The organism is Crateriforma spongiae, assembly GCF_012290005.1.
Lineage (GTDB): Bacteria > Planctomycetota > Planctomycetia > Pirellulales > Pirellulaceae > Crateriforma > Crateriforma spongiae.
On record NZ_JAAXMS010000001.1, the window covers coordinates 865,072 to 922,742 of the forward strand.

The window sequence follows — 57,671 nt, forward strand, 5'->3', positions numbered from 1 at the left end:
CGGCACCTTCAAGCAACCCGCGATAGTTTCGCATCACCAAGTGGCTGTCGATCTTCTGCACCAAGTCGAATGCGACGCTGACGGCGATAAGAAGGCCCGTTCCGCCGTAAAAACCAGCGATCGAATAAGGCACACCCAACGACCCGTAAACAATCGTCGGGACGATCGCGATCAATCCCAAGAACGCGGCCCCGACATAGGTGATTCGTACCATCACCTTTTCCAGGTAATCGGTCGTTCGCTTGCCGGGACGATACCCCGGAATGAACGTTCCGCTTTCCTTCAGGTTGTCCGACATTTCTTTCGGGTTGAACGTGATGGCCGTCCAGAAGTAGCAGAAGAAGAAAATCAACGCGACGTACAGCAGATTGAAGAAGTAGGAGCTTTGGTCCTGCATCGACAATCCGACCATGTTCAGCCAACGGAACAACGACGAATCAGTCTCAAACAGACCCGCCATGAATCCGAAGAACACCCCGGGAATCATCAGCAAACTGCTGGCGAAAATGATCGGCATCACGCCGGCTTGGTTAATCCGCAGCGGCAAGAATTGACGGGTGCCACCGTAAACACGGCGTCCGCGGGTGAACTTGGCCGATTGCGTCGGGATCTTGCGTTGCCCCAGCGTGATGAAGACCACGCCGAAAACAACACAGACAAACAACAAGACCAACAATATCAGTGTTTCAATGCCGACCTGTCCGCGGCTAAGCCCCGTCAGTTGCGGCTTCATGTTTCGGATCAGTTCATACAACGCTTTGGGCATCTGGGCCAAAATGCCCGCCATGATCAACAGGCTGATGCCGTTGCCGATACCGTATTCGTCGATCTGTTCGCCCAACCACATCAGGAACACCGTCCCGCAGGTCATCACCAGGACGGCGACGATCTGCCAGCCCCAAAACAGGCCCGTGCCTTCGGCGTTCAAAAAGTTCGGGTTGATGTTTCCGAAGCCACCCGGGCCACCGGCCATCAACATGAACTTCAGGTACATGTAGCTTTGGACCAAACAAATCGCCACGGTCAGATAACGCGTGTATTCGTTCAGCTTTTTGCGGCCCGCCTCGCCTTCCTTCTTCAGCTCTTCCAGCGGTTTGTAAACGCTGCCCAGCAACTGGAAAATGATCGACGCCGAAATGTAGGGCATGATCCCCAGACCAAAGATCGTCGCCTGGCGCAGATCGCTGGCGGCGAACATGCTGACCCGCTCGAAGAAGTCGGCCGCCCCACCGGAGGATTCGCCCAAGTTCGTGGCGACCATCGGCAACGGGATGTGAAAACCGATCCGATAAACGGCCAGCAACCCGATGGTCAGAAGCACCTTCTTCCGCAATTCGGGAATGGTGAAGACGATTCGAAGCTTTTCAAACATGTGCCAGAACGGACAACGGGGATGGCGTGCAGAAAAGACGAAGATTAGCGATTTTCCGGTTCGTCCGCGAGGCTGAACGGTCGGAAATTTGCCTTCCGCAACCGCAGAAAACACCACAAAATCGGCTGTCAGGCAGATTTCACCGAATCTTTCTGCCAATTCTTTCCCGTCACAGGGGATCGAAGAAGCGGTCATGCCGGCTTCGCTGCAGGGGCCGGCTGATCGGACCGGAACGCCGGCGACGGTAACGATTCGGCCCATGGAACTAAGCCGGCCGATGCCGATTTGAATCAGAAACCGGCTCCCGCGTTGGCCGATCCATCCGGCCGAACTCTTTCACGATATGCCCATCAATTTGAGGCATGGTCCACCTCACGCCGGCGCTGCCGGGAAAATGCGGGTGGTGTTCGATCCCCACTTTGTTGGCTGGGCCGCTTGATTGCTGATATCATCGACGGACGCACGTAACCGTTGACTAGTTTTTGGCGGCAGTCTTTAGGGGGCTCGCAGTAGAGGACTGCCGTTGGAAAGCACGCCGTCTCGGATTGGTCGATCATGAGTGGTACAGGGAAATCAACCGATAGCCTGCTCCAGTCGTTGCAGGCTGAGCTGCGAGGGATGGCCGCAAAAAAATTGCGTGCCGAACGGCCCGACCATCTATTGCAGACGACCGCCTTGGTCAACGAAGTCTATTTGAAACTTCAGGGCGAACATTTGACGTCCGGTTGGACCAGCCGCTCTCATTTTCTGCGGGCATCGGCCGAGGCGATGCGACGGATCTTGGTGGATTCGGCTCGGGCCAGACTTTGCCAGAAACGGGGCGGCGGGATGGCGCGCGCCGATCTCGGTGACATCGCGCTGGAATTGCCAATGGCCCCCGATGACTTGCTCGGGATTCACGATTGTCTCGACCGATTCGCGGAGGAAGACGAGGTGAAGGCCGAACTGGTCAAGCTGCGTGTCTTTGGTGGTTTGACGCAGCGGGAGGTCGCCCAGGTTCTCGACATTTCTCGGGCCACGGCGGATCGATACTGGGCCTACGCGAAAGCACGACTGATGAAAATGATGGATCCGGAGTCGAATTAAGGATCCGGCTTCGGACCGACGTGGATCAATATTTTCTCTTTGGGGTGAGGCACGCTGGTACGAAAATGCGCCGAGAACTTGTCGGAAAGACATCTTTTTTCGATCCGTCCTACTGGCGAGTTCTGCGATGCCCTCCACCGATGACCAGGTCGAATCGCTCTACGCGGAATTGCTACGAATCGAATCCGATTCGGACCGCGAAGCGTTTCTGCAGGCACAGCAGGTAGAATCGCCCGAGCGAGCGGAGCAGCTTCGGGAGTTGTATCGGTGCGGGAAGTTTGCCCAGCGGGTTTTCCGTGCGCTCGATGACGACGATCGGCAACTGAACGAGACCTGCGACTCAAACCCGACCGACAGAAAAAATTTGGAGTGGACGGTCGGGCACGGTCGGCTTTCCGAATTGCGGGCCGGAGCTGGAATCGGCCCCTACAAACTGCTGGAGCCGATCGGCGAAGGCGGCATGGGCGTCGTCTACCTGGCACAGCAGTCTGCCCCCGTCCGCCGCAAGGTCGCCCTAAAAATCATCAAACCGGGGATGGACAGCAAGCAGGTGATTGCCCGCTTCGAGGCCGAGCGTCAGGCGTTGGCAATGATGGAGCACCCAAACATTGCCCGGGCACTCGACGCGGGGACGACCGAATCGGGACTACCCTATTTTGTGATGGAGCTCGTTCGCGGCATACCGATGACCGAGTACTGCGACCGGGCGAAGATGCCCAACCGTCAGCGATTAGAGTTGTTTTGTGACGCCTGCAACGCGATCCAGCACGCTCATAACAAAGGCATCATCCACCGAGACATCAAGCCGTCCAACGTCCTGGTCACCGAACAGGATGGCAAACCGCTGGTCAAAGTCATCGACTTCGGTGTTGCCAAGGCGCTGACCGACAATTTGACGGACAAGACATTGTTCACAGGGATGTTCCAGTTGATGGGGACCCCGCTGTACATGAGCCCCGAACAGGCCTCCCTGTCCAACGTCGATGTCGATGTCCGCAGCGACGTGTATTCGTTGGGTGTGATGTTGTATGAGTTGCTCTCGGGCACTTTGCCGATCGATCGCCACACCGCGAAGGAACTCACCTTCGAACAGCTTCGCCTACGAATTTGTGATACCGAGCCACCGCGGCCGAGTAAAAGGCTCAGCACCCTCAAGGAAGACCAGGAAACCATTGCGGAGCGTCGTGGTTTACCTCCCAAACAGATTGGGCGATTGATCACCAGCGAGCTCGACTGGATCGTGATGAAGGCGATCGAAAAGGACCGCAAACGGCGGTATCAGTCGGCACGGGAGTTCGGAGAGGACATTCGTCGCCTTCTTGATGGCAAGATGGTCGAGGCTTGTCCGCCGTCGACGATCTATCAGCTAAGACGCTACGCCCATCGCAATCGTTGGCTGATGATGTTTGCGGCGAGCATTATCTTGACCATGACAATCGGAACGCTCACAAGCCTAAAATTCGCTTTCGACTCTCGACGAAATGCTGAGATCGCATCACGAGCCCAGGGAAAGGCGGAGAGTCTAGCAGCCGACTACAAGTCGTTGCTTGAGCTTTCCGAGGCAAATGCCAAGTCGGCCGAAATCGCTTCACAGAAAGCCCAAGCCGCATCCATGGAAGCTCGAAAGACGGCATATGTTTCAGACATCCGCTTGGCCGCCGCTCAGGTCAAGCAGGGATTGCAGTCCGAAGCGATGGAAACACTGTCGGAATATGCGGTGGTCAAAGATCAAATCGACTTGAGAGGTTTCGAGTGGTACTACCTTCTAGGGCAAGCGAATCAAAGCGATCGCGCATGGCGAATCGGAGCTGAGGTCGTCGGCATCGACTGGAGCAGCGACGGAAAGCTGATTGCCACCGTGGATCACACGTCCGCCTGTACGGTTTGGGATGCCGAAACGGGAGAACAATTGCACCGCTGGAATCCTGGTCGGACCATCGGGAAGTGCGTCCGTTTCAGCGATGACGGACAATGGCTGGCTTGGGGGACTGCATCCGATGACGCCAAAGTCCGGATCTGGGACCGAAAGACCGATACGGTGTCGGAATTAGCAACGTTTCCCGGCTCGGTATGGTCGATTCGCTGGAACGCCGATAACGATGAGATTCTGGTTGGCTGCATCACCCACTCGAATGCAGAGTCACGTAAGAACCCGACGGTGTTCCTCCTTCGACGCGTCAACGAGAAGTGGCAGATGGTTGAAAAAGACAGGTACCAGGGGAATCTCAAACTGGTGGACTGGAATTTTGACGAGTCACGAATCTGGGCTGTCAACGAGAAGAATTCTAACCACCTACGTAAATATCAGTTCAGCACCCTCAAGCACGAACACGTGGAAGGTGTTGCGCCGCCCAACACAAAAGATGGAGCGTTGGCCAATTGCTCACCGTGGATGGCAATCACCGATGCTAGTGGCTGGTGCGTCGTCATCAACGAAGCGAATCAAGAAGAGATCAAGAGATTTCGATGCCACTGGAGCGAATGTCGACCGACTTGGAGTCGTGATGATCGATTCCTAGCGACCTCAGGCATCGATGGCTACGTCAAGATTTGGAATTCCGAGACGTGGGAGCTTGTCCGGCAATTCGGCGGGCATCTCGGTAAAGTACATGACACGGCGTGGTCACCCGACGGCAACCGACTTGCAGCGTCTGGAGCCGACGGGCAAATAATCGTTTGGTCGATGGACGAAGAACCACGCAACATGCACCTGATTGGTCGGCGACAAGGTCAACGACGTTTCCGCTGGGCGACCCCGGAAACCATACAATACTGCGATGACAGCTCTCTCTACGAACTTAACGTTGACACAGGTAACAAGCGACTAATCGAACGCTACCCGTCTGCCTCAGAAAAATGGATTCTTGGCGCAACTGACTTCGCATTGGGACTGAAAAATAGTGCAATTGCCGATTGTACAGACCCTCGATTGGCTTCCGTTCTTGAAGGCAAAAGAGTTGCGCAATTTGCGGTGCATCGGTCGAACGAGAGGGCGCGTCTCGTATTGAGTCTTGGTTCACGCACGATACCAATCATCTTCGATTCCCAAAGCCACGACGATGAAATCGCTGTGGGAGATAAACACTTTGTGAATGTGGCCCAGTTCGACTGGTCACCCGATGGTAAGAAGATAGCCGCGGTTGGGAACGGGCTTCAATCGGATGATGGCACTCCGGCCTACCATGGATGGCTCTACATGATTGATGCGAGCACCGGATCAATCGATCAACGAGTTCAAGTCGGTTTGTCGCGTGATGGGGCTCGAACGGTCGACTGGTCAAACGACGGGACAATGTTGGCCGTGGGGAACGATGTCGGTATATGCGAAACGTACACGTCAGGTGACCTAATGAAAGTTGCCGGCGATAACCTTCATCGAGCAAAAGTGAATTCGGTCGACATTCATCCCGATGGTCGAACGGTCGCGTCCGGTGGAGAGGATCACGTTGTCTTGGTGTGGGACGCGAATTCCGGGGAAATCCTCCTTCGCTGGCAACTCGATCATGAAGCACGTCAAGTCGCATGGTCACAAGATGGGAGACGGCTTGGTGCTTACGACGCTGGAGGGAAACTTCACATCTGGGACATCGTCCGGGGAGAACAATTTGCCGGTTCAGACGCGTTTCTGGGCCGAATGGATTACCAAGTGAAAGAGGACATGTTTCGGTCGATCGATGCGGAACAATGGGACGCCGCCGCGACGTATGCCAGTTGTTGGATCGATCTTGCGGGAACTGAAATTGATTCTCCCTACTATTGCGCGGCTCTGCTGAAACTTGCCGTCGGAGACAAAGAGTCAGCTCGGTCGGTCGTCGATCAAATGCTCGCTAGACTTCCAGGAACAGATCCGCCCTCCAAGGAATCTTGGATACCGTGGACCGCTTCGTTGGCGTCAAATCTTTTTAAAGATTCGGATAGGGTCATCGAAGTCGCGCGTCGCACAGCCCACGAAAATCCCGAGGATGAGTCGGCCGCTTTTAAGCTTGGCACGGTTCTCGTGAGAGCTGGCCGACATGAAGAAGCGGACAAGGTTTTCCGGGAATTGCGGTTGAAACGCGGCGAACGCAAGGCTCCGGTCAATTTTGGATTCTTCTATGCAATCAACACATGGCACCTAGGCGACGTGCGGCGAGCAAAGGAATTGTTGTCAGCGGCCGACGAGGTCGCGGAATCGGAACTGAAATCCGATTCAGCGTGGAATCGCCTGCTGACAATCAAGTTGCTGCGACAAGAAGCGCACGACCTGATTGATCCGCGGAGAGAATGAAGATCGACAGCTGCGTGCTCTCGACCGCAATTCAAAATAAGCCACAAGCGCTGATGCAATCGGGTCCGCAAATCCGCCGAGAGAGGGTGAGCACGTATCCTTCACCACTCATCATGCACGGCGGAGATCACCCACCATGTTGCCTTCACTGAAACGTCTGACCCGAAAACGCAAACATGTCTATGATCGCCGACGACGACGAATCGCGAGAACTTTGGAGCGACTCGAAAACCGGCAACTGCTGGCCGCCGATGTTCAACTGTCGACGTACTTTGGCTCGGCGGAGTTTGACGACGGAGTTGGGGAAATCGCACAGGATGCGGCGGGAAATGCGTACGTGACGAGTTATGAAGCCACGGACCCAGTCACATATGAGTTTGAATCATTTCTTCGCAAGGTCTCTCCAGACGGCGACGTGGTTTGGAGTCAGGTTCTGGATGAATATGCCTATAATGTGGCGGTCGATTCCCAGGGATTCGTCTATTTGGCATCGTTGACCCAGCAAGACGGTCTGAGCGTGACTGCCGACGCCCATCAAGCGGGACGCGCGGGCGATTTTGATCTCTATCTCACCGTGCTGGACGGCAATGCGATCGACTCGGACCCTTCGACGCTATCGACCGATGAACTTGTGTATGCATCCTACTTAGGAGGCTCAGGAAGTGAGGAGGCTTTTCCGATCGACCTGACGGTTGATGATCAGCGGGGAATTTACCTGACGACGCGTACCGATTCAGCCGACTTTCCCACCACCAACCAAGCTTCCGTCGACGATTCTTACGGAGGCTCGTTTGATGCGACCTTGTCGTACTTCAGCTTTGACAATGGCTATTCGCTCGACTATTCAACCTACGTGGGCGGGTCGGGAATCGAAAGAGGCGTCAGCATCGATACGGATGACTCTGGCTTGATCCACTTTGCCGTCGTCACCGACTCGGCGGATCTGACGACGACCCCGGATGCGGCAAGCGCGACCCTGATCGGATCACGATCCGTCTACCTGGCTCGGATGACGACCAGTGGCGATCTCGAATACGGCTCCTACGTTGGAACGAGAACCGATGACGGGGTCGATATCGCTGCCACACCGGATGGTTCCACGTATTTGTTTGGGAAAGCAGGCGACGGCTATCCTGTGACGGACGGAGCCTACCGAACCGATATCAAGACATTTCCATACCAAGGTTCCGTCGCTAGTTCATACGGCAACTATGTCAGCCTGATTGATTCTGACGGAGACCTCGCCGCTTCGACGCGGTTTCACATCAACGACGATGTCATCTTTTTGTCGCCGGCAGACATCGAATTGGATGGTGACGAACTCGTCATCGCTGGATCGGAGAAGTATCTCAATCCGGCAGGCAATGTTCACCTTTTGCGATTTGACGCGGATCTTTCGACCCTTTTGGATTCCATTTCGATTGGTGGATCAAACGCGGACGACTGGTATGGCATGTCCAATGTCGTGAACGGTGAATTCTACTTCGGCGGATTCACGCGGTCCGAAGATTTTCCGACAACCCCAGGAGCTCCCGACGCCAGTTTTGGCGGAGTGACCGATGGCTTTCTTGTTCGATACGCCTTGAGTGACAGCGCGGAAACGAGCGTCAGCGACGTCAGCCTTTCAGAAGGGAATACGAGTCGAACTGCCACGGTCGTTTTGTCGCTGGCCGAAGCATGGTCGACCGACTTATCAGTCGACTATCAAACGATCGATGGAACAGCGGTAGCCGGGGAAGACTATGTCGCGACCAGCGGCACGTTGGTCATTCCCGCCGGATCAACCTCCGCCGCAATTGACGTCACGATTGTTGGAGATTCCCTGGCCGAATCGGATGAGTCCTTTACGGTTGAGCTGACCAACCTGGATGGGATTGGGGTGAACTCAACGACTCCCAAGGTCACGATCATCAATGATGATTTTTCCACGTTTGATGATTTCGACAATGGAACGCCCGATGGTGGGACTGGAGCTTGGCTGGATGAATGGGAACTTACGAACAATTCGGCGTTTGTCACCAATAGCGGCCCCAACGACGGAACGCTGCACGCCATCATTCAGCGACGCGGCTCACTGACCCGAACCGTCGATACCGCAGGCGTTACGGATCTTAACCTCTCCTTCGCCAGCAAATTACGTTCGTTCGAAAACAAAGATAAAGCTTACGTCCGCGTCAGCCCCGATGGATCGAACTGGACCACACTGAAAACCTTTGGCAACGGCGAAGACGACAACACCTACCGCGACTACAGCTTTGACATCCCGTTCGACGCCGACACGCTATGGATCCGCTTCGAAGGCGGAATGTCTAGCCGTTCGGCCGACTATTGGTACGTCGACACCGTTTCGGTCACTGGTGAAGTCATCGTGACGGATCCGTCTCCAACAGCGAGTGACGATTCGTATGCCGTGATGGAGGATGGCACGCTAAGCATCGGTGCCGCCGGCGTCCTCAATAATGACAGCGACCCCGAAGGGCAAAGTCTGACCGCGAACCTAATCAGCGGACCGGGCAACGGAACACTGACACTGAACCCAGATGGTTCGTTCAATTACACACCCGACGCGGACTTCGATGGCACCGATCAATTCACCTACGCTGCCAATGACGGGATTAGCGATTCCGCCGCTGCAACGGTGACGATCGAGGTCGCTCCCGTCAATGACGCGCCCGTTGCTTTTGACGACAGCTTCGCTGTGGATCAAGACACGGTACTGGTGGTTCCGGCAAACGGCTTGCTTGCCAACGATGGTGACGTCGATGGAGATGCGTTGTCGATCCAGCCTTGGAGTGGACCATCCGATCAGGGCGGCCAGGTCACTGTGAACGCGAATGGTTCATTCACCTACACGCCGCCGTCAGGATTCACCGGGATAGATTCGTTCGAGTACGCGGCCAGTGATGGCACCCTGCAAAGCGCCTTGGCGACGGTCATGATCGAGGTCGCCGAGGCGAATGACAATGCGATCTATGTCTATGATATCCAGTTCGATTCTCGCTATTGGGGTTGGCAGCGCCGTGCGGTCTTTCATGTCCGCAGTGACTCCAATTTTGATGGGCAGGGAAACAGTGCGGATCAAAAGGCCGCCGGCGTCGAAATCACCGTTCGATTCGCCGGACGCACCTATTCTGGCGTGACCGATTCCAATGGATTGTTCCGAACCGGGTGGATTTGGAACCCAGGAAGCGGGACCTATGCGGACGTTGTTGACCTGGCTTTGACCGATTACACCTGGGATCCACTTGCCCTGGACCTGGAAGATGATTCCAACGGTGATGGTCTGCCCGACGCAAGGCTATAAAATGGTGTTGCTCCTGTCCGGAATCGATAGGGCTTTGTGGCTGATCAACGAACGGTGAAGTGCGTCGCTGAGCAGATTGGGCAGGATTTCCGGGGTCTGTTGTGACGTTCAACACGAGGTAACTGTGCCATCCGACGACGCGCTGTCCGACGAGGAAGCTTTCAATAGGCTTTGCCGAGTTGCTGATCCCGTTGAACAACGGGATCTATTAGACGACTTGTGTGGTGACGACCATCAGCGTCGCAATCATTTGGTGTCGTTGTTGGAAATACGGGAGGACGCGGATCGGTTCTTCGCCGTCTTGGATTCATCGAAACCAAAGCGATCCCGATCGACGGTGAATGAAACGCCGACGGTCCCTGAAAACGCTGCGGACACTCCGGTCGACAGTCAATTCTCTCGATCGCCGCTGAAGCAGATCGGAAATTATGAGCTGACCCGCTTGGTCGGCCGTGGCGGCATGGGAAATGTCTTTCATGCCCGTGATCCGGTGCTCGATAGGGAGGTCGCACTGAAGGTGCCCCGGGTGGAACTCATGCTTTCGCGGGGCGTGGAGCGTCGCTTCATTCGCGAAGCGCGGGCGGCGGCGCGGCTGGATCATCCGCATCTGGTGTCAATCTTACAGGTCGGATCCGATGGCCTTTACCCCTACATCGCATCCCAGTGGTGCGACGGAGGGGACTTGGCGACTTGGATGCGAGAGCATCCGCAACCACGTGATCCCCGTGACGTTGCGATGTTCATGGCCGCTGTTGCCGATGCGATTCAGCATTGTCATGACCGCCGCATCGTGCATTTGGATTTGAAGCCGTCCAATATTCTGTTGGTCGGTCGCGATGAACAGACGACGACTGAGGGTATCGCACGCTTTTATCCGAAGGTCACCGACTTTGGATTGGCTCGACTCATCGATGTGCAGTTGGACAAAACGACCGACAGCATGTTTCTAGGGACGCCGCTGTACATGGCCCCGGAACAAGCCGAATGTCAGCGAAGCTTGATAGGGCCGGCAAGCGACGTGTTCGCCATGGGCGTCGTGTTGCACGAATTGGCCACTGGTGAACGTCCTTTCGATGGCGAAACGTTGACGGTCGTGCTTGACCGAATTCGCGCGGTCAACCCAAACTCGACCATGGCCCTTCGCAAATTGCCCCGCGATTTACGGACGATCATTTCCAGATGTCTGCAACGGGAACCAACGGACCGATACAAGTCGGCGCAATCGCTACGCGACGACCTGAAGCGTTTCGCGTCCGAGAATCCAATTCGTATTCGAAGAGTTTCGATCGGCCGCCGTTTTTGGCTATGGTGCCGCCGTCCGGAGCGTATCAAACAAGCGGGCGTAATCACCGTTGCGATTCAAGTTGCCGTCTTGAGCAATCTGTACAGTCACTACGTGTTACTGGGTTTGGGATATCGGGTGCCGTTTGATTTTGACAACCGTCAATTCTTCATCGAATCCATTCCCGTCGCCCTGTTTCCTCATCTGCCGTTGCTGATCAATGGTGTGCGGACCATTCGGCATCGTCGCTGGTGCATTTGCATCGGGACGCTTCTGAGTCTGGCATTTGCTGTCCTGTTGGCGTCGGTGCTACTTGGCGGCCGAGCTGCGTTTTCCGCCTACAAAGGCAATCCGTTTGCAAGCTATGTCGCCCATCTTTTTATCGGCTGCATGGCCATGGTGCAGCTGTGTGTGCATTTGATTGCCATCCCGGCGGCGGCCAAAATGTTGGCTGATCGCAAACGCAATGCACCATCGAAGACCATGCCCGAATTACCGACGGTCGACGATAAAACAAAAGCATCGTGACGGTGTCACGATGCTTTGGCGTTATGAATGGTCGATGTCGTTCGGCTGGAAAGCGATTGGCCGCAGCCGTCACTTACCAGGATCCGTCATTTGGATGCTGACTTGAGCGCTTCGACGCGTTCTTTGGGAGTTCGCTTGGGCGGCAACTTGTTGATCGTTCCGCCGGCGGCGGTGATCTTTTCTTCGGCCGACTTGCTGAAGCGATGTGCGGTGACGGTCAGCTTTTTGGTCAGTTCGCCGTCGCCCAAAATTTTGACTTCGTCGAACGTTCCTGATGCCAGGTTCTTCGCTTTCATCGATTCCAGATCGACCGTGGCGCCATCATCGTATGCGGCGTTCAATCGGCCGACATTGACGGCAAAGACGGTGGTTGCCCAACGGTTGTTAAAACCACGTTTGGGGATGCGGCGGAACATCGGCATCGCACCGCCCTGGAAGTTCGGCTTGCGGCTGTAACCGCTGCGGCTCTTGTGGCCCTTGTGTCCACGGCCGGCCGTCTTGCCATGACCGCTACCGATCCCACGGCCGATTCGTTTGCGGGCCCGGTTCTTGGTAATCCCGCGGTGCACGTCGTTCAAATTCATGATCTATCACCAAGTCGATTGGCTGGTCGTTCAAACGGACCATGGGATTTCCCGCTATGGCCGCGAACACTTTTTGCGATAATGGGCTTGTAGGCGAATCGAAACGTCGATTTGCGTCAAGGAAGTTCGTCCGTCGGCGCGAACCGCGGATCCGGGCGTCCTTGATCGACCGGGATGAAGTTTGGCGAACGGATTCAGTTCTCGACCAACTCGGCCGGTTCCAAACCACGCAGGGCAGCGACTTGTTCAATCGTACGCAACTTTTCCAGTGCGTCGAACGTTGCCTTGACCAAGGTGACCGGGTTATTGGTGCCGTAGGACTTGGTCAAAATGTCGTGGATACCGGTGGCTTCGCAAACGGCACGCACGGCTTGACCGGCGATGATACCGGTACCAGCACCGGCGGGTACCAACAGCACCTTGGCGGCACCGAAGTGGCCCCAAACTTGGTGCGGGATGGAACCGTCGACCAACGGGACTTGGACCAGACTACGGCTGGCCTGCTTTTGCGCTTTCTGAACGCTGGGCGGGACCTCGTTGGCTTTGCCATAGCCCCAGCCGACTTTGCCTTGGCCGTCACCGACGACGACCATCGCTGCGAAGCTGAACCGTCGACCGCCTTTGACCACGGCGGCACAACGCTTGATCTTCACAACGCGGTCCAGCATGCCGTCACCGACAGCGGGTTCTTCGTTTTTTTTTCGTTTGTTGCGGTGTCCGCTACTCATGATCTTTGCCCGTCGGCATGAACGGTCGATTCGTAAAGGGGGCGGTCCGTTTGGCCGGACCGTGCAATGCGTGATGGTCAGTGCTTGACTGAGTTTACAGTTTCAGGCCGCTTTCGCGGGCGGCATCGGCAAACGCTTTCACACGGCCGTGGTATCTGTTGTGTCCACGATCCAGTTTGACTTCGCTGATACCGGCGGCGGACGCCTTTTCGGCGATCGCTTTGCCGATTTCTGCAGCTGCGTCGCAGTTGCCGCCGACTTTGATCGATTCACGCAATGCTTTGTCGCGGGTGCTGGCACTGGCCAGCGTCTTGCCGGACGTATCGTCGATCAGTTGGCAACTGAAGTGCTTCAGCGATCGGTGCACACTTAGACGCGGCAGCGTGTTGTCGCCACGCAAGCGATTGCGAACGTGATTGCGGCGACGAAGCCGTTTTTTCTGAAGTTGTTTGTTCTTGTCCATGACGTTTGTTTGCCTTCGATGGAAAGGGCGGTGACCCTATCGCGGCCGTTGATATTACGGGCCGACTACTTGGTGGCTGCCTTACCAGGCTTGATCTTGACTTGTTCGCCTTGGTAACGCACACCCTTGCCCTTGTAAGGTTCAGGTTTACGCAGGGCACGGATTTCGGCGGCAAATTGGCCGACCTGTTGCTTGTCACAGCCCTGGACGACGATGTGCGTCTGGTCTGGGCAGGTTACGTTCAATCCCGTGGGGATCTTGCGATGCAGTTCGTTGGCATAGCCGACGCGAAGCTGCAAGGTATCGCCGCTGACCGTTGCCAGATAACCGACGCCCACGACTTCCAAACGCTTTTCATAGCCCTTGGTCACGCCTTCGATCATGTTGGCGACCAAGGCACGTGTCAGACCGTGGCATTCACGTGCGACACGAACGTTCGATTTTCGGCTGACGCTGACCTCATCGTCCTCGATCTTAACGTCGATTTCCGGACGGTGTTGAAACGTCAGTTTGCCCTTGGGGCCTTCCACTTCGATCACACGATTGCTGACGGACACTTTCGCGCCGCCTTCGATCTTGACCGGTTTGTTTCCAATGCGACTCATGTCGATCAGCTTTCAGTTTCGATTGTCGGTTGACCCAATCGGGTTGTCTGTCGGGATCGCCAACGGGCGACTATCGTTTTCGATGGTTCACGATCAACGTGTCGATGCAATGGGCGGCACCGGCCGCTTGGACATCGCTGATCGGTCGTTGACGGATGGGGGGATCAAGAGACTTCGCAAAGAACTTCGCCGCCGACGTTTTCACGGCGGGCTTCGCGGTCGCTCATGACCCCTTTGCTGGTGCTAATGATTTGGATTCCCATGCCGCCCAATACGGGCTTGAGTTCCTTGCCGCGGCTGTACAGCCGGCGTCCGGGCTTGCTGACACGCTTGATCGCTTGGATCACGCGTTCGCCGTTGGGCCCGTACTTCAGTTCCAGCCGAAGCGTCTTGGCGGGTTCGGTTTCCTCTTCCTTCCAATCCCACACAAATCCTTCGCGCTTCAGAACGTCGGCGATGCCTCGCTTGACGCGGCTGCTGGGGATATCGACGAACGGCCGTTCGACACGGACGGCGTTGCGAATGCGGGTCAGCATGTCGGCAATCGGGTCAGTCATCATGGCGGTAAAGCTCCACGGTCTTCTTATCTACTGGACTCACGAACTACCAACTGGCCTTACGCAGACCGGGGATCAAACCACGGTCGGCGTTGTCACGGATGCAAATTCGACAGATGCCAAACTTGCGATACACGCCACGGGGCCGTCCACAAAACCGGCATCGGTTTTCACGACGGGTCGAAAACTTCGGGGTCCGCAGGGCTTTTGCGATTTTGGATTTGCTTGCCACGGCTTGCTTCTGCTTTTGCCTAAGGTCAATAGTTTTGGCTGGCGGTAATGTTTGATCAGGACGAAACCTAAGCGGCTTCTTCCTTCTTCGGATCGCTCTTGAACGGCATGCCGAACAACGACAGCATTTCGCGAGCCTCATCATTGTTTTGCGCGGAAGTGACGAACGTGATGTTCATCCCTTGCGGCCGCGTGTACTTGTCGGGATTCAATTCGGGGAAAACCAATTGCTCGGTCAGACCCATGGTGTAGTTGCCACGTCCGTCGAAAGCATTGCGGTTGATACCGCGAAAGTCACGGACACGAGGCAACACGATCGACACCAGGCGATCCAGGAATTCGTACATCCGGTCACGACGCAGGGTCACCATGCATCCGATCGGCATGCCTTCCCGCAAACGGAAACCGGCGATGGATTTGCGAGCGGTGGTGATGACTGGTTTTTGGCCGGTGATTTCGGTCATGCAGTCGACCGCCAAGTCCAAGACCTTCTTGTCACCGACCGCAGCACCCACGCCCATGTTCAGCGTGATCTTTTCCAAACGAGGAATTTGATGCGGGTTGGTGAAGCGGAACTTTTCTTTCAAAGCAGCACGAATCGATTCTTCGTACTTCTCTTGCAGTCGTGGTTTGTTCTGTGCCATGGGTCAGGCTATTGCGACGTTGGGTGCCGGCGGTGCCGGGCGATTTGAATTGGACGGTTGCCCCCGATGTTGTCTCGGCGGCCGGGTTTACGACTTTTTAGCCTTGGCCGGTGCGATCTGGCCCAGGCTGGTGCCACTGGCTTTGGCGAAACGTTCTTTGCTGCCGTCTTCCAGGTAGCGGACACCGATGCGGGTCGGCTTACCGGTCGACGGATCGACCAACATCACGTTGCTGGCACTGATCGGCATCTCTTTGCTCAATCGTCCGCCCTGCGGGTTCTTCTGGCTGCGGCGAACGTGTTTCCACACGCGAGCGGCGCCTTCGACCACGACCTTGTTCTGTTGGCGGTCGATCTTCAGGATCTTGCCGCGGTGGCCTTTGTCCGCCCCGGCGACCAGAATCACTTCATCGTCGATTCGAAATTTCATGGCTGTCTTGTTCCTTGTTTTCCCTTTGATCCGGCATGCCGGCGTTCACGGCGATGCGATCAAACCACTTCGTTGGCCAGGCTGACGATCTTCATGAAGTTGCGTTCCCGCAATTCGCGGGCGACCGCACCGAAGATCCGTGTACCACGAGGGGACTTGTCTTTGTCGATCAAAACCACCGCGTTGCTGTCGAACCGGATGTAGCTTCCGTCCTGGCGACGCGTCGGCTGCTTGGTGCGGACGATGACCGCACGCACGACCGACTTCTTCTTGATTTCCGAGCCCGGGATCACGCTCTTGACGCTGCACACGATGATGTCGCCAACGGTGGCGAATCGACGCCGGCTGCCGCCGAGCACCTTGATGCACATCACTTCACGGGCACCCGTGTTGTCGGCGACGTTCAGGCGAGTTTCTTGCTGAATCATGATTCGGTGAAAATCAAAAATGAATGGTGGTTCGTGCGGACTGGGTTTTCGGCGTCCGCCGCCGGGACGACCGTCGGTTTTAAACCCGACCGGCGGTCCATTGTTCGGTTGTCATTGCCGACCAGCGGTTGTTACTCCGCCGCCGGTTCGTCGCCACTGTGTGCAGCTTCGATGGCTTCTTGTTCGGCCGGTGTTTCACCCTTCCGTGCGGCTCGCAAAGCGGCCAAGTCGACCTCGGTGGACTTTTCCAAAACCTTGACCAGTCGCCAACGTTTCGTCTTGCTCAGCGGTTGCGACTCGATGATTTCCACCAGGTCGCCGACGCCGGATTCATTGTTCTCGTCGTGCACATGGCAAACCGTCTTTCGTTTGACGTACTTGCCGTACTTCGGGTGCTTGACGACACGATTGATTTCCACGCGACGGGTTTTGGCCATCTTGTCGCTGGTCACCACGCCGGAAACAACACGCTTGGGCATTTTGAAATGATTTGGTTGGGGTTTGTCTCGTCAGTCGATCTTGTCCGGCTCAGGCCGTGGCCGATGCGTTTTCGGCGGCAATTCGACGTTCGGTTTGAATGGTCTTGATCCGGGCGATCAGCCGGCGGTTCTTCTTCATTTCGCTGGGCGTATTCAATCGCTCGGACTGGGATTGAAAACGCAACCGGAACAGCGTCTCGGCCGCTTCTTTTGCGGTCGCTTCGAGCTGCTCGTCGCTCATCTCGCGCAGTTCAGTGTTGGTTGCCATGAAACTTGATCGGCTGTCGTAAACGTTGTTCGGTGGATTGGTTCGGTTCGGCCGTTGTTGACGGTGGGATTCCGCTGATTCATGGCGGTCGGTGATGCGTTGATCAACGACCGTCGGCGGTCATCCCGTTGCGGCCTGCCCGTTCGAAAAAGTGATAATTCACCCGGGAATCAATGTTCGCGGGATGGCTCACCCGTTTTCGTCGGGCGGTGTCAGTTTCGGCTCAGGCCGTTCGCCGCTCGACGAAACGCACCTTGACCGGCAATTTGCTGGCGAGTCGAGCGAAACAGACTTTGGCCTGTTGCTCGGTCACACCACTCAGTTCGTAAAGGATCGTGCCAGGCTTCACCACGGCTGCCCAAAACTCGGGCTCACCCTTCCCCTTACCCATCCGAGTTTCCAACGGTGTGCTGGTCACGGATTTGTCTGGGAAGATGCGAATGTAAAGCTTGCCTTCGCCACGAACGTATTGTTGGGCCGCGATACGACCGGCTTCGATGGTGGTCGCCTTGATCCAACCAGGTTCCAAGGACTGGATCCCGTAGTCACCAAAGACCACCGTGTTGCCGCGAGTCGCGCTACCTTTTATACGTCCTCTTTGGCTTTTTCGATGCTTGACCCGTTTGGGCATCAGCGCCATCGGTGTCGTCTCCGTAAGTACCTTGATTAACCCAGACCTGAATCCCGATGTGCCCCTGTGGCGTCATCGCTTCAGTAATGCCGTAATCGATTTTCGCTTGCAGGGTGCTGAGCGGGATCGATCCGGCGATTTGTTTTTCACGTCGAGCCATTTCGGCTCCGCCCAACCGGCCGGCCAGTTGGATCTTGATGCCCTTGGCACCAGCGTCCATCGTTTGTTCCAACGAACGTTTCATCGTTCGGCGGAAACTGGAACGCTTTTGCAATTGTTGGGCGATGTCTTCGGCGACCAGTTGAGCTTGAAGCTCGGGGCGACCGACTTCTTCGACCTTCAAGTTGATGCGTCGGCCGACCAGGTTTTGAAGCTCGGCTTGCAGGATTTCAATTTCCTGACCTTTCTTGCCGATGATCAGACCGGGGCGTGCGACGAACATCATCACACGGACCTCATCACGAGTCCGTTCGATTTCGATGCGATCGATTCCCGCGTTGCGATACTGCGGACGCTTCGGATGGTTGCAGATGAAGTCGCGAATCTTGCGATCTTCAACCAGCAAGTCCGAATAGTCCTGCTTCGACGCATACCAACGGCTTTGCCAGCCGCGGGTTACGCCGGTGCGGAAAGCGACGGGATTGACTTTTTGTCCCATGATGTCGGGTGGATCTTAGGGGCTTTGATGGAAAGCGATTCGACGTTACGCGTCGATTACAGTTCGTCGATCGGCGTCAGGCCGACGCGGATATGGCTGAAACGTTTCTTGATCATGAAAGCCATCCCGCGAGCGCGAGGACGGATTCGCTTGAACATCGGACCGCTGTCGATTCGGACGTCGGTCAAAACCAATTCTTCAATACGGTGGCTGGTGCCGCCGTTCTGATCGGGATCTTGAGCATTGCCGACGGCGCTCTTGATCACTTTTTCCAACATGCGTGCACCACGCTGCGGCTGAAACTTCAGTAGGTCCAATGCTTCGTCGGCGTACATGCCGCGAACCATGTTGGCGACCAACCGGACCTTCTGTGCGCTGATGCGTGCGTTCTTGTGGACTGCGTTGATTTGTGCCATGGGATTTTCCTATCGCTTGCCGCCCTTGCCGCCGTGACCCTTGAACGTCCGCGTGGGAGCGAATTCGCCCAACTTGTGGCCCACCATGTCTTCGGTGACCAACACTTTGACGTGCTTACGCCCGTCGTGAACCATGAAGGTCACGTTGACGAACTCGGGGACGATCGTGCAGGCACGTGCCCAAGTCTTGATGGGTTCCGCCTTCCCCGTTTCCGACTGTTTTTGCACTTTGAAAAACAGCTTCGGGTCGACGTAAGGCCCTTTCTTTTGACTGCGACTCATGTTTGGTGTTTCCGTCTACGCTAGACGCGGGATCGGGGCGATTTTGTGTTTACTTCAACTTCAACTGACCGTATCGCCGGCTCTTGCGACGGCGAACGATGCTGCTGTTGCTTGGTTTACGTTTCTGACGTGTCGAACCACCCTTGGCACTCTTGCCCTGCGGGCTGACCGGGTGACGACCGCCCTTGGTACGACCTTCACCACCACCATGCGGGTGATCGATCGGGTTCATCGCGGTACCGCGGGTGTGCGGACGACGGCCCAACCAGCGGGCACGTCCGGCTTTACCCAGCCGCACGTTCATGTGATCGCTGTTGCCGACTTGACCGATCGTTGCCCGGCATCCGCTGGGGACACGGCGGACTTCGCCACTGGGCAACAACAACTGGGCCCAATCGGCTTCACGAGCCATCAAGGTCGCCTGCGTTCCGGCCGAACGACAAAGCGTTGCTCCGCCGCCCAACCGCATTTCGATGCAGCAGATCGACGTACCGAGCGGGATGTTTTTCAGCGGCAAGCAGTTGCCAACGTTCGGTGCCGCATCGGGACCGCTTTCGACCTTGTCACCGGCTTTCAGTCCGGCCGGTGCGATGATGTATGCCTTTTCACCGTCGGTGTATTTCAGCAGTGCGATACGTGCCGAACGGTTCGGATCGTACTGGATCGAATCGACGGTCGCAGAAATGCCATCTTTGACGCGACGAAAATCGATCACGCGATACTTGCGCTTGTGGCCGCCACCACGGTGCCGGGCGGTGATCTTGCCCTGGTTGTTGCGACCGCCGGTTTTTCGCAGCGGACGCAGCAACGACCGTTCCGGCTTAGCGCCGGGCGTCAAATCCGCAAAGTCGCTGACCGACGCGTTACGTCGTCCGGCGCTGGTCGGCTTGTATACTCGAATGCCCATGACAGGTCTGATTCAGATGGAAAGGATGTTTGGTGGGGCGTGTCGGTCGCTGACTACGGCGAAGTGAGCCGCGATCCAATTCGTTGTTGCGAATAACCGCGAACCCGAAGCGACCGGCGACGCACTTTAGAAGAAGTCGATTCGATGATCCGGGTGCAGTTGGATGATCGCCTTCTTCCAGTCGCTAGTGCGACCGTATCGAAACTTGAATCGCCGCGTCTTGCCTTTGCGAGTCTGGGTACGCACTTTGGCGACCTTGACATCAAACAGCGATTCGACCGCACGGCGGATGTCAATCTTGTTGGCATCGCGGTGGACTTGGAACGCGTACTGGTTGTTCCGTGTCGCCCGGTGGACACCTTTTTCGGTCACCAAGGGACGCAGCAGAATCTGGTGGGGTTCCAGTTCAACGCCGCGATGGGTGGGTTCCGGAGGATTGATCTTGCTCATCACTCATCACTCCCTTCGGCGTTGGCCGCGAAGGTGCCGTCTTTGATTTTGTCCAAGGCCGCTTTGGTGATCAGCATCCGCTTGGGACGAAGCACCGAAAGGGCGTTCAGGTCACGCACTTGAGCGACCGAGACACCGGTGATGTTGCGGCCACTCTTGTAGATCATGCTGTCCTGATCGCTGGTGGCAACCAACGTCGACACGCCGCCCAGGCCCAAAGCCTTCAGGGTGCCGGCCATTTGCGAGGTCTTCGGTTCTTCGAACTTCAGGTCGTCCACGACCACGACTTCGCCGTCGTCGATCTTGCTGCGGATGGCCATACGCGTCGCCAGCTTGATCGCCTTCTTGGGCAATCGGTAGCTGTAGTCGCGAGGGGCGATCGTACGAGCCACGCCACCACCACGGCGGACGTTGGTACGCTTTCCGCCAGCCCGGGCGTTACCGGTGCCCTTTTGGCGATACAGCTTTTTCTTGCTACCGGCGACCATGCCACGCGTCTTTGCGGCACGACTGCCTTGACGCTGGTTGGCTTGGTACATCACCACAACGTCGTGCAGCAATTGCTTGCTGATACGGTCGGCGATTTGTTCGGTATCGATGTCGTAGCTGCCGACTTCGCTGCCGGCGGCATCATAAACGGGCAGTGTTGCCATAACGCTTACCCCAACTTGTTGGTTTGACGGACGGAGACGAAGCCGCCATTGGGGCCGGGAACCGCGCCGCGTACCAGCAGCAGGTTGTTCTCCGGGTCCACGCGAACGACGTCCAGGTTTCGCACAGTGCTGCGGGCATTTCCATATTGCCCGGACATGCGACGACCTTTGAAGACGCGACTGGGCGATGCACTGCAACCGGTACCCCCGGCGTGACGGTGGACTTTCTTCACACCGTGTGATGCACGCTGACCGCTGAAATTGTGCCGTTTCATGACACCGGCGTAACCACGACCTTTGCTGGTGCCGGTGATGTCCACTTTCTGGACTTCGGCGAATTGGCCGACGGTGACTTCCGCACCGATTTCCAGATCCGTTGCGCCGCGGAATTCACGGACGAAACGCTTGGGTTCACAATCGGGCTTGGCGGGCAGTTCGACGCCACCTGCCGAGCGTTTCTTTGAACGCTTGCTGTCCAGCTTGGCGACGTGCCCGCGTTCGCTGCGGTTGGCCAAGCGACGGGGCTTGTCTTCGAAACCCAATTGAACTGCTTCGTAGCCGTCCCGTTCCACGCTGCGAACTTGCAGCACGTGACAGGGTCCCGCCTGGATCACGGTCACCGGCACGACAGTCCCGTCGTCCTGGTAAACCTGCGTCATTCCGACCTTGCGGCCGAGTATGGAAGGAGACATAGCAACCTGCACCCCGCCGTATCACGGGGCCCTCAAACGTTCGTATTGGATTCCGAAGTCGCCGAGACCGAACCGAACTCGTGTTCAAACCTTAAGCAATCAACCCGAGGGCAACGCGAAGGTTGGCGAGCGGTTATCGGCACGGCTTCCATGCATGCAGAAACCAGCGAATAAACCACAAAACGACGAGACGACCACCGGGTCGCTTCGCCACGACCGGCTGATTATCGAGCGGACGCCTTGATCTTGATGTCCACGCCAGCCGGCAAACTTAACTTGTTCAATGCTTCAATCGTTTTGGCCGTTGCCTGAACGATGTCGATCAGACGCTTGTGCGTCCGGATTTCATATTGCTGCCGAGACTTCTTGTTCACGAACGGACCCGACAAAACCGTGTAGCGTTCCACTCGCGTGGGCAACGGGATCGGGCCGTGAACCTCGCTGTGCGTCCGCTTGACGGTATCCACGATCTCCAGAGCGCTCTGATCAAGCACAGAGTGATCGTAAGCTTCCATTCGGATGCGGATAACTTCGTTCGTCCCGGCAGACACAGCGACAACCTAAAAAAGGAAATACCAAAGGGCGTTTCGCAAAACCGCGGCCATGCCGAAAGCATATCGGCGTGCGTACTGGCAGCGTTGCGGGACAACCCCGCTCGGCGAAGGCAAGGAAGGTATGACCCGGCGAAAAAAACGTCAACAGCTGTTATGAAATTCGGACGAACTTTTTCCGATTACGACCGGATTTTGGCATGACAAGCCGTCCACAAGCCCCTGATGGTCTGTCGCACCCGCCCCGACCGGGGGCGCAGGCGACCGTTGATCGCCCGCGTCCGTTGAGTCTGCCGGCGCGATCGGTCGCTGCGATTGCCGCGTGCGTGCCCTTGGTGCTGTTGGTCATCGCGTCCACATTGCAGCCGAGTTCCGAAGGTCTGGGAACCCACCGTCAACTCGGGCTACCGCCCTGCTCCACACGCATCTTGCTGGGCGTGCGTTGTCCCGCCTGCGGCATGACGACGTCTTGGAGCCACTTCACCCATGGCCAGTGGTCCAGCAGCCTGGCAGTGAATTCGGGAGGATTCTTTCTGGCGGTGTTTGCACTGCTATTTAGCGGTGTGACGATCGGGGTTGCCTGGCGCGGCCGATTGCCGCGACCGGAATGGATTCGAGTGCTGGGATGGTCCGCCGTCGGGATTGCAGTGTTGACCTTGGTCGACTGGGCGATCCGGCTGGCAAGCGAAGCCGGTGCATAAGGTGTCGCCGAAGACGTTGTGAATCAGCCCGACTCCGCGCCAGATCGCCGGGTCAACGCACCAGGGTGAGGCGACCAGGGTGAGACGACCTGTGCACGGAAAGGGAGGTTTGCTGCCCCGGCGAAAGATTGCCGGCAATCGGATGTCTGTCAGAAAGGGCTGTCGTCGTCACTTGGCGTTTGCCCACCATCCGTTTCGATGCCGATTCCGAAAGGATCCAGGTCATCAGTGTTTGTGGCCGGTTGGGTGGCCGGCGCGGCGGACTCGCCGCCGAACGAATCGCCCAGGCCGAACGGATCGGCATCTTCGCGCAGTCCGAAGGGGTCCTGTGAATCGCTGGTGGCCGTGCCGGACGCGCCGCTGTCCTTCGGGTCGCTTTCCTGTGATTGTATGCCCCGGTTGGTTGGCATCGGATCCTTGGCGGCATGGCCGGTGCGTCGGTCGTGAAGTTCGCGGTAGGAGCCTTCCATCAGCCGGTCCTCTCGGTCCCCGCCGGCGACAACAACGATGGCCGATTCGTCCAGGACGCCGCGATCCTTGACGTTGATCGCATAGCAACGCGTTTGGCAAAGCCCGCAACCGACGCAAGCGTCGTCGATGACCAACGGGGCTAGGAATCCGGTTCCTTCGATCGGCATCCCGTTTTCGTCGGTTTGGACGCCGACCTGGGTGTATTCGATGGCGTGATAGCCGGCCGCCTGGCATTCCTGGACACACAGATCGCAATCCTCTTTACCGGCCAGCGGCAAGCAAGTGGATTCATTCAGGATCGCCAGCCCCATCCGCGCGTACCGCTTTTCTTCGATGGGCAATGCCCGAATCGCACCCGTCGGGCAAACCTGGCCGCACGCGTTGCAACTGGATTCGCATCCGGCCCAGTCCGCCTGGACCATCGGCGTCCACAATCCTTCCAGGCCTTGCTGGAATCCCTCCGGTTGCAGCACGTTATTAGGGCAAGCTTTGAAGCATTCACCACAGCGGATGCACATCTGCAAGAATTCTTGCTCGGGAACACTGCCGGGCGGTCGCACCGGGCGAAAGGATTCGTCATCGGAAAGATTGGCACCGAATGCTTTGGTGGCCGCCACTGCTCCGACGCCACCGACCACGGCCGCCGCACCGCCACCGACGGCCGACAGAAATCCGCGGCGGCCCAGCGAGGTTTCGCCCGTCGGTGGGTCGTCAAAGGTTTTCAGCTGGACCAGGTTGGTTCGCTCGACAAATTTGATCGCATGCGTCGGGCACACGCCGCCGCACGACTGGCACATCGTGCAGTCCGTCCCGCGAGTCGTGAAGTCTGGTTTGATCGCATCAAACGGGCAGATTTCCACGCACTTGTTGCAGTGGATGCAGCTGGATTCGACTTTGCGTTCGGTCGCCCGGAACAGGTTGCCCACGCTGAATACCGCGCCGCTGGGGCACACATATTTGCACCAAAACCTGGGACGCAGGAATCCCAAGCACAGCACCGCCGCAAACAGCAACAGCGAAACGATGTGCCCCGCATTGATCGGCGGGATCAAATGCCAGCCTCGCGTTGTGCCTGTTTGCACCGGATCCAGCAAGAACAGCATTCCCCGAGTGACCACCGGGATCGCTGAAAAAAAGCCAGAGACCAGCACGCCGCCGACCGCTGCGATCATGGTCCCAGCCAACAAGTAGTACTTGATGTGAACCCACCAGCCGTCATCAGGAACGCGGAAGCGGCGAACGCGTCCGGCCACCATCCAGTCGAACAGATCAATCGTGGTGCCCAAAGGACACAGATAGCCGCAAAAACCACGCGGGATCAAAACGCAAACGATCAAGATCACGCCCGCCGCGGTCAGCGACCAGACAAGGCTTCGCGATGCGACGGCCGTCGAAAGACTGACCAGCGGATCGATGATCAGAAACAACTCGGCCGGTAATTTTTCCTTGCCTCGCAGGTTGTCGGCGTAATGCGAGGGCCATTGTCCCGGCCGCATCGCGTACAAGTCGTAGGGGCCGGTACTAAAGAAGAAGGCGTCCCACTGTCCCGCCGCCTCGGTCTGGCTGGGCTTGAGTGAAATCGTCCCGTCGGAGATCACGTCGATGCGATACCGTCCCAGATCCGCGGATGCATCGTCGAGCACGCCTGTGTCGATGACAAAGTAGTCCCCTGCTTCGATGGAAGCGTTCGTCGAGTCATCGGCCTGGAACCGAACTTCACCCGATTGCTGGTCAACCGTTTGCAATAACCAACCGGTCGACGCGGGCTGGACCAACGCCGGCCGGGAGTCATACGGCCAGCAAACGTAGAAAAACAAAATCCAAAAGGCGACCAGGCATGTGCCTTGAACAAGCCGTCGCACCGGAGCAGCCGTCCAGCTGGGACCCAACCGGCGAAGCCATCGTCGAACCGGGCCGCGGCGTTTGGTGGTCCAGTCGGACTGCAGGGCCGACGGCATCACCCGCCGCATCGTTCGTCCCAGGAAAGACGGCGAGACCGCACTGCCCGCCTTGGGCCGCCGCAGCATCGGCAAAAACCAGTCCAAGCGGATCAGCGCGGCGGATCCGTCGTCACTGCGAAAACTGGACAACAACATCAAGACGCTTGCGGCCAACCCAACGATCGACGCGGCCAAGACAATCGGGGCCATTCGGACGGTTCCGACCGCCCATTGCCATCGGTCGGTACCGGCCACCAAAGCCGCGATGCTTACCAGCGCGATCCCAAGGGCCAGCAATCGTTTTTTTCCAGCCGTCATGATGAATCGTCGTCGGGGTTCGTTTTGTGTACGCGCAGCGTCAGCGATCAGGCGACAATCCGCCAGCCAGGAGCCAAACGCTACTCCGGTGCATCGGATGGTTCGTCAGCCAGACGCAGTAATCCCAACCGCCAGGGGATGTCGCCGTAGGAACCACGCCGGTATTCCGTGTCCGAAGCCCCCTGGAACAGCAACGTCAAACCGTCCGCCGAAATGCTCAGTCGTTGGTCAATGCCGTCGCGAATGAATTCACCGTGGCTGTAGGAGGTTGCCCATGACGTGGGTTGGTTGATGACGTTCTTGGGGGCGACAAATGGCTTTTGTCGACTGGCCGCCAAAGGCCGCCATGTTCCGTCCAATGTGTCTGCGATGAACGTCTTGAAGTAGCGACGCTTTCCATCTTGAGCTTCGACCAAGGTCACGTACTTTTCCAAACCCTTGATGTGGTACGTGTGGCTGGCCTCATAGATGTCGGCCTGTAAAGCGATCACCGGTTCGGACCAGCCGCGGTTGGGGAATTGATCCAAGCGGGTTCGCGAACGCCACAATTTTCCGTTCAGTGAAGTGAAAAACAGATAGGCATGATCGTTGTCGCATATGACCCAGAAATCTAACCCGGCCTTCTTGCCCTCCGGGACTACGTACAAAGGCTCGGGACGACTCCAGCCGGCCGGGTCGTTGATGTCGTCGTTGACCGAATAACAGGGGCCGTAGCGAAGATTTCGCGATTCATCCGCCGCCTGGTAAATCAGATACCACTTTTGGTCGGGACGGAAATAGAAGATTTGCGGCGCACCGTGGTAGTCCAAGGTCAAATCCAGGACGGACCATTCGGACGACTTGGCCTGTTCCCACTGGGCAAATTTCAGGTAGCCGATGCGTATCCGTCCGTCGCCCTTCTTGTCGTTGCGAAGCGTACAAAACAAATGCCAGTGTCCGTCGTGACGAACCACGCTGGGGTCTTTGACGGCCACCCAGCGATGATCCGGCAATTCCGGTAAGCGATCTTGGTCAACACTCAAGATGGGCGTGCCGACGTGCCACTGAAACCGACCGTCGTTCCAGCTTCCGTCCGCCGGATCGCCGGCAAGAAGCGATAGATGAAAGCACACGGACGCAAGAACAGCCAGTGCGATACGCAAAGCGACAATCATGGATTGGATCCTTTGCCCAGTGCCATCGCGGTGGCGGTGATGATGGCTTGGGATGTGATGGTCGCACCGCTGGTCCCGTCGATGTCCTTGACCGTTTGTTTTTCGATGATTTGACGCGGTGTATCGGTCAGTGCGGCGTAGAACTGCTTGTCTTTGTGTTTGACGACTTTCACGGATTCAATTCTTGCGTCGGCAACGATGACATCCACCGTCAGAGGCCCAGCGTAGGCCGTGGCCGTTGCCTGGTAGGTGCCGTCGGCGATCTTGGTCACGTCCACTTTGTCGAACAGCCGAATCGCCTGGATGGCATCGCGAGCCCTGCCGTGATAACGCTTTTTGTATTCGGCGTTTCGCGCGCGGTCTAAATCCAAGATGCGTTGGTAGTACTGAATGGCCTCGTCGTATCGGCCCGCGTTTCGAAGGGCGTCACCGGCGTTCAAGAAGGCCTCATTGAAGAAATTGCTGTTGGCGTAAGCGGCAGTCAATCGAACGGCTCGGTCGACCTCCCCCATGTCACCCAGTAATTTGATCGCGTCGAAGTGAATGCTGCGTCCGGCCAACGCTTGCAAGGCCATCGATTTGTTGCCCAGTCGCCAATAGCATTCCGCCAAGTGCACGCCCAGTTGCTTGTCTGGCGCTGCCCCCGCCAGCTTCATGTAATAGGCCGCGCGTGGGTAATCTTGCAGGAGCTCGAAATACATTTGCCCCAGTTTCTCGAAGTCCCGTTTCAGTAACTTGGGGTCGTTCTGGTGTTGGTTGATGCATTGATGAACCAGCTTGATCCCGCTGTGCCAGCGTCCCGGGTTCGGATTCACTCGTCCCCAAATGTATTGACCCACATTCTTTGACTCGTTCCACGGTCCCCCGGGCTTCAGCGGCCATGAAAGGTCCAGCGACGCAGGATGGTTCATCGGCGTCGACGCCAACCAGCTGGGCGGTTGTTGCCCGGCCTGTTGGATGATCTGCAAGACTTCGCCACGCGAACGATTCAGCTGATTCGGATCGCTGTTTGCCGAAGATGATGCGGTGCTCGCCGTGGTTTTCGGCGTGATCACAAACCGCTTGCCGCCGAAGGTAACCGCATGGACTTTGTCGTAGGGATAGGTGCGGGAAATCGTGCGGCCACCGATGTCTGTTTCAAAGTCGAACTCTTTGTCGGCTTTGCGAATCTGCAAAATCTTTCCGTCCAGCTCGGTGCCGTTGACGAATTCGATTTTGTCAGCGGCTTGCGCCATGCCGGATCCGAAAACCGACAGCACCATTAGGGCAATGATTGCCAAGTGAAACCTAAGCGTGGAATACCGGCGAACGCGTGGGAAGTCTGGCGCTACTGTCAAACCGCGGTTGACGGACGCTGTTTTGCGAAACTTCGATGGTTGCATGTTGGTGCTGTAGTGCGAACGGTTCAAATGTGGTGGTTCATCACGGCCCCGTGCGGCGGTGTGCCGACTCCCGCCGATTCGAACACCGCCTCCGTCAGTTTAGTTGTTGCGGCTGCGACGATGTGTCCCGCGGCGATTGTTAACGATCCCGATCGTCGGTTCAGGCACGGCCTTCGCCATCTTTTCCAGGGTGATAGTACACCGCCCGTTTTTCGTTTGTTGGAGACAATCGCCGTGACGGTCCTCGATCCGATGCAAACGGAAGTCTGCCGGCGTCAACCCAATCGTTTTGGGTGGGCTTTGGTTTTGGTTAGTTTCGTTGTGACTTGCGTCTCCGTGTCCGTTCGGGATGGATCAACAGCAAGATGGGACGTGTCGACGACTTTGCCAGTGACGCTGGTTCAGGATCCCGGGGAACGCGACGTCAGGCCGAACGGATTCGATCTATCCGAATCACTGGTTCCCGTCGAACAGATCCTCCGCGGCGGGCCACCCAAAGACGGGATTGCCGCGTTGACCGACCCCGTCGTCTTGACGGTGGAGCAAGCGGACGCGATGCGTGACGTGGATCGTGTGATCGGTGTTGCAATCGGTGGTATGGCCAGGGCCTATCCGATTGCCATCCTGAATTATCACGAGATCATCAACGATCAATTGGGGGATCATGCGATTGCGGTCACCTTCTGTCCGCTTTGTGATTCAGCGGTCGTGGTCGACCGGCATATCGGATCAAGATCGATCGAGTTCGGTGTTTCGGGCTTGCTGTTCAACAGCAACGTGCTGATGTACGACCGGCGAGTATCGAATCCCAGTCTGTGGTCGCAATTGGATCTGCGAGCGATCAGCGGGCCGATGGCGGGAACTCGCTTGATGCCCGTTCGCCATGATTTGGTTCGGTGGAAGCAGTGGATCGGCCGGCACCCGCAATCCACCGTCGTATCGATCCGTTCGGCCGATCCCGATCGCATCGGGCGTCAACGCGACTACACCGTCAATCCGTATGAGGCTTACCTGCGACGACCGGGGCTGATGTTTTCGGTCAATCCTGCGGCGATGGTGTTGCCAGCCTCGGACTTGAAGTCGTTGGTTTTGGGGGTGACGGCCAACGGCAAGGCCGGATTCGTCACCGCCGATGCATTTGGCAATCGAGCATCTTCCCGCCGTTTCCAGCTGGCCGGAGCTTCATTGATCGTGAATTTCGATCCGGTTGTTCGCCAATTTAGGGTCACTCAGGCAGATCCGGCCGTGTCGTGGACGCATTCGTTTCGTTTCGCTTGGCAAGCTTTTCATCCGACCTCCGAAGCTCTGCGACCAAGCCGAGAAGGATCGCCAAACCGTTGACGCATCGCACCCGGGAATGCTGCTTGCGGAATCGAATCGATTTTTCTACGCTGTCGCAACCGAGGTCGTCGTCTCCACGGACTGCCCCCATCGGGCGATTAGCTCAGTTGGTTAGAGCGCTGTGTTCACACCGCAGAGGTCACAGATTCGAATTCTGTATCGCCCATTGATGTGAGTTTCGGAAAACACCGTGTTTTCCCGGTCGGATCGCTCCTGTGAGCGTTACCTGCCCAAGGCAGTGCGACCCGTTTCCAAGTCATTCTTGATATTCGATATCAAGAATCATTCGGAGGACGGCAGCACATGCCACGCAAACGTTCTATGGCCCCCGGTTATCGCTACCACGTATCGGGCCAAGCAGTCGTCACGCTGGACGGTCGCAACTTCTATCTGGGTGAACACGGAAGCCCGCAAAGCTGGGCCAAGTACTACGCACTATTGGCGGAGTACAACGCCAACGGCCAGCGGATGCCCGAAAAAGTCGAAACGCATAAGTCAGACCAAGCGGTGACGGTGCGATGCTTGACGGCCGAGTTTCGCGAGCACGCCAAAGCCCGCTACGCAAAGAACGCTGGCGAGCTTTCCAGATACGGGAGCCTGTGTTCCTTACTGGAGGATGAATACGGCGACGATCCGGTCGAAAACTTCGGCCCCCGAAAGCTTGCCGAACTGCGCGACCTGTTCGTCGCGTCCGGCAACTGCCGCAAGTACGTCAACACGCAGACACGTTGCATCGTTTCGATCTTCCGATTTGGAGTCAGCCGCGAGATTGTGAAGCCGGAATACCTTGTCGCTCTGCAATCACTGGAACCGTTGAAGCGGGGGCAGACCAAGGCCCGCGAATCAGCACCCGTGCAGCCGGTCGACATCGAAGCGGTGCGGCTGACGGCGAAATACCTATCGCCGACTGTTAAAGCGATGGTGCGGATTCAGGCGGCAACCGGGATGCGTCCGAGTGAAGTCTGCAATATGCGTCCGACCGACATCGAGAAGCGATCCGACGGTGTGTGGGTGTACCGACCGCCGACACACAAGACCGCTCATCATGGCAAGACCAAGGCGGTGCCACTGGTTGGCGATGCGAAGCTGGCGCTAAAGCCGTTTTTGGACCGGCCTGACGATGAATACTGTTTCAAGCCGAAAGAGTCGGCCGACTGGCATCGGGAGCAGCGAACCGCGAACCGCAAAACGCCACTGAACCAAGGCGACCGGCCGGGCTATGGCAAAACGGCGAGGGACGGATCGCGCAAGGAACGAAACTATCGGTCCCGGTTTTGTGCGGACAGCTACCGACGTGCAATCCGCAGAGCGGCAGAGAAAGCCGGGACCGATCATTGGTTCCCCTATCAACTTCGGCACACCGCGGGGACGGTCATTCGCGAAGCGTTGGGCGTGGAAGCCGCACAAGCAATGCTTGGCCATAGTCGTGCGTCGATGACTGAGCACTACGCTAAGCAATCGTTAGATAAGGCAATCGAAGCCGCCAAGGCTGGGCCGCGAGTCTGAGTCATAACTTCGCAACGCAAGGTGGAAGTTTCGGACAAAGCGGAAGTTCTGGAACCTGTGGGATTATCCATTGGCCAGAGCCGTCGACGGGAAAACACTGCAAGAGTTGCAGCATCTGCAACCCGCTTGGAGTCTTCGATTCCTGGAACAAACGCTAGAAAATTGTGTTCAACAATCTAGCTGTCAGAGTTTAGGGCGACACAAATCCAAGCGCATTCATGCCCCGAAAACGCGTTTGGAGCCAATACGATGCCGTCGGTTGTTAATCAGGTCCGTAGCAATGTACAGCGAGTCCTGAGCGAGGACCTGCTTACTCTCAACGAGGCCCGAGACGAGCTCTCAGTCATTCTTCGTAAGCGGCCCGATAAATCAACTCTAGTCCGATGGATCACGATTGGTGTCGGGCCTGGTCAAGGAAAGGTCAGGCTTGAGGCTGCTCGCATTGGTTGCCAATGGATGACCAGTCGGCAGGCAATTACTCGCTTCATCGAAGCGAGAACCGCTCAGTAATGACGAAACGGCCACCGGGGACGAACCGGAAGCCGCTTCATGTTTTGCGCCGGCGGGCCAACGCCGGCAAGTAGAAAGAACACAACGCCGGAGACCAGGCAGTGAGCAAATTCATGTTACCGCATGAGCGACCGAAACCAAGCCCATCTTGCAATGAACCGGGGACATTGGCCGAACAACTGGCCGCCGTCAACGTCGCCATCTACCTTGGCCGCCGTCGCGGGACCGATGCAAGGTCCGAGTGGCATGATGCGCGGCGGCTGGTCATGCCGCATACACACGAGGACCAGGAGGCAGGGCAGTGAGCGGATTCACGCAACTGCCGAACGCAGTCTGGGAGACGGGAGTTGCATCCGATGACGCACTTCTCGGACTCTACATGCGACTGAAGCGACAGGCGAATTACCGCGAGTCCTGGTTCAAGGGGAAAAAGATCGAGCGAGGCGAAATCGCCTTTGCGTGGCGCAAGCTTGGCGAGCGACTGTACCCCGACGGGAACGCGCCAGCGATGAATACTCTTCGGCGACGGATCGAGCTTTTAGAGAAGATGAAAGCCGTGACGGTGGAGCCTATCGGGCGTCAGTTTAGCGTCATCCGTGTGTCAAATTTTGATACACCGGCTGATACACGAACTGATACACCGGCTGATACACGAACTGATACACCGGCTGATACAGATAGAAGAAAGAAAGAAAGCAATAAGAAAGACAGAAAGGCGGCCGCGTTGCGTCCCTCCCTCCATGAGGTTTCCGAGTTTGCGAAATCGCTGGATCCATCGAAGTATCAAAACGCTGTCGGTTGCGTCGAAGATTTCCACGATCACTACGAAGCGAACGGCTGGAAGCAAGCCAGCGGACGCCCCATCAAAGACTGGCGAGCGGCGTTTCGCGGATGGGTGCGGCGGCAGGCTGAATTTGCGCGAAATCGGCGGGGGCTTCATGTTGGCGATGGACAGCCAGAGATCCGGCTCGCTAAGCGATACAAGCCGGCGGGGGTCTTGGCATGAACTTGCAAGAAAGATCCATCGACGCGGAACGCTCGCTGATCGGTGCCGCGATCCTGGACCCGTCCACGATCGACGTAGCCACTGGCATCGTTTCTGACGCCGACTTCTCCGAGCCCGACGCTCGAGCCGCGTTTCGTGTCGCCGTCGCACTACGCGATGCGGGCGAAGCCGTGACGATCGATCGCATTGTCAGGTCAGGAGTGCCGGCGGCGTTTGCCGCGAAGTGTTGCCACCACGCGGTGGCGAGCAGTGCCGCAGCTTATGCCCGCGATGTTCGATGCCTTTCGATGATGCGGGCCATCTTGGCGGCCACCCGATCGTTTTCCAGCCGCGTCGAAGCTGAAGCGGCCGAAGCGATGCCCGACCCGTCACGGCTCGCCGATTGGATGGTTGCCAGACTGGAGCAAGCGGTCGCCGGCGGTTCATCACTGACCACGGGCCTGGTCGGAGACTATGCCGACCAGGCACTGCACGACATCGCCGAAGCGATTCAGCGTCAGGGCCAGATGGGGCAGTCGACCGGTTTCGTCTCAGTGGATGAAACCATTGGCGGGCTGTTTGCTGGCGAATTGACGACGATCGCGGCGCGGCCTGGAATCGGGAAGACATCGCTGGCGATTCAAATTTGCCGACACGTCGCGTCAAAGGGCAAGCGGGCCGTCATGTTCAGCCTGGAAATGACCGGCAAAGAACTGGCACAGCGTAGCCTCTGTTCATCCGCCGAAGTATCAAACCAGATGCTCCGATCGGGATCGGTGGACAGCAACACGTTCGCCAAGCTGCAAGACGCGGCCGATGGGATCCGCGACTTTGACTTCCACATCGATGACAGCCCCGAAACGGACATCGGACGCATCCGGGCCATCTGCAAGATGCTGGCGACCGAACGTCACATCGACATCGTGGCGGTCGTTTACATCGGCCTGGTGAATCCATCGGGATCGTTCCGAAGTCGCAAACGTACCGAGCAAGTCGGCGAAGTCACCAAGGGCTTGAAGGCGTTGGCAAAGACGCTGGATTGTCCCGTGGTGGCACTGTCCCAAGTGAACCGTGAGGCGGCCAAAGAGGGATGGTTGAGGCTTCACCACTTGTCCGAATCGTCGTCGATCGAGAACGACAGCAACGCGGTTTGGTTTATTCAGCGCAAGGCGGCGGAAAGCCCAGTGCTAATGCCAAAGGTCTACATCGACGTAGCGAAAAATCGCAACGGGCAGACAGGGCAAATCCAAATCGGCTGGGATCCGGACATCACGAGGTTTCGCGACCTCGAAGCCCGTGACCTTGAGAACCACGAGCCTGCCTTTGATGAGTGGTCTGGATGAGAGCCATAGGTTCTTTCCGGGCCGCCCCTTTCCCTTACCCGCCACGAAGATACCGGGAAGGGAGAGAGTGTTTGTTTCGCGCAGCAACCGACAAGCCTGAAAACGACACCCCGCCAATGGGGACCAAATTACACGGGTGTAACCCATCCGCTTGAAACTCGCTCAGTCGGCCGGCGATCCACTTGGCCGCCACCCAAATGCTCGAAAGGATGAATCCATGACCACCAAGCAAACAAACAACGAACGCGCCGCAGTCGACGCGGTCAACCGTTGGCTATTCTCCGCCAGCGTCTTTGAAGACCCGCCGGCACCGACGAGCGATCGTATCGGCATGTGCAGAGAGCAAGCCGAGCAGTTGTTTTCGCCGTTCCCCCGATCCGGTCCCCGGGATGACCGGACAGCGATCATGGAGCTACGGATGCGTGGCTACGCGGCCGCCCCGCTCGACCTTTTTCGCATCCTTCCGAACCCGCGCGGCAAGTTCCCAATTAACGAGATTGATCGTCTCGCCAACTTGCTTGAAGCCGAGCAGCGATTCACGCCGGAGGCCGGCCACGCCGCGTGTTTGGGGTTGAGCTATGCCGAGTACGTCGCCGGACTGCCCGAGGGGGACGCTTCCTTCATCTGCAGGGGCGATGACTGATGAGCTTCCCAAGCATCCTTCGCCGCAAACCAAAAACCGTCCAATTCGCAGGCGGAAGGGTTGAGCTTGCCGCGTCCGCTGGCGATGGCCAACACGTTCGGGAGTTCTCCGGCATCGCCTACACCGGCGGTGCCATGCGGCCATCTGGTTTTGCGGTTGATACCTACGTCGACCTGACCGGCGCCAAAGCCGCCCCGGGAAAGCGACCGATTCACCGAGATCATGATCCCGGACGCGTTATCGGACACAGCGAAGCAATCGAAATCGGATCGGCTGTCATCGCCGTGGAAGGCCGGATCAGCGGATCCAACGACGCAACGGCCGAGATTCTCGCATCGGCCGATCGTGGCTTCCCGTGGAAGTTGTCGATCGGTGCCAAGATCGACCGCATCGAACACGTCCAGGCCGGACGAAATGCCACGGTAAACGGTCGCAAGGTCACCGGCCCGGCGGCAATCATTCGAGCGTGCACCGTTTACGAGATCAGTTTTGTTTCGCTGGCCGGCGACGATGCCACCAGTGCCGTTATCAACGCCAATCAGGGAACCGAGATGAGTTTCGAGCAGTGGCTTCAAGCGAGCGGATGGGACACAACCGCTCTTTCCGACCAGCAAACCCAGCAGTTGCACGCGACCTATCAGCGCGAGCAACAACACACGCCGACGGCTGGACCGCTGAACGCCGGCGGATCCGTTGCGATTGGCGATCGCCAAACCGATACCGACACCGAGCGACAACTGCAGGTGGAGGGCATCTGTTCGGCCTACGGTTATCCGACCATCGAAGTGAACGGCCAAACCGTCGCATTACATGACCACGCGATGCGAGCCAACTTGAACGCGAATCAGGTGCAACTGTTAGCCGTTCGAGCATCACGCCCCAAGAGTTCGCCGTCGATCCACACCGGCCGCCACGCCGGCGCGGGATCAAGCACTCGAGACTTGGCAGCCGCGGCCGTTCTCGTTGCGATGGAAGCCGATGGCGTTGCTGAGAAGGAATTCGGCGAACGCACTACCCAGCAAGCCCGCGACATGCGATGCCGAAACGTTGGCGATGTTGCAATGCGTTTGTGTGCCCACTTGGGGTTTGGCGGCGTAGGCGTTTCGGCGTCCGAGGCAGTGACGCATCTGCAAGCCGCGTCGAGCACGTACAGCATCCCAGCCACGCTATCGAACGCGGCGGAAAAGATGCTCGAGCGCGATTACATCGAACGGCCGCCGGCTTACACGCAATTCGCCGCGATCAAAACGGCTACCAACTTCAAAGAGAACACCGGGATCCGCGTCACCGACACCGGGCAATTTGAGGAAGTCGGGGCCGACGGTGAACTGAAACACGGTGGCGTCGATGAGAAGACGTTCGCGTGGTCGGTCGATCAATACGGCAAAACCACGGCCATGAGCCGCAAGGATTGGATCAACGACGACTTGGGAGCGTTGCGAACGCTGATTGAAGCCCACGGCCGAGCCGGCCGGCGGGCGGTGAATGATTTGGTTTGGCGTGTCATCTATGCGGCAAAGGCGGCCAACTGGTTCAGCACCGCAAACTTGAACTACGTTCAAGGGGCATCTACTGCACTGGGAATCGAATCCCTGGCAGCTGCGATCCAAGCCATGCGTGAACGTCGCGACGACGAAGGGAACGACCTGGACATTGAGCCGGCGCTCTTGGTGGTCGGCCCGAAGAATGAGCAAAACGCAAAGGCGCTGCTGCAGTCGGACTATATCCAAGCGCTCGCCGCCGGAGATTCAACCGCGATTGAGCAACGCGTCACCGGAAACCCGTTAAAAGAAACGCTTCGACACATCGTTGAGCAGCGAATCAGCAACACGGTCAAATTCACCGGGAACGCGCCCGAGAACTGGTTCTTGTTTGGCCGTGCATCAGACCTGCCGATGGTGGTTGGATTCTTGGATGCGGTCAAAACCCCGCGAGTGAAGTTCTATGACGTCGATCACACGCCCGACAAGTTGGCCGTTCAAATCAAAGCCTACTTTGATTACGGCGCTGCGATGGCGGACCAAAAACCGACGTACATGAGCAAGGGGAAGGCGTAGAAGCGGAGTTCTGAAAATTCGCCGCCGATACGAACGGGATCGCGTTCCCCGTTTTCCTTTGTCGCGGCCGAGTGTTGTCTAACTTCCAGTATTCGGCCCATTTTCAATTCTCCGATGTGCACGCTCGTAGCGTGCTTCGCCGGCGGCCGATGGTGATGCTTTGAGCCCTGGAGCCGGCCGCCGGCTTTTAGCCATGGCTATCTTTGGCAGGCCCCAAGTCGACGGGGGTATGCCAGCGGGCAGATGGCCGAATCGGCACGCTGTTCTGCTCTGCTATATGACTCACCTCCGGCAACGCAGGAATTTGCCCAACGTACTCATAGGACAATGACCCGTTCATGTGAGAAACATCAGCACGAAATAACGGTTTGAGCATAAGATACGCGAGCCCGTTTCCGCTATTTTGCTCAAAATCGTAAGAATACATCGTGACGTGCGAAGGTTTGAAAAACCGATCGATCGCGCGTTCAGAAACCGCAAAATTGACACCAGCGCAGTTCAGTGACATTGCTGGGTATAGCAACGCATCGCACAAGGGTTGACTACTAGAAAGAAGAAAATGTCCGATAGCGCCCGTCAACCTAAACAATCCGGGGCGATGGTCGCGATCAGTCGTCAACAGTCCCGATAGTGCGTTTCTCACTTGAACAATTCTCTCAAGCAAATCCTTCTCGAACCTTTTTTGAAGAAAACGAAGGTGTTCTTGGTCCCACTCAAAAAACTGCTTTAGAAACGGATGCGTTAACTTGCTTGGATCTTGATTTATAAGAGCAGAGGCAACTCGAAATTCTTTATTAGATTGAAAAGACCCTTCCAAGATTGACACGTAACCGACAAAGCGACCGGACTCCCAAGGCCTTGCGACTTCGGTAACGGAAGTTATCGGATCCAATGAAGCATAAAACAATGGGTGCTCACGTATATTTAGTCGACCTAAGTTAACTGCCTTGGGGTTGGGATTGGTCGACAGTTCGCTGGCTGTCGCGAACAAGTACGAATTTTCTTGCAGGCGCGCCCGTCCTACGGGCAAGTATCCCGAGTACGATATTTTTTCCAACAGAACAATTTGGGCTATCTCTTGCGCCAGCTTTCCAATCTCTCGACTGGATTTTCGGTCGAGATCTGCACACTTCAGTTCGTTGAACATTCGTGTGAGATCGTAACGATCACGTCCTACCAAGGTGTTGATAAAGAAATCAAGAGCCATCTGAATAAAAACACCTTTCGACTAATGAAGTAGCAAGATAACTAGCAAAAATCGGCAACCCGCATGATAAAGGCCGAGGGTTTTGAATTGGAGCCCGGTATTTGTAAGCGTAAGCACGGGCTTGACGGCTAACCGTGCCTTTGCAAAACTGATGTTGGCTGTCTGACTGTCGGCGATGGCTTAGAAACTGTCGCTGACTTGACCGACCGGGTGTCCTGCCGGCGGTGACAAAGGTCGATTTCTCACCTCTTGACTTTGGAACCCACCAGCACGGCGATGCGTCCGGCGGACGCAAAGTATTGATCCGGCATCGGCCGGGGAGCCAAGCCCATCGGGGCCGGAGTGAGAACCGGCTTTCTAAGCGTATCGCCGTGCTTGTGTGTGCGCGTGCCCAAACGGATGCACGCGGGAAGGGTATTTCGAACCATGCGCGGGAGCATTTTTGGCCGGGACATCGACCCGGATTCGGTCTGGCAAACCCAGTGGAAAACAACGGTGTTTTGGGTCCTGCCCCTCACTTCGGGCGGCCACCCTGCAGACTTGGGCAGCTACATCGCGGTTTCGGAGGACGCCGCGGGAGAAGCCAAGCGTAGGATTGTGAAAGACGGATTTTTCCATGCGGTGATCCCCATTGAGCTGCAGTTTCCAGACCTGCCCCTGACCATCGACGTTCATCGGCTGGCGGGATTCGCCAACGCTGAGGTGGAACAGGCAACGTTTTCGGTGTATCAGCCACCAGCGGAGCCCGGGCGTGCTCGTTCGCGCAAGTCCGGCCCAACACTGAAGCAGGTGCGGGAATGCTGGGCTGGGCTCTCTGACGACGCGAGGGAGGCGATTCAGGAAATCCTGTGGCATGACGAAGGCCGTCCGGGGTGCCCCTTTGAACGAACGGCCATTCAGGTGAAGCAGAAGGTGATGGCATGAAGCCGATCGAATCACCGAATAGCCGGCGGTATCGACAATTCGAACGTCTGCTCTTGGTCATCGAGCTATTGGCGCCGCTGAGGCTCGGAGCGATGCCTCAGGAAATCGCGAACGACGTTCGCGACATCTTGGGCGAAAGGATCAGCGATCGCACGATACGGCGTGACTGTGAAGCCCTCGTTGAACTTGGGCTCGTGGACCGGACATCACCGGCATCAGCACGATACCGCTGGCGTGGCCGAACGATGCGGTCGGAATCGATACTTCGATCGGCAGAACTGCACGCGGAGCTCACAAGCTAACGCCAAAAAACGCCGTGATCCCGAGGCGTCGTATCGGGATCGGTGGGTGCGACCGGATCGCACCATTCAGCTAAGGAGCTGGGATAAACGGTCCGAAAGAGTCGATGCCCAAATCGAGAAGGAAGCACTCTTTACGGCGTTGTCGTTGAGTGCCCTTCTGACTTCAGACCAAATGCCCTCGTTTCTTGCGTTGTCCAAAAACTCATGACCGATCCAGGTAAGGCGTAGACCGAAGTACCAGTTGCAATCGTTCCCGTGATCGATTTGATCCCAAGCGACCAGCCCAGCCTCCTGCAGGATTTTCAGGTGATAGTCTAGGACTTCAGCAGACTTATCCGGCAACTTATCGAATGGGCCTTTATTGTCATGGGGGAGATCCTCAATTTGGAAAAAGATGTCCCGCACTAGCTGCATGTCACGTTTCATAGCGTTACCCCATTCTTGATATCTGTACCCAAGAATTGGCCATTTCGGCCCAATTCAGGACATCTAATATCACAATCACCCCCATTGGTTGCAACGAGCGTTGCACGCGGTATGCTGGTGAACAGCAACGGAAACGGGGTTTTTCCCGCAAAAACCGGGGTAATGGTTGCGTGTTTCATCGCGATTCACACCGCAGAGGTCACAGATTCGAATTCTGTATCGCCCATCACGCCGTTATGCTCCGAGTGGAGCGTAGCGGCGTTTTCTTGCAATCAGCCCGCAACTCGCGGGCTTTCTTTTTGGGGAGCACGCCACGGGCGCCTAACCCTGTAGTCGCTCTCGCCAGTAGCCAGGTTTTCGGCGTGTGTGGGCGAGCGTTACGAAGTAGATTCGATCGTCTCGCAGGATATAGGCGAGAACGAATGGGAACTTTTGGAACCGGTAGCCTCTAGTCTCGTGTAGATACGGCGCGCAAGACTCCGGTGACCTCTCGATGAGAGATTCAGCAGACTGCACTAAAGTACGAAGCTCGTCAGCGGCCTGCTCATTTCGGTCGCGGTACCACTGAATCGACTCTCGGATTTCTCAGATCGTTTCCGGATGAAACTCAGTCTGGTAGTTCCGCTTCGCCATCAATCATCTTCCATGCTTCGGCCGACGGAATCGTGTTCACTCGGCCTGAATCAATGTCGTCGATTCGGCTCCGTATCTCGTTGGCCCAGGCGTTTTGAATCTCGGCAGCCGAATCCCCATCAAGTTGTGGCTGAAGGCTCGCCAGGATCGCGTCGACGACTTCCGCTCGGTCAGATGCGGGAAGTTGTAATGCGGACGAAATGAGTTGCTGAGCAGTTTCCGACATTTCAGGGTTCCAACGCTGTAGTGAAAACGCCAGGCACTATTGTAACAGCCAAAGCGAGGATGTCGAAGAATGCCCACAATTGTCTTGACAGTGTCACGACGATGTCGAGCGTTGCGCGATGGTCAGTATCGCTTGCCGAATCGGTTCGTCCAGAGTGGACCAGAGTAGCACGAGTTGGCAAAGCGTTTCATCGTCTCGGATTGCGTCGGATAATGCGTCGCCTTGTTTGACTGGCGTTGTGATTGTCGATGTTTCAGGCGATTTTTTGGAGCCTGTATCCCCCATTGATTCTAAGTTCTTGCTGGATCGCTCTTTAGCGTCACCGCCGACATTTGGCGTGCGGCTTGTGTTCGAACGGTTTCGGAGTAGCCGACTACTTCGAATCGATCGTGAGTCGCCATCGTGCTGAGGAAACGCACGGAACAGCCGGCGTATCTGTATCAAGCCAGCGGGCAAGCAAAGGTCCGTTTGGAGCATCGAGACTTCTAGCTGGCCAAGCGCGGAACGCCGGAAAGCTGCGCCCCGCTACTGCGCGTTGTTGTCCGAATCCAACGCCAACGGGAAGCAGTCGCCCGAGGACGCGCCGACGCACCAAGGGGATGCGGCGGTCCTGGTCCGTCGCATCGTGGCCGATTCTGACCTGCAAGCTGACACTTGCCTGTGGCTGACCAGGCATGAGAACCTGACCGACTACCAGAAAGCTAGGTCTAATCTGGTCTGCAAACAGTAACTCAAGACGGATAAGGATTGGGCATACACGGAAGTGCGTCGCGACCTTTGACGCCACGGAGTCGCAACGGCGTCTTGCTATGATTGGTATCGTCGTTTCACCATGGAGAATTCAAATGTCGAAGGCGAGTTTGTTGTTGATGATTCTGCTGGCCGGAGGCGTTCGCGCCGAATCGCATGGCGGTGCATCATCGCAAGAGACAATCGCGAGCTTTTTGCGACAGGAGGTTGCGGCCGGCCATGTTGTGGGGGCTCAAGTTCTGGTGGGCGGGGTGGGTTCCGGGAACGAGCGGTCGGTGAACATCGGAACGCTTGGACCAACGGATCAGCGTTCTGTTTCTGACGATACCGTGTTTTGTATCGCTTCTTGTTCCAAGCCGGTCGCCGCCGCCGCAGTTTTTTCGCTACTTGACCATCAAGTGTTGTCCTTGAGCACGCCGGCGAGCCAATGGATACCCGCGTATGGTTCGCCGGTGACAGCGGACGGGATCAATGTGCGTTCGCCGACCTTGCGTGAATTGCTCGCCCATCGCGGAGGCATTTATTCGCAAAAGAACCGGCTGACCAAAATTCAATTGAGAGCGATTCGTGATTTTCGTCTATCGCTTGAAGAATCAGTGCAAATGATCGCAAAACAACCTTTGTCTTCGCCGCCGGGGACGAAGTATGCGTACAGCGGCGCTGGATACATTCTGGTGGGAATGATGGCGGAAAAGGCGAGTGGGCAAGCCTTCGAATCGGTGCTGCGGAAGAGAGTTTGTGAGCCGCTGGGGATGGCGTCGACGACTTACTTTCCGGTTGCACTTGGGCTTGAGGAAATTGCGATGGGAGGCAAGTCGCAACTCGTTCCGCCTCATACTTTGGGGCAGAGGCATCGGCTTCCCTTGGTGGGAGGGAGTCTCTACACGACTGCGAACGATCTTGGGAAATTTGCCAGGATGATGGTGGACCAGGGGCGCTTGGCCGAGGAGCAAGTGATGAGCGAAGTGTCTTGGCAGCGTTTTGTGTCACCCGCATTTCAAACGCAGTCATACGGGTACGGTTGGATGCTGGCCAAGCAAGGCAATCGCGTGGTCACCGTTTCCCACGGTGGATCTTTGCCACCCTACCAAGCGGCGATTCGTATCGATTTGCAACGCGAGCAATATAGGATCGTGCTTTGGACGTTGGCCAAACCCGGGAACGCTCAGATGACATCGCGAATCCGCAAGCGAATTGCCGAGTTGATGAAGTAGCGGACGCAGTCGCATTTGCGATCCAGTCGGCAACGCACTACTGTCGGACCACGCGAAATCCGGTGTAGATCGAAGCATCGCCAGCTTCGGCATAGGTGCGGATGGAGCATCGAACGGAAGCCGGTGCGCAGGTCCAAGCACCGCCACGCATGCAACGCCAGTCGCCGTATTCATGCTGGTCGGTCTTTTTCGTTTCCACTGGATCGTCGACGTTGAATTCGGCGCGTTTCTGGTGGGGCACATCGTCCAAGTATCGACGGTATAGGTCGGGGACCCATCGGTCATGGCACCATTCCCAGACGTTGCCGTGCATGTCATATAACCCCCAAGGATTGGGGCGAAAGCTTGCAACCGGTGCCGTGAAAACAACGCCGTCACCGTCATCGGGTTCCAGTTTGACGGCCCGTTGGTAGCGTGTGGTGTTTGGATAGGCCGTCTCCAGTGCCCCGTCGGCGACATTCGCGTGACGGTATGCATCATCAGGATTGGTTCCCCAGGAATACCATGACGTTTTGCCGGCACGGCAGGCGTATTCCCATTCCGCTTCATTGGGCAGTCGGTAGGTGACGCCCTCCTTTTTGCTCAACCATTCGCAAAACGCGGTTGCGTCGTTCCAACTGACGGCAACAACCGGATGATCATCGGTCTGCGCGAAACCCGGTTCCCGCCAAGTCACCGAGGGGGATCTTTGAAATCGGTCGTTGTAACGCTTCTGGTCCGGGAAAAGGCCGAATGCACCGGCCCCCATTTCGGCATCCGTTTGGTAGTCGGTTGCGTCGGTGAAGGCACGGAATTGCGCGACAGTGACCTCGGTCGTTTGAATTTGAAACGACTTGCTAAGAGTTACCAGGTGCGATGGGGAATCGAACTTGAAATCGGCATGATTGCTGTAACGATGAGTGCGTGCAAAAAGGCGGTCACGCTGACTGGAACCATCGAAACCACGACGATACGTTCCCGGCGAAACAGTGACGAAGGCCATTCCCAAAGAGTTGACGTTCGAGGCCGATTGGGGTTGGTCGGCTAGCAGGGGCCACGTTGCTGAGATGAACGATGACAAGATCATCGCGATCACAGCCCGGTAGATTGGAAAGGGTGGACAGTGTGACGCGATCATGTGATCAACTCTCCGATCACTCCTGTGCTGTCTTGAAAGTCGCTTTCCACCGGCACTCCCATGCGATCGACCATGGTTTGCCACACCGACGCTAGCGGAGTGTGATCGGGAAGTTTGAGGTGTGTCTGGTGGCGGACACCCAACCCGCTGCCACCGGAAATCATCGTCGGCAGCGTGTCTTTGCTGTGGCCAATGCCCATCCCACTAGAAAATCCCAGCAGTGTTTGATCCAACAGTGTTTCGTCGCCGTCGCGAATGGATGCCAGGCGATCGAGGAAGTAGGCCCAGTGCCGCATGTAGATGGTGTCGACGCTTGCCAGTTGTTCCAAGTTTTTGGGATCGTTCCCGTGGTGCGTTAATTCGTGATAGCCCTTGGATACACCGAATTCCGGATACACACCGCCGGCCAGTTCGGTGCGGACCACATAGCTGATCACGCGTGTCGAATCGGTTTGGAATGCGAGCGCAATGAGATCGTACATCAGTTTTGCGTAGGTGTCATAAATGAACTTGCCGTTGCCCTCCGGTGTGACGGCTTGTTCGTAATCGCCATAGCCTTTTAAATTGGGAGTCTGCTTGGGGCGATCAGACCATTCGATCTCTGTCCGCAAGGTTTTTTCGACTTCGCGGACGGATTGAAAATACTGGTCCAATTGCTGGCGATCGGCTTGTCCCAGTTTGCTCTGCAGCGACTGCGCGTCGGAAAGAACCGCATCCAAGACGCTGCCACGACGGCGAAATTCGTCGGCCTGTTTGCCACGAAGCTGTTTGTCGGTCGGACGGAACAGGCGGTTAAAAAGTACCTGAGGGTCGTTTTCAGCGGCCAAAGGAATGCCTTGCCGATTCCAGGAAATGGTTGCCAAGGCTTGGCTGCCGAAACCAGTTCCCCGTTTGACGGATAACTGCAATGAGGGGAATCGTGTTCGCGAACCGAATCGTTCGGCCACAATCTGGTCGGGCGAGATCGATTGCTTTTCCCCTCGTGCGATGGAAGTTGCAAATGGATAGGCACCGTTGTGCCCGCCACCGTGCGTCAGCTCTGTGCCCGAAAGGACCGTGAAATGTCCACGGTGTTTTTCAAGGGGGGTTAAAATGCGTGATAGTTTCGCGGCGATGCCAAGCCCATCGGGATAAAACTGACGCATGTTCATGCCAGTACCGAAATAGAACATGCCCATCCGAGGCGTTCGTTCGGGCGGCACCGTTGCGGCGCCGACTCGTGGCAGCATCGCTTCCAGCCAGGGAAGAGCAAGGCAGCCGCCGGAGCCACGCAAAAACGCACGGCGGTGGAGTGGGGTGAATGATTGGATATTCATCGGGTAACAAAGGCCTTGCTGGTAACAATGGATTTGATCAGAGCCCGCAGGGTGTCGCCATTATTCTTCATCTCGGTCACCACCTGTGCCAACATTGCGTCATCGGCCGGAGCGATCGGACGCCCGAAGGTGTAGATGAACGTTTTTTCCGCCAAAGCCCGGCGAAAACGATCCCCTTGCAATAACAACCGATCACGAAATTCTTGAAACGACGAGAATTCTTGTCCGTTGGGCAATCGACCGCTTGGATCGATCGGTGGAAGATTGCGGCCGCGAAAGTTTTCGCCGTCTTGTTGGTCACGCCAAGCACCAATCACGTTGAAGTTTTCCAACGCGAGTCCGTAAGGATCGAGAGACCGGTGACACGAGGCGCAGGCTTCGATTTGCTTGTGCTGCATCAGACGTTCGCGGACCGTCAAATATTGCCCTCGAATGTTCGGTTCCACTTCACCTGCATTCGGTGGCGGCGGGTCAGGGGGATTGTTGAATAAGACTTCACGGACATAGACCGCACGCGAAACAGGTTTGGTGCGAATTCCATCGGATCCTTTTTGATGAACTCCGGCCATGCCCAGCAAACCGCCGCGGGGGGAATGTGGCGGCAAGGAGACTTTTCGAAACTGTTCACCCGATACGTTGGCGATACCATAGTGTTGGGCCAGCCGATCGTTGACGACGACGAAGTCCGAATCAATGAAGTTCAGCACCGAAAGGTCTTCTCGCAGCACATGGCGAAAAAACTCAAGCGGCTCCTGGACCACCGCTTTGGACAGTGGTTCGTCGTAGTCTCGATAAAGATTCCGATCCGGTACAAAACTTAAGAATTCGTCGGTCTGTAACCATTGCCGCGCAAAACTGTTGACGAAGCGATCCGCCTTGGGGTCACCCAACATCCGATCAACTTGTGCGGCGCGGTGGGTGGCATCGGACAGTTGCCCCGCATCGGCTGCACGAAATAGCGACCCGTCCGGCATCGAATTCCACAGCAGGTACGACATTCGTGATGCGATCTGGTGGTCATCGATCGTGTTCGTTTCGACGGAGGTGTCATCGTCCAAAGGCTGGGAGATTTCTGTTAAGTACAAAAAGTTAGGCGACATTAATGTGGCGATCAGGCCGACGCGGATGGCCTGGTGGAACGAGCCGCCATTGTCCAGTTCCACTTGAACCACCCCCAGAATTGAATCGAATTCGCGTTCGCCGACAGGGCGACGCCAGGCTCTTGGCAGTAACCGGCGGAAAATCTGCCGCGCATATGCCATGGGATCGGTCGGATCGTCGCCTTGAAACAACAGGGTCGTATGGCTTTGGGGGGGCCACTGGTCGTACAGCGGGCCTTCGACCTCCAGATAGTCCAAATAGACTTGTTTGAATCGGGTCAGATCCCGTTTCTCTGGATCCGGCGTGGAGCGATCTCCACCCCAACCTTCCGCAATCTTACGACCGGTCAGGCGTAGCGATTCGGTGAAGTTGTCCGTCTTTCCGACCTCATTGATTGCACGCCGGAAATCTTCGCCGGGACGCTGTCCCATATAGAGGTTGGTTCCGTTTAAGATTTCGACACTCAGTTCTTTGCCCAAAGAATCTCGTGGGATGGTCACGCTGTATTCCGCTGGATGATCCCAAGGTGCGGTGACGTCAACCTCCATGATCGTCCGCATTGTGTCGTCGGGATGGCTTTGCGTCAGACGGACCCGTGGCCATTGCCCGTCTTCGTCCGGACGAGCGCCGGCGCGAAGCGTAAAGCGATAGAACCCGTTGACCGGTGCAACGTTCTGATCTTTTCGGCCCGGATATCTCAGCAATCCGAAGGAACGTGTGCGACCCTCGATCAAACGCAAGCCACCGGGGACTGGTTCCATGCCCAGTCGAGAAACGAGGTAACCGATCGCTGTGCTTTCGGCGATGTCTTCGAACTCCATCCGCATGATTTCGGTCGGATACTCGGGCGGACCATCGACGATAGCACGATCAGCAATCCGTCGCGCGACTTCGTAATAGTGCGTCATCAACGAAGGATCCAGCATCAATGCGGAACCAACCTTGTCAAAACCTTCGGCGGTTCCGTCGGGAGGCAGGGCGTCCAGTGGGCTTTCCCCCGTTGGGAACTTCATTGACAACAAATCCGCAACCGTGTTGGTGTATTCGTGCCGATTGAGACGTCGCAGTTGGACTTGAGTATCTGATCGGTGTTCGGCCCGCGTGGCATCGCGCAGACTCTGGGTCACCCAACGCGACGTCTGCGAGATAACATCAACGGGCAGCGGTGTTTCGCCATCCGGTGGCATTTCGCCCCGATTAATTGCATTGCGAATTTCGATCCAGTGCGCAGCGTTCTCACGGTCCACCAGATCGGCATTCAGTTGATCGATGCGCAGGTCGGCTTCGGCCGTATCCGGTCCGTGACACTGTTGGCAATGTGTTTGCAGGGCCAAAAAAATGTCTTGCGGCACGCTGTCGGCAAACAATCTGGGGTGAACCCGATTGCCTGATGAGGCAACGAGGACCAGCAAGATAGACAGAATCCTGGACGGGCAAATCAAAGCGAAATGTTCCAGCGAGTGAAGAATCGGGCGGATCGCTCAAGCGTGGTGCGCGGGATCGACAACGCCTCGGATGGTTTGGCGGGCAAGAGCCAAGTTTACAAGAGCCCGAACGCTGGTGCACGCCAAAGCATTCAACGAACCTGGTGCGTGCCGGTCTGTGTGTCGCGAGCGTCGTCGGAGAAAGATGACTGGCCGGTGAATGAACGATTCCTTGTTCGCCGATACGGATACGACTAGAAATTGGTACCTGCGTGCAATCCAGATCTTCAGGGCCGATGTTATGCTCGATTCACCGTACCGTACCGACCTTGCTCTGATTCATGATGCCGGATTCGGACATTTTGCGGCCGGTGCCGCTCGCATGATGGTGCGGGAACTTCAACGTCGTGGCGTCAAAGATGGAACGGTCATCGATGTCGGGTGCGGCGGAGGGATTGCGTCGAAGATTGTCGACGATCACGGCTATAACGTTTTGGGGATGGATCTATCAGAATCTCATATCCAAATCGCCCGCCGACGTGTACCGGACGGCGAGTTTTCGGTGGGATCATACCTCGATCAAACACTGGCGTCGTCCGTTGCGATCATGGCGATCGGCGAAATTTTCAACTATGGATTTGATCCACGTTGTGATCGGCATACCTTTCGCAAATTCATCGTCGGTGTGTTTCAGGCGTTGAAACCCGGCGGGCTGTTTCTGTTCGACATCGCCGGTCCGGATCGGGCGCCCGATCGACCGACGCAGACTTATCGCGACACTGACGATTGGACTGTTTTGGTCGAAACATCGTCCAACGCCGATCGGTTGACGCGACGGATCGTAACCTTCGTTCGTGAAGGCCGACGTTTCCGGCGTGACGCCGAAACACACCAACTGAAACTCTTTTCACCGACACAGGTGGTCGACGACTTGCGGGAAACAGGTTTTGAGGTGAGTGAACTGGATCGCTATTCCGATGTCGAATTTCCGGTCGGGTTGCACGGATTTCTCGCCGTCAAAGATTGACGGATGAATTTTATCTCAGGTCGGAGACGCTGTTCTTTAACGGTCCGCTAAAGCGACGTCCGCAAGCTGGACGCCAACATGTTGATTTGGGCGACCACCGTGTGGTGGTGCTTTTTCATGCGTTCATGGGCTTGGTAGAGGTTTTGGTGTTTTTGGGATTCCATTTCGTGATTGGCGACACCCGGTGCCGGTGAGTCTGGCTGGTCACGGCATTGGGCGACGACATCGTGTTCGTGTTGCAGGGTTTGGGCTTCGTGCGAATCGAGGGCATCGACGTGCGAAGCCAACGCGGCGGCATGGCTTTCCAATTGTTGCTGTGCTTCGGCCAGCAGACGCTGCACATTTTGATGATCTTCTTTCCATTGTTCGGTGTCTTGCCGCCACATCGCGATGTCGCTTTGCCATTGTCGATGGTCGTGATGCATAGATTCGTCGGTGGCGTGTGTGGATTGACCTGACATCAGAGCACTCCTTGTGGATGGAACCGGAAACAAAGGGAACTGCTTTGCATGAGTCGTGCCAAATGTCTTCTGGTCCAGCTTTTGCAAAAAAGATTTGGAATCGGAGGTCGGAGGAACGTTGGACCTGTGGCCTTTTGTCGTAACCGATCGGTGTGATCGAAAGGTCTTAAGGAGTCGGGTTTTGAATGGTGTGCCTGATGCGGTGTCGTTAATCATCTTGGGCGGGTTTTTGCTGGCCGGCTTTGCCGCCGATGTGCTTGGACGCCGAATCTATGTTCCCCGCGTTACGCTGCTGTTGCTGTTGGGGTTCCTAGCGGGGCCGCAGGTATGGCGACTGGTCCCTGATGAGATATCACAGTGGTTTTCGTTTGCCACCTTGCTGGCTCTCAGCATTCTTGGGTTCCATCTGGGAGAACGTTTTCTGGGCAAGCGACTGCGGACGACAGGGAAAAGTGTTGCTTTTGTATCCCTGGCCGAAGTCACGATGTCGGCGGCGTGCAGCCAATGGGGGATGGAATTGTCCCGTGTGCGATATGGGTCACGCGGGCCCAGAGAGTTTCGCGCATGTTGTGCATATTTGATCAACCATCCGGCACGGCGGAGGGATCAGTCTGTCGGCATAGGAATCGCACCTTGATGCAACCACCAACGGTTGTCCCTGCTAATCAAAGGTGATGTCATGCAAAGTTCCAGTCACAAAACCATTTTACCCGTGGAATCGGACGCGCACTTGGGGGCACGGCGCTTTCGAAATGGTGTGCGACTGCTGCTGGTCCTCAGTCTGATCAGCACCGTGGTGACACTGCTGTTTGCACGCCAGGTTGCCTATCTGGCAGCGATCCCATTGCCCTTTCTGACCGCGATCTTGGCGGGGGCAAACTACTTGGAATTTCGATCCCGGGCTTCGATTCTGCGGGAAGGCGGCGCAGATCATCTACAGAAAACGGAGTTGGACGCTGATCTTGAAACGGCCGGGATCTTGTTCGTGCTAAAGCTGTTAGGGGTCCTTGCAATGGGGACGTTTATCATCGCAGCTGCTTCTTTGGATTGGCAACTGGTGGGTGTCGTTGCGGCGGCGATGCTGCTGTTGATTGTGTTGATCAATCTGCCGTACCTGCCGTTGCTGTTTGACGAAGCTAGGCGTGACGAACTGCGGCGTCTCCGTGCAGCCGGACATGACGTCGACGGTCTGGATGGATGAATGTCGAGTCATGTTTGGATGCCAGAGTTCCGCGGGGCATGCGAACCGAAGTGCAATTCGCGTTGCTGGTCGGTCCGTTATCGCGGCGGCATCCGCGGGGCTGGCACCTAAGCCCGGCAAATCGACGCAGTGTCGGAGCTTTTCCGACTCGGGATGCGAAATGGCCTCGGGTTTGCATCCTCGGAACTGCACTTTTCACCTAAATGGAATGCAAGCCGATGTTCAAACGCATCCTTTTGATCCTGCTCTTTATCGTCGCGGCTTTCGGGGCCTGGTACTTGTGGCAGGAAGAAATCGTCCGTCGGTCTGCAGACGCACTGCCGGAGAAAATTGTTTATGGCAATGGACGCATCGAAGCGGATTTGGTGGACGTGTCGGCCAAGTATGCCGGTCGAGTTTTACGTATCAATGCCCATGAAGGTGATCTGGTTGAACCTGGGCAAATCCTGGCAACGTTGGACGCGGCTGAACTTGAAGCCACGATGGCCAAAGCCAAGGCGCAGCTGGCTGAGGCGATCGAATCACTTTCGGAAACGGAGGCCGAGATCGTCCGCTACGAAGGCGAATTGCGACTGGCGAATCAGAATTTGAGGCGTACCGAACAATTGGTTCGTCGCAACGCCGCGTCACAGGAAGAATTTGATACTCGCAAGACACAACGTGATTCCGCCGAAGCGATCTTGAAGGTGGCGAAAGCTCATAAGCGGACGGCTGAGAGAGCCATTGAGGCCGTCGAAGCTGAGATTCGCCGTATCCAAACTCAGATCGACGACTTCACCCTTCGGTCGACGGTCTCGGGGCGTGTCTTGTACCGACTGGCCGAGGAAGGCGAAGTCGTCGCGGCCGGAGGCAAAGTTTTGACTTTACTTGATTTGAGCGATGTCTACATGGAAATCTTTCTTCCATCGAGTCTGACGACGCAGTTGTCGATTCATGCCGACGCGCGTATCGCATTGGATTTTGCACCCCAGTACACGATTCCCGCCGAAGTGACCTTTGTTTCGCCTGAAGCTCAGTTCACACCCAAGCAGGTCGAGACGATGAAGGAACGTGACAAGTTGATGTTCCGAGTCAAGGTTCAGATTCCTCGCGAGTTGGTCAAGAAACATATCCGACGGGTCAAAACTGGGGTTCGAGGAGTGGCCTACGTTCGGCTGGACGACAGTGTTCAATGGCCGGAATCACTGAACCATCGATTCCCTGAAGCAGTCTTGGCCGATGGCAATGATGAATCGGACAACCAATGACTGTCACTCGTATCGAATCGCTGACCCACCGCTATGGCGACACCGTTGCGGTGGATGACGTGACGTTGGAATTGCCCGGTGGGAAAATGGTCGGCTTGATAGGGCCCGATGGCGTCGGCAAGTCGACGCTGATGGCTTTGATCGCGGGGGCGAAGCGTTTGCAGACCGGCGATGTGGTTGTGATGGGCGGGTCAATGCGTGACCACCAGCATCGACGCAAGGTCTGCCCAAGGATCGCCTATATGCCGCAAGGTCTGGGGAAAAATCTTTACGCCGAACTAAGTGTGACCGAGAACCTGCACTTCTTTGGGCGACTATTCGGCCAGAGTCGTCACGAACGCGACCGGCGCATCGATCGCCTGTTGCGTTCGACGGGACTGCATCCATTTCGAGGTCGACCCGCCGGGAAATTGTCCGGCGGCATGAAGCAAAAGCTCGGCCTGTGTTGCGCTCTGATTCATGACCCCGATCTCTTGATCTTGGACGAACCGACCACGGGGGTGGATCCGTTGTCGCGAGAGCAATTCTGGACTTTGATTGATGAAATTCGTCAACAACGAGACGGAATGAGCGTTTTCGTTTTGACGGCCTATATGGAAGAAGCCGAGCGATTCGATTGGTTGGTGGCAATGAATGCGGGAAAGGTGTTGGCCGAAGGCACGCCTGGTCAGATCAAAGGAGAATCGACAACAACATTGGAAGAAGCCTTTGTCGGATTGTTACCCGAAAGCGAACGCGGTAGCAAAGCCCCATTGTCGATACCGCCGCTGATCAATGACGGTGGCCCGCCGGCGATCGTCGCGCAGGGACTGACGCGTCGTTTTGGCAATTTTACAGCGGTGGATCATGTCAGTTTTGAAATCGCCAAAGGAGAGATCTTCGGGTTCCTGGGGTCCAATGGTTGCGGCAAAACGACCACCATGAAGATGTTGACCGGATTGTTGCCCGTCAGCGATGGGACGGCCAAGTTATTCAACCAGACCGTCGACGCACACAACTTGGACACTCGTCGTCGCGTTGGGTATATGTCGCAATCCTTTTCATTATATGAAGAACTGACCGTACGGCAGAACTTGTTGCTGCACGCGCGATTGTTTTCGATCGAAGATCGTCAATCGCGTGTCAGGGAGTTGGCCGACCGGTTTGGTTTGGTTGAGGAGTTGGACCAGTCCGCCAGTCAATTGCCACTGGGCGTGCGGCAGCGTTTGTCCCTGGCTGTTGCGATTCTGCATCGTCCAGAAATGTTGATTTTGGACGAACCCACATCCGGGGTGGACCCAGTTGCCCGTGACGGTTTCTGGCGATTGCTGGTGGATTTGTCACGCCGGGACAACGTGACCATTTTTATTTCAACGCACTTCATGAATGAGGCGATGCGTTGTGATCGTATTTCGTTGATGCATGCAGGCAAGGTCTTGGCCTGCGACGCGCCCAATCGATTGATCCAAGAGCGAGGTGAATCCACGCTGGATCGAGCGTTTGTCGGATACATTCAAGATGCGATCAAAGATGACCCGTCGTCGGCCACGCCGGATACGCGACCGGTTGGCACACCGCAGACCAACAGCCACGCGACGGAAAAACCAAGCGGGACCGGTGCGTCGCATTCGCAAGATCCGCCGAAACGTTTCAGTCTTCGACGTTTGCTGGCCTATTCGTATCGGGAAACTTTGGAGGTGATGCGAGATCCGATCCGATTGGGATTTGCGCTGGCCGGGTCGGTCATGTTGATGTTGGTGTTGGGGTTTGGGATGACGACGGATGTCGAGGATTTGCGGTTCGCCGTCTTTGACCAAGACCAAACCCCGCAAAGTCGTGAGTGCGTGCGTGGATTCGCCGGGTCGCGATACTTCTTGGAACAGACGCCGATTACATCGCAAGTAGAACTGCAGAGCCGACTTGTTTCGGGGGACGTGTCCCTGGTGCTAGAAATTCCACCCGACTTTGGTAGGCGACTGGTTCGTGGCGATGTTCCCGAAGTGTTTGCTTGGGTTGACGGAGCAATGCCATTTCGAGGGGAAACCATCGCGGGCTACACCGAAGGCGTGCACGTGAATTACATCCAAACGCTGGCGCGAGAAACCTATGGATCCGATTCCGCACTGACGTACGCTGACTTGGAACTGAGGTACCGATATAACCCAAGCTTTGAGAGTATCAATGCGATGGTACCTAGTGTGCCACCGATGTTGTTGATTTTGATACCCGCCATCTTGATGGCGGTCAGTGTTGCGAAGGAGAAAGAACTGGGGTCGGTTACGAACTTTTATGTGACACCGACCACCCGCACCGAGTTTTTGATCGGAAAACAGTTGCCGTATGTCGGCATTGCCATGGTTAACTTTGGGCTGTTGACGTGGATGGGCGTCTATGTTTTCGGCGTTCCCATGAAAGGCGATCTATGGTTTTTGGTATTGGGCGCGCTCTTTTACGTGACGGCAACAACCGGGCTGGGGTTGTTGACCTCGTGTTTCACCGGAAGTCAAGTCGCCGCAGTGTTTGCCACCGCAATTGTGGCCATCATGCCGACGGTGCAGTTTTCAGGCATGATGCAACCAGTTTCGACGCTAAGCGGGACGGCTCAGTGGATCGGATCCGTCTGGCCGACAACCTATTTCATGCGAATGAGTGTGGGAGCGTTCACCAAAGGTCTGGGGGCAACGGACTTGGCGCCTGATCTGTTGGCTCTTGCACTTTTCGCCCCCTTTTATCTGTTGGTTAGTGTGATTTTACTGCGGAAACAAGATCGCTAATGATTCGGCGTTAACCCGGATGTTCTTGCGTTGTGCTGGAATTCGTCGTGCCGCTCGATGACGTTGTTTGGAGAACCTCCTGATGCAAACTGCAAAAAACATCCTGTGGCTGACTCTCAAGGAGTTGCGCAGCGTGCGACACGACAAGATGCTGATCGCATTGTTGGGGTTTGCGTTGACGTTCAGTGTGTATAGCCAAGCCACGGGGATTTCCACCGAAGTCCACCATGCATCCGTTGGCATTGTGGATGAAGACAATACAACGCTGTCGCGACGGATCGCGTCGGCCTTCTATCCGCCCTACTTCAATCAGCCGGTGCTGGTTAGCGCGGATCAAATTGATCCACTGATGAATTCCGGCCAATTGATGTTCGTCATCAATATTCCGAGAGGGTTTGAGGCGGATGTGATCGCCGATCGAAATCCGGAATTGCAAGTCAATATTGATGCAACGGCAGTGCTTCAAGCGAACATCGGCGCCAACTACATTCAAAACATCGTGAACGATGAGATCGATCGTTTTGTGACGGGAAGCGACCAGTCGTCCGCGTCGGTGGTCGATCTGATTGTCCGGCGCGCGTTTAACCCCAATGGAGATACAAGTTGGTTCGCCAGCATGACCGCCATCATCGACCAAATCACGCTGTTGACGATCGTCTTGACCGGGGCCGCTTTGATTCGCGAACGGGAACACGGCACGATCGAACACTTGTTGGTGATGCCATTGACGTCCTTTGACATCGCCGTCTCCAAGGTTTGTGCTAATGGCTCGGTGGTTTTGGTTGCCGTGATGCTTTCGCTGTGGTTGGTCGTCGAGAACCTACTGGGGGTTCCAATCGCGGGATCGCGCTGGTTGTTGTTGGCCGGAATCACTTTGTATTTGTTCTTCGCAACCGCCATGGGCATTTTGCTGGGAACCATGTCGGGGTCGATGGCACAGTTTGCCTTGTTGGTTTTGTTGACGGTGCTGCCGCTACAGATGCTGTCGGGAGCCATCACACCGATCGAAAGCCAACCCGATTGGCTGCAGTCGATCACGTACTTCTTTCCGTCACGACACTTCGTCAGTTTTGCTCAGTCCATTGTCTTTCGCGGCGCCGGGCTGCGCGATGTATGGCACGAGTTCTTTGCCACGGTGTCGCTGGGAATGGTTTGCTTCCTGGCCAGTCTGGCACTCTTTCGACGGTCGATTTCCGTTCGCGGCTAGCGGTATTGTTGCGAACATCGATCGTACGGTTGGCCGATATTTTTGCCTCAACGTTCTAGCCTGTTGTTTGTCGGACGGTGCCGGCACGTGCAAGTCAAGGTGAACACCTGCGGTTCGATTGGCATTCGGATCGATGCGAGGCTTCATGCAGTCCGGTTCTACAACGCGGCTGTTGACGTGTCGGAAACTTGAGGCCTTACCTGCGGTTCGATTGGCGTATCGGACCACCATGAAGATGTTGGACATCGGTGAAGAAATCTTCGCAAAAGCGTCAGGCCGGAACGTCACGCCAAGTCATCTTGTCGAGTGTACTTGCGGTCAAATGTGAACAGACGTTTCGTCGGTTGTGATTTCGGCAGTTGTCGCTGTATTTTGAAGTCGTCAAAGTCTACTTTTCGGTCTAAGTCCCGGTAACTTGAGCGTTCATCGGGGCGCTCTATTCACTTGCGGGCGGGATGTGATGCGAGAGCGTATCGCAATGCTTCCAAAGCGATCCGCATTCTGACTTGCAATTCAGGCGGCAAATTGGTGAACGCGCAAAACAGTCTTGACGATCGGTTCATGGGACTGTCGTCAGGGCTTCGTTCACAGTTCCTACAAGCCAGCAGTCCGCTTTTTGTTATCCGAAACGGACGCGTTTGTTCGGTGAACGAAGCGTTTTGCCAGTGGGTGTCCGGAGATGCGCAAGCGATCTTGGGGCGTCAGACGGAATCATTCGTCGGCCACGCCGATTGGGAAGAGGTCAGGCAGCAACTGGATCAGTTGCTGCGAGGAGATCAATCGTCGTGCCAGTTTGATTGCAGCTTTGACGGGCTGGACGATCGATCGCGGAAAGCATTCGTGACGGCGGTAAAATTGTACGGCGATCACGACGGTGCCGTGCTTTGTGGGGTGGTGGACCTTGATGTCCAACGAAGTTTGGATCGTGAATCCGACCAGATGCCGTGGCAACTATTGAGCTTTGAACGATTGCTTTCCACGCTTTCGGCCAGCTTCATCAATTCGCCCATCGATCAGATCGAGGATCAGATCAACGAGAGTTTGAAATCGCTGGTTCAATTTCTGGGCAACGACCGTTGCACGTTTTTTGAATTTGGCGATGACGACGCACGCATCAATGTGACGCATTCCTATGCGGTGCAAGGTTGCCCGCGGTTTCCGATCGGCACATTCGAAGTGGCTCAGTTGCCGTGGTTTATCAACGAGTTTCGTGAAGGCAATTGTATCTTTGCAAAATCGATTCCAGATGATCTTCCGCCCGAGGCCGAACGAGAAGCCCGTTATTGTCAGGAACACGGGATCCAGTCCAACGTTGCGGTTCCGTTAAGGGCCGGTGGTCAGGTTTTGGGCGGTTTAACGTTCGCCTTCATTGAAAAGCCATGCTCGTGGCCTCGCGAAACGGTCTTGCGTCTTCAGTTGATCGGTGAAGTGTTCGCCGGATCGCTCTTGCGGCGTCGAACCGAAATGTCCTTGCGGGACAAGATTGCAGAGAATGAACAACTGCGGCGTCGGTTGGAGCAGGAAAATCTCTATCTGCGCGAACAAACCGTCTTGCGGCATCACCACGGAAAGATCGTAGGACGCAGCGATGCGATTCTGAAAGTGCTGGCCGATGTGGAAAGGGTCGCGACGTTTGACGCTCCGGTGCTGTTGACCGGGGAAACGGGGACCGGCAAGGAGTTGTTGGCACAGGCGATTCACGAGCTTAGCAGCCGCAGCGGCAGTCCGATGATCGTGGTGAATTGCGCTTCCCTGCCGGCAACGTTGATCGAAAGTGAGTTGTTCGGCCGCGTCGCCGGAGCTTATACGGGTGCCGCGTCAGCCCAGATCGGACGTTTCGAATTAGCCGATGGGTCCACGCTGTTTTTGGATGAGATCGGTGAGTTCCCGTTGGAATTGCAGGCCAAGCTACTGCGGGTCTTGCAGGACGGAAAGTTCGAACGTTTGGGAAGCCCCGATTCGGTTTCCGTGAACGTTCGTATTATCGCCGCGACCAATCGAAACCTTCAGCAGGCGAGTCGAGATGGAAAGTTTCGTACCGACCTTTTCCATCGTTTGAACGTGTTTCCGATTCGAGTGCCGCCGTTGCGTGAGCGGCGCGACGACATCCCGTCATTGGCCTGGTCTTTCGTTGAAACGTTTGGCCGGCGTATGGGCAAGACGATCAAGAGCATCCCGCGGAAGTCGATGCAGAGGTTGCAGCGTCACGATTGGCCCGGCAATGTCCGCGAGTTGAGCAACGCGATTGAGCGGGCGATGATTTTGACTGACGGCGACACGCTAAATCTG

53 protein-coding genes and 1 tRNA gene (2 of these 54 only partly in view) are annotated in these 57,671 nt (G+C 56.4%); 23 read left to right on the forward strand and 31 right to left on the reverse strand.

Features of this window, described 5'->3' with window-relative positions:
* Positions 1–1,372, reverse strand: the 5' portion of a protein-coding gene (gene secY / locus HFP54_RS03185) for a preprotein translocase subunit SecY (RefSeq protein ID WP_168564193.1). Its footprint begins 26 nt before the window's first position; only the first 1,372 of its 1,398 coding nucleotides appear in the window; it begins with the start codon at positions 1,370–1,372; the stop codon falls past the left edge of the window.
* Between the two features lie 555 nt (positions 1,373–1,927).
* Between secY and HFP54_RS03190 the strand changes: the two genes are divergently transcribed.
* The 4 genes from HFP54_RS03190 (at position 1,928) to HFP54_RS03205 (ending at position 11,839) form a co-directional block, all read left to right on the forward strand.
* Positions 1,928–2,458, forward strand: coding sequence for an ECF-type sigma factor (locus HFP54_RS03190; protein ID WP_168564010.1), 531 nt, complete (start codon positions 1,928–1,930; stop codon positions 2,456–2,458).
* A 127-nt stretch (positions 2,459–2,585) separates the two neighbouring features.
* Complete coding sequence (locus HFP54_RS03195) at positions 2,586–6,725, forward strand: WD40 repeat domain-containing serine/threonine-protein kinase (RefSeq protein WP_168564011.1); 4,140 nt, start codon at positions 2,586–2,588, stop codon at positions 6,723–6,725.
* Positions 6,726–6,861: 136 nt separating this feature from the next.
* Positions 6,862–10,029: a tandem-95 repeat protein gene (locus HFP54_RS03200; protein WP_168564012.1), complete on the forward strand. Its 3,168-nt coding sequence runs from the start codon at positions 6,862–6,864 to the stop codon at positions 10,027–10,029.
* A gap of 124 nt (positions 10,030–10,153) precedes the next feature.
* Complete coding sequence (locus tag HFP54_RS03205) at positions 10,154–11,839, forward strand: serine/threonine-protein kinase (RefSeq protein WP_168564013.1); 1,686 nt, start codon at positions 10,154–10,156, stop codon at positions 11,837–11,839.
* Between the two features lie 86 nt (positions 11,840–11,925).
* Here the strand turns inward: HFP54_RS03205 and rplO are convergent, their stop codons facing one another.
* The 20 genes from rplO to rpsJ form a co-directional block, all read right to left on the reverse strand.
* Positions 11,926–12,423, reverse strand: coding sequence for a 50S ribosomal protein L15 (gene rplO / locus HFP54_RS03210; protein WP_146412495.1), 498 nt, complete (start codon positions 12,421–12,423; stop codon positions 11,926–11,928).
* 194 nt (positions 12,424–12,617) lie between these two features.
* Positions 12,618–13,151 carry a 30S ribosomal protein S5 gene (gene rpsE / locus HFP54_RS03215; protein ID WP_146412497.1) on the reverse strand — a complete coding sequence of 178 codons (534 nt, stop codon included), beginning with the start codon at positions 13,149–13,151 and terminating at the stop codon, positions 12,618–12,620.
* Between the two features lie 94 nt (positions 13,152–13,245).
* Entirely contained in the window at positions 13,246–13,614 is a 369-nt protein-coding gene (gene rplR / locus HFP54_RS03220) for a 50S ribosomal protein L18 (protein ID WP_168564014.1), read from the reverse strand.
* Positions 13,615–13,679: 65 nt separating this feature from the next.
* On the reverse strand, positions 13,680–14,219 hold the full coding sequence (rplF, locus tag HFP54_RS03225; protein WP_146412501.1) for a 50S ribosomal protein L6: 540 nt from the start codon (positions 14,217–14,219) through the stop codon (positions 13,680–13,682).
* A gap of 164 nt (positions 14,220–14,383) precedes the next feature.
* Complete coding sequence (rpsH, locus tag HFP54_RS03230; RefSeq protein ID WP_145300755.1) at positions 14,384–14,779, reverse strand: 30S ribosomal protein S8; 396 nt, start codon at positions 14,777–14,779, stop codon at positions 14,384–14,386.
* Between the two features lie 43 nt (positions 14,780–14,822).
* Positions 14,823–15,008 (reverse strand): type Z 30S ribosomal protein S14, encoded by a 186-nt coding sequence (locus tag HFP54_RS26310; RefSeq protein ID WP_145300752.1) that lies wholly within the window; start codon positions 15,006–15,008, stop codon positions 14,823–14,825.
* A 67-nt stretch (positions 15,009–15,075) separates the two neighbouring features.
* Positions 15,076–15,651: a 50S ribosomal protein L5 gene (gene rplE, locus HFP54_RS03240; protein ID WP_168564015.1), complete on the reverse strand. Its 576-nt coding sequence runs from the start codon at positions 15,649–15,651 to the stop codon at positions 15,076–15,078.
* Positions 15,652–15,738: 87 nt separating this feature from the next.
* A complete protein-coding gene (gene rplX / locus HFP54_RS03245) occupies positions 15,739–16,080 on the reverse strand; it encodes a 50S ribosomal protein L24 (protein ID WP_146412505.1) in 342 nt (113 codons plus the stop codon).
* Between the two features lie 59 nt (positions 16,081–16,139).
* A complete protein-coding gene (gene rplN, locus HFP54_RS03250; RefSeq protein WP_145300743.1) occupies positions 16,140–16,508 on the reverse strand; it encodes a 50S ribosomal protein L14 in 369 nt (122 codons plus the stop codon).
* Between the two features lie 131 nt (positions 16,509–16,639).
* Positions 16,640–16,987: a 30S ribosomal protein S17 gene (rpsQ, locus tag HFP54_RS03255; RefSeq protein ID WP_146412507.1), complete on the reverse strand. Its 348-nt coding sequence runs from the start codon at positions 16,985–16,987 to the stop codon at positions 16,640–16,642.
* A 49-nt stretch (positions 16,988–17,036) separates the two neighbouring features.
* The gene (gene rpmC / locus HFP54_RS03260) at positions 17,037–17,255 is read right to left on the reverse strand and encodes a 50S ribosomal protein L29 (protein WP_145300737.1); all 219 of its coding nucleotides are present in this window, start codon (positions 17,253–17,255) and stop codon (positions 17,037–17,039) included.
* A gap of 223 nt (positions 17,256–17,478) precedes the next feature.
* Positions 17,479–17,895, reverse strand: a complete 417-nt coding sequence (gene rplP / locus HFP54_RS03265) for a 50S ribosomal protein L16 (protein ID WP_145300735.1) — start codon at positions 17,893–17,895, stop codon at positions 17,479–17,481.
* Positions 17,834–18,544 carry a 30S ribosomal protein S3 gene (gene rpsC, locus HFP54_RS03270; protein ID WP_145300732.1) on the reverse strand — a complete coding sequence of 237 codons (711 nt, stop codon included), beginning with the start codon at positions 18,542–18,544 and terminating at the stop codon, positions 17,834–17,836. Before rpsC ends, rplP begins: the two co-directional genes overlap by 62 nt.
* A gap of 56 nt (positions 18,545–18,600) precedes the next feature.
* Complete coding sequence (gene rplV, locus HFP54_RS03275; protein ID WP_145300729.1) at positions 18,601–18,960, reverse strand: 50S ribosomal protein L22; 360 nt, start codon at positions 18,958–18,960, stop codon at positions 18,601–18,603.
* Between the two features lie 9 nt (positions 18,961–18,969).
* Positions 18,970–19,242 carry a 30S ribosomal protein S19 gene (gene rpsS / locus HFP54_RS03280; RefSeq protein ID WP_145300726.1) on the reverse strand — a complete coding sequence of 91 codons (273 nt, stop codon included), beginning with the start codon at positions 19,240–19,242 and terminating at the stop codon, positions 18,970–18,972.
* A gap of 49 nt (positions 19,243–19,291) precedes the next feature.
* The gene (rplB, locus tag HFP54_RS03285) at positions 19,292–20,149 is read right to left on the reverse strand and encodes a 50S ribosomal protein L2 (RefSeq protein ID WP_146412509.1); all 858 of its coding nucleotides are present in this window, start codon (positions 20,147–20,149) and stop codon (positions 19,292–19,294) included.
* A gap of 126 nt (positions 20,150–20,275) precedes the next feature.
* Entirely contained in the window at positions 20,276–20,599 is a 324-nt protein-coding gene (gene rplW, locus HFP54_RS03290; RefSeq protein WP_145300720.1) for a 50S ribosomal protein L23, read from the reverse strand.
* A complete protein-coding gene (rplD, locus tag HFP54_RS03295; RefSeq protein ID WP_168564016.1) occupies positions 20,599–21,252 on the reverse strand; it encodes a 50S ribosomal protein L4 in 654 nt (217 codons plus the stop codon). Before rplD ends, rplW begins: the two co-directional genes overlap by 1 nt.
* 5 nt (positions 21,253–21,257) lie before the next feature.
* Positions 21,258–21,911, reverse strand: a complete 654-nt coding sequence (gene rplC / locus HFP54_RS03300; protein ID WP_390656512.1) for a 50S ribosomal protein L3 — start codon at positions 21,909–21,911, stop codon at positions 21,258–21,260.
* 257 nt (positions 21,912–22,168) lie between these two features.
* A complete protein-coding gene (gene rpsJ / locus HFP54_RS03305; protein ID WP_145300711.1) occupies positions 22,169–22,495 on the reverse strand; it encodes a 30S ribosomal protein S10 in 327 nt (108 codons plus the stop codon).
* A gap of 200 nt (positions 22,496–22,695) precedes the next feature.
* On the opposite strand from rpsJ, the gene HFP54_RS03310 reads away from it, so the two are divergent.
* The gene (locus tag HFP54_RS03310) at positions 22,696–23,196 is read left to right on the forward strand and encodes a DUF2752 domain-containing protein (RefSeq protein WP_168564017.1); all 501 of its coding nucleotides are present in this window, start codon (positions 22,696–22,698) and stop codon (positions 23,194–23,196) included.
* Between the two features lie 149 nt (positions 23,197–23,345).
* Here the strand turns inward: HFP54_RS03310 and HFP54_RS03315 are convergent, their stop codons facing one another.
* The 3 genes from HFP54_RS03315 to HFP54_RS03325 form a co-directional block, all read right to left on the reverse strand.
* Positions 23,346–25,925 (reverse strand): 4Fe-4S binding protein, encoded by a 2,580-nt coding sequence (locus HFP54_RS03315; protein ID WP_168564018.1) that lies wholly within the window; start codon positions 25,923–25,925, stop codon positions 23,346–23,348.
* 80 nt (positions 25,926–26,005) lie between these two features.
* On the reverse strand, positions 26,006–27,079 hold the full coding sequence (locus tag HFP54_RS03320; protein WP_168564019.1) for a glycoside hydrolase family 62 protein: 1,074 nt from the start codon (positions 27,077–27,079) through the stop codon (positions 26,006–26,008).
* Complete coding sequence (locus HFP54_RS03325; RefSeq protein ID WP_168564020.1) at positions 27,076–28,314, reverse strand: FMN-binding protein; 1,239 nt, start codon at positions 28,312–28,314, stop codon at positions 27,076–27,078. Before HFP54_RS03325 ends, HFP54_RS03320 begins: the two co-directional genes overlap by 4 nt.
* Positions 28,315–28,833: 519 nt before the next feature.
* On the opposite strand from HFP54_RS03325, the gene HFP54_RS03330 reads away from it, so the two are divergent.
* From HFP54_RS03330 to HFP54_RS03365, 8 genes are all read left to right on the forward strand, one after another.
* Positions 28,834–29,802 carry a DUF3179 domain-containing (seleno)protein gene (locus HFP54_RS03330; RefSeq protein ID WP_168564021.1) on the forward strand — a complete coding sequence of 323 codons (969 nt, stop codon included), beginning with the start codon at positions 28,834–28,836 and terminating at the stop codon, positions 29,800–29,802.
* 92 nt (positions 29,803–29,894) lie between these two features.
* Positions 29,895–29,968: transfer RNA gene (locus tag HFP54_RS03335), tRNA-Val, on the forward strand.
* Positions 29,969–30,105: 137 nt separating this feature from the next.
* Positions 30,106–31,308, forward strand: a complete 1,203-nt coding sequence (locus tag HFP54_RS03340; RefSeq protein ID WP_168564022.1) for a tyrosine-type recombinase/integrase — start codon at positions 30,106–30,108, stop codon at positions 31,306–31,308.
* A 249-nt stretch (positions 31,309–31,557) separates the two neighbouring features.
* Positions 31,558–31,818, forward strand: a complete 261-nt coding sequence (locus HFP54_RS26315; protein ID WP_168564023.1) for a DUF1580 domain-containing protein — start codon at positions 31,558–31,560, stop codon at positions 31,816–31,818.
* Between the two features lie 301 nt (positions 31,819–32,119).
* On the forward strand, positions 32,120–32,824 hold the full coding sequence (locus tag HFP54_RS03350; RefSeq protein ID WP_168564024.1) for a hypothetical protein: 705 nt from the start codon (positions 32,120–32,122) through the stop codon (positions 32,822–32,824).
* The gene (locus HFP54_RS03355; protein WP_168564025.1) at positions 32,821–34,146 is read left to right on the forward strand and encodes a replicative DNA helicase; all 1,326 of its coding nucleotides are present in this window, start codon (positions 32,821–32,823) and stop codon (positions 34,144–34,146) included. The genes HFP54_RS03350 and HFP54_RS03355 overlap by 4 nt, the downstream gene beginning before the upstream one ends.
* Positions 34,147–34,363: 217 nt before the next feature.
* The gene (locus HFP54_RS03360) at positions 34,364–34,789 is read left to right on the forward strand and encodes a hypothetical protein (protein WP_168564026.1); all 426 of its coding nucleotides are present in this window, start codon (positions 34,364–34,366) and stop codon (positions 34,787–34,789) included.
* Entirely contained in the window at positions 34,789–36,846 is a 2,058-nt protein-coding gene (locus HFP54_RS03365) for a phage major capsid protein (protein WP_168564027.1), read from the forward strand. Before HFP54_RS03360 ends, HFP54_RS03365 begins: the two co-directional genes overlap by 1 nt.
* A gap of 187 nt (positions 36,847–37,033) precedes the next feature.
* Here the strand turns inward: HFP54_RS03365 and HFP54_RS03370 are convergent, their stop codons facing one another.
* Positions 37,034–38,053, reverse strand: a complete 1,020-nt coding sequence (locus HFP54_RS03370; RefSeq protein WP_168564028.1) for an RES domain-containing protein — start codon at positions 38,051–38,053, stop codon at positions 37,034–37,036.
* 426 nt (positions 38,054–38,479) lie between these two features.
* On the opposite strand from HFP54_RS03370, the gene HFP54_RS03375 reads away from it, so the two are divergent.
* Positions 38,480–38,977, forward strand: coding sequence for a hypothetical protein (locus tag HFP54_RS03375; RefSeq protein WP_168564029.1), 498 nt, complete (start codon positions 38,480–38,482; stop codon positions 38,975–38,977).
* A 368-nt stretch (positions 38,978–39,345) separates the two neighbouring features.
* Here the strand turns inward: HFP54_RS03375 and HFP54_RS03380 are convergent, their stop codons facing one another.
* Together HFP54_RS03380 and HFP54_RS03390 are read right to left on the reverse strand one after the other, a co-directional pair.
* Positions 39,346–39,705: a DUF2513 domain-containing protein gene (locus tag HFP54_RS03380; protein ID WP_168564030.1), complete on the reverse strand. Its 360-nt coding sequence runs from the start codon at positions 39,703–39,705 to the stop codon at positions 39,346–39,348.
* A 607-nt stretch (positions 39,706–40,312) separates the two neighbouring features.
* A complete protein-coding gene (locus HFP54_RS03390) occupies positions 40,313–40,564 on the reverse strand; it encodes an addiction module protein (protein WP_168564031.1) in 252 nt (83 codons plus the stop codon).
* A gap of 538 nt (positions 40,565–41,102) precedes the next feature.
* Between HFP54_RS03390 and HFP54_RS03395 the strand changes: the two genes are divergently transcribed.
* Both HFP54_RS03395 and HFP54_RS03400 read left to right on the forward strand, forming a co-directional pair.
* Entirely contained in the window at positions 41,103–41,294 is a 192-nt protein-coding gene (locus tag HFP54_RS03395; RefSeq protein ID WP_168564032.1) for a hypothetical protein, read from the forward strand.
* Between the two features lie 115 nt (positions 41,295–41,409).
* The gene (locus HFP54_RS03400; RefSeq protein ID WP_168564033.1) at positions 41,410–42,528 is read left to right on the forward strand and encodes a serine hydrolase domain-containing protein; all 1,119 of its coding nucleotides are present in this window, start codon (positions 41,410–41,412) and stop codon (positions 42,526–42,528) included.
* A gap of 37 nt (positions 42,529–42,565) precedes the next feature.
* Here HFP54_RS03400 and HFP54_RS03405 read toward each other — a convergent pair whose 3' ends face one another.
* From HFP54_RS03405 to HFP54_RS03415, 3 genes are all read right to left on the reverse strand, one after another.
* Complete coding sequence (locus HFP54_RS03405) at positions 42,566–43,510, reverse strand: formylglycine-generating enzyme family protein (RefSeq protein ID WP_235951213.1); 945 nt, start codon at positions 43,508–43,510, stop codon at positions 42,566–42,568.
* Between the two features lie 131 nt (positions 43,511–43,641).
* Entirely contained in the window at positions 43,642–44,961 is a 1,320-nt protein-coding gene (locus HFP54_RS03410) for a DUF1552 domain-containing protein (protein ID WP_168564034.1), read from the reverse strand.
* Entirely contained in the window at positions 44,958–47,414 is a 2,457-nt protein-coding gene (locus HFP54_RS03415; protein ID WP_315853839.1) for a DUF1592 domain-containing protein, read from the reverse strand. The genes HFP54_RS03410 and HFP54_RS03415 overlap by 4 nt, the downstream gene beginning before the upstream one ends.
* A gap of 373 nt (positions 47,415–47,787) precedes the next feature.
* Here HFP54_RS03415 and HFP54_RS03420 point away from each other — a divergent pair, with 373 nt between their 5' ends.
* Positions 47,788–48,513 carry a class I SAM-dependent methyltransferase gene (locus HFP54_RS03420; RefSeq protein ID WP_168564035.1) on the forward strand — a complete coding sequence of 242 codons (726 nt, stop codon included), beginning with the start codon at positions 47,788–47,790 and terminating at the stop codon, positions 48,511–48,513.
* Between the two features lie 47 nt (positions 48,514–48,560).
* Here the strand turns inward: HFP54_RS03420 and HFP54_RS03425 are convergent, their stop codons facing one another.
* Positions 48,561–48,974 (reverse strand): hypothetical protein, encoded by a 414-nt coding sequence (locus tag HFP54_RS03425; RefSeq protein WP_146412534.1) that lies wholly within the window; start codon positions 48,972–48,974, stop codon positions 48,561–48,563.
* A 181-nt stretch (positions 48,975–49,155) separates the two neighbouring features.
* Here HFP54_RS03425 and HFP54_RS03430 point away from each other — a divergent pair, with 181 nt between their 5' ends.
* From HFP54_RS03430 to HFP54_RS03455, 6 genes are all read left to right on the forward strand, one after another.
* Positions 49,156–49,611 (forward strand): cation:proton antiporter, encoded by a 456-nt coding sequence (locus HFP54_RS03430; RefSeq protein WP_168564036.1) that lies wholly within the window; start codon positions 49,156–49,158, stop codon positions 49,609–49,611.
* Positions 49,612–49,653: 42 nt separating this feature from the next.
* Entirely contained in the window at positions 49,654–50,175 is a 522-nt protein-coding gene (locus HFP54_RS03435) for a hypothetical protein (protein WP_235951214.1), read from the forward strand.
* 218 nt (positions 50,176–50,393) lie between these two features.
* Positions 50,394–51,422: an HlyD family secretion protein gene (locus tag HFP54_RS03440; RefSeq protein ID WP_168564037.1), complete on the forward strand. Its 1,029-nt coding sequence runs from the start codon at positions 50,394–50,396 to the stop codon at positions 51,420–51,422.
* On the forward strand, positions 51,419–54,175 hold the full coding sequence (gene rbbA / locus HFP54_RS03445) for a ribosome-associated ATPase/putative transporter RbbA (protein ID WP_168564038.1): 2,757 nt from the start codon (positions 51,419–51,421) through the stop codon (positions 54,173–54,175). The genes HFP54_RS03440 and rbbA overlap by 4 nt, the downstream gene beginning before the upstream one ends.
* 82 nt (positions 54,176–54,257) lie before the next feature.
* The gene (locus HFP54_RS03450; protein ID WP_168564039.1) at positions 54,258–55,382 is read left to right on the forward strand and encodes an ABC transporter permease; all 1,125 of its coding nucleotides are present in this window, start codon (positions 54,258–54,260) and stop codon (positions 55,380–55,382) included.
* Between the two features lie 561 nt (positions 55,383–55,943).
* Positions 55,944–57,671: the 5' portion of a sigma 54-interacting transcriptional regulator gene (locus HFP54_RS03455; RefSeq protein ID WP_206036000.1), read on the forward strand. Its footprint extends 216 nt past the window's final position; only the first 1,728 of its 1,944 coding nucleotides appear in the window; the start codon lies at positions 55,944–55,946; its stop codon lies off the right edge, out of view.

Coding starts and splice junctions, on each gene's coding strand:
- HFP54_RS03190 (WP_168564010.1), top strand. CDS start 1,928: ATGAGTGGTACAGGGAAATCAACCGATAGCCTGCTCCAGTCGTTGCAG.
- HFP54_RS03195 (WP_168564011.1), top strand. CDS start 2,586: ATGCCCTCCACCGATGACCAGGTCGAATCGCTCTACGCGGAATTGCTA.
- HFP54_RS03200 (WP_168564012.1), top strand. CDS start 6,862: ATGTTGCCTTCACTGAAACGTCTGACCCGAAAACGCAAACATGTCTAT.
- rplO (WP_146412495.1), bottom strand. CDS start 12,423: ATGAATTTGAACGACGTGCACCGCGGGATTACCAAGAACCGGGCCCGC.
- rpsE (WP_146412497.1), bottom strand. CDS start 13,151: ATGAGTAGCGGACACCGCAACAAACGAAAAAAAAACGAAGAACCCGCT.
- rplR (WP_168564014.1), bottom strand. CDS start 13,614: ATGGACAAGAACAAACAACTTCAGAAAAAACGGCTTCGTCGCCGCAAT.
- rplF (WP_146412501.1), bottom strand. CDS start 14,219: ATGAGTCGCATTGGAAACAAACCGGTCAAGATCGAAGGCGGCGCGAAA.
- rpsH (WP_145300755.1), bottom strand. CDS start 14,779: ATGATGACTGACCCGATTGCCGACATGCTGACCCGCATTCGCAACGCC.
- rplE (WP_168564015.1), bottom strand. CDS start 15,651: ATGGCACAGAACAAACCACGACTGCAAGAGAAGTACGAAGAATCGATT.
- rplX (WP_146412505.1), bottom strand. CDS start 16,080: ATGAAATTTCGAATCGACGATGAAGTGATTCTGGTCGCCGGGGCGGAC.
- rplN (WP_145300743.1), bottom strand. CDS start 16,508: ATGATTCAGCAAGAAACTCGCCTGAACGTCGCCGACAACACGGGTGCC.
- rpsQ (WP_146412507.1), bottom strand. CDS start 16,987: ATGCCCAAGCGTGTTGTTTCCGGCGTGGTGACCAGCGACAAGATGGCC.
- rpmC (WP_145300737.1), bottom strand. CDS start 17,255: ATGGCAACCAACACTGAACTGCGCGAGATGAGCGACGAGCAGCTCGAA.
- rplP (WP_145300735.1), bottom strand. CDS start 17,895: ATGGCGCTGATGCCCAAACGGGTCAAGCATCGAAAAAGCCAAAGAGGA.
- rpsC (WP_145300732.1), bottom strand. CDS start 18,544: ATGGGACAAAAAGTCAATCCCGTCGCTTTCCGCACCGGCGTAACCCGC.
- rplV (WP_145300729.1), bottom strand. CDS start 18,960: ATGGCACAAATCAACGCAGTCCACAAGAACGCACGCATCAGCGCACAG.
- rpsS (WP_145300726.1), bottom strand. CDS start 19,242: ATGAGTCGCAGTCAAAAGAAAGGGCCTTACGTCGACCCGAAGCTGTTT.
- rplB (WP_146412509.1), bottom strand. CDS start 20,149: ATGGGCATTCGAGTATACAAGCCGACCAGCGCCGGACGACGTAACGCG.
- rplW (WP_145300720.1), bottom strand. CDS start 20,599: ATGAGCAAGATCAATCCTCCGGAACCCACCCATCGCGGCGTTGAACTG.
- rplD (WP_168564016.1), bottom strand. CDS start 21,252: ATGGCAACACTGCCCGTTTATGATGCCGCCGGCAGCGAAGTCGGCAGC.
- rplC (WP_390656512.1), bottom strand. CDS start 21,911: ATGACGCAGGTTTACCAGGACGACGGGACTGTCGTGCCGGTGACCGTG.
- HFP54_RS03310 (WP_168564017.1), top strand. CDS start 22,696: ATGACAAGCCGTCCACAAGCCCCTGATGGTCTGTCGCACCCGCCCCGA.
- HFP54_RS03315 (WP_168564018.1), bottom strand. CDS start 25,925: ATGACGGCTGGAAAAAAACGATTGCTGGCCCTTGGGATCGCGCTGGTA.
- HFP54_RS03320 (WP_168564019.1), bottom strand. CDS start 27,079: ATGATTGTCGCTTTGCGTATCGCACTGGCTGTTCTTGCGTCCGTGTGC.
- HFP54_RS03325 (WP_168564020.1), bottom strand. CDS start 28,314: ATGGCGCAAGCCGCTGACAAAATCGAATTCGTCAACGGCACCGAGCTG.
- HFP54_RS03340 (WP_168564022.1), top strand. CDS start 30,106: ATGCCACGCAAACGTTCTATGGCCCCCGGTTATCGCTACCACGTATCG.
- HFP54_RS26315 (WP_168564023.1), top strand. CDS start 31,558: ATGCCGTCGGTTGTTAATCAGGTCCGTAGCAATGTACAGCGAGTCCTG.
- HFP54_RS03355 (WP_168564025.1), top strand. CDS start 32,821: ATGAACTTGCAAGAAAGATCCATCGACGCGGAACGCTCGCTGATCGGT.
- HFP54_RS03360 (WP_168564026.1), top strand. CDS start 34,364: ATGACCACCAAGCAAACAAACAACGAACGCGCCGCAGTCGACGCGGTC.
- HFP54_RS03365 (WP_168564027.1), top strand. CDS start 34,789: ATGAGCTTCCCAAGCATCCTTCGCCGCAAACCAAAAACCGTCCAATTC.
- HFP54_RS03370 (WP_168564028.1), bottom strand. CDS start 38,053: ATGGCTCTTGATTTCTTTATCAACACCTTGGTAGGACGTGATCGTTAC.
- HFP54_RS03375 (WP_168564029.1), top strand. CDS start 38,480: ATGCGCGGGAGCATTTTTGGCCGGGACATCGACCCGGATTCGGTCTGG.
- HFP54_RS03380 (WP_168564030.1), bottom strand. CDS start 39,705: ATGAAACGTGACATGCAGCTAGTGCGGGACATCTTTTTCCAAATTGAG.
- HFP54_RS03390 (WP_168564031.1), bottom strand. CDS start 40,564: ATGTCGGAAACTGCTCAGCAACTCATTTCGTCCGCATTACAACTTCCC.
- HFP54_RS03400 (WP_168564033.1), top strand. CDS start 41,410: ATGTCGAAGGCGAGTTTGTTGTTGATGATTCTGCTGGCCGGAGGCGTT.
- HFP54_RS03405 (WP_235951213.1), bottom strand. CDS start 43,510: ATGGCCTTCGTCACTGTTTCGCCGGGAACGTATCGTCGTGGTTTCGAT.
- HFP54_RS03410 (WP_168564034.1), bottom strand. CDS start 44,961: ATGAATATCCAATCATTCACCCCACTCCACCGCCGTGCGTTTTTGCGT.
- HFP54_RS03420 (WP_168564035.1), top strand. CDS start 47,788: ATGCTCGATTCACCGTACCGTACCGACCTTGCTCTGATTCATGATGCC.
- HFP54_RS03425 (WP_146412534.1), bottom strand. CDS start 48,974: ATGTCAGGTCAATCCACACACGCCACCGACGAATCTATGCATCACGAC.
- HFP54_RS03435 (WP_235951214.1), top strand. CDS start 49,654: ATGCAAAGTTCCAGTCACAAAACCATTTTACCCGTGGAATCGGACGCG.
- HFP54_RS03440 (WP_168564037.1), top strand. CDS start 50,394: ATGTTCAAACGCATCCTTTTGATCCTGCTCTTTATCGTCGCGGCTTTC.
- rbbA (WP_168564038.1), top strand. CDS start 51,419: ATGACTGTCACTCGTATCGAATCGCTGACCCACCGCTATGGCGACACC.
- HFP54_RS03450 (WP_168564039.1), top strand. CDS start 54,258: ATGCAAACTGCAAAAAACATCCTGTGGCTGACTCTCAAGGAGTTGCGC.